Annotated in this window: 43 protein-coding genes and 1 pseudogene (1 of these 44 running past the window's edge); 21 read left to right on the top strand and 23 right to left on the bottom strand. The window is 71.6% G+C overall.

What is annotated here, in order from left to right; genetic code table 11:
- The 6 genes from ADL29_RS10220 to iolC all read right to left on the bottom strand — a co-directional run.
- Positions 1-86 carry the 5' portion of a hypothetical protein gene (locus ADL29_RS10220; RefSeq protein WP_245689272.1) on the bottom strand. It extends 1,021 nt beyond the left edge of the window, so only the first 86 of its 1,107 coding nucleotides appear in the window; the start codon lies at positions 84-86; the stop codon falls past the left edge of the window.
- Positions 87-261: 175 nt separating this feature from the next.
- The gene (locus ADL29_RS10215) at positions 262-1,755 is read right to left on the bottom strand and encodes a CoA-acylating methylmalonate-semialdehyde dehydrogenase (protein ID WP_053923343.1); all 1,494 of its coding nucleotides are present in this window, start codon (positions 1,753-1,755) and stop codon (positions 262-264) included.
- Between the two features lie 35 nt (positions 1,756-1,790).
- Positions 1,791-3,674: a 3D-(3,5/4)-trihydroxycyclohexane-1,2-dione acylhydrolase (decyclizing) gene (gene iolD / locus ADL29_RS10210; protein WP_053923342.1), complete on the bottom strand. Its 1,884-nt coding sequence runs from the start codon at positions 3,672-3,674 to the stop codon at positions 1,791-1,793.
- Positions 3,671-4,636, bottom strand: a complete 966-nt coding sequence (gene iolB, locus ADL29_RS10205; protein ID WP_053923341.1) for a 5-deoxy-glucuronate isomerase — start codon at positions 4,634-4,636, stop codon at positions 3,671-3,673. The genes iolD and iolB overlap by 4 nt, the downstream gene beginning before the upstream one ends.
- A gap of 57 nt (positions 4,637-4,693) precedes the next feature.
- Positions 4,694-5,581, bottom strand: a complete 888-nt coding sequence (locus tag ADL29_RS10200) for a Cgl0159 family (beta/alpha)8-fold protein (RefSeq protein WP_053923340.1) — start codon at positions 5,579-5,581, stop codon at positions 4,694-4,696.
- Positions 5,582-5,716: 135 nt separating this feature from the next.
- The gene (iolC, locus tag ADL29_RS10195) at positions 5,717-6,709 is read right to left on the bottom strand and encodes a 5-dehydro-2-deoxygluconokinase (protein WP_053923339.1); all 993 of its coding nucleotides are present in this window, start codon (positions 6,707-6,709) and stop codon (positions 5,717-5,719) included.
- A gap of 369 nt (positions 6,710-7,078) precedes the next feature.
- Here iolC and ADL29_RS10190 point away from each other — a divergent pair, with 369 nt between their 5' ends.
- On the top strand, positions 7,079-7,999 hold the full coding sequence (locus ADL29_RS10190) for a sugar phosphate isomerase/epimerase family protein (RefSeq protein ID WP_053923338.1): 921 nt from the start codon (positions 7,079-7,081) through the stop codon (positions 7,997-7,999).
- Between the two features lie 91 nt (positions 8,000-8,090).
- Here ADL29_RS10190 and ADL29_RS10185 read toward each other — a convergent pair.
- A pseudogene (locus ADL29_RS10185) lies at positions 8,091-9,369 on the bottom strand (RNA-guided endonuclease InsQ/TnpB family protein).
- A gap of 140 nt (positions 9,370-9,509) precedes the next feature.
- On the opposite strand from ADL29_RS10185, the gene ADL29_RS10180 reads away from it, so the two are divergent.
- The 5 genes from ADL29_RS10180 to ADL29_RS10160 all read left to right on the top strand — a co-directional run bounded on the left by ADL29_RS10180 (position 9,510) and on the right by ADL29_RS10160 (position 14,237).
- Complete coding sequence (locus ADL29_RS10180) at positions 9,510-10,529, top strand: Gfo/Idh/MocA family protein (protein WP_053923337.1); 1,020 nt, start codon at positions 9,510-9,512, stop codon at positions 10,527-10,529.
- Positions 10,530-10,531: 2 nt separating this feature from the next.
- Positions 10,532-11,941 (top strand): sugar porter family MFS transporter, encoded by a 1,410-nt coding sequence (locus ADL29_RS10175; protein WP_053923336.1) that lies wholly within the window; start codon positions 10,532-10,534, stop codon positions 11,939-11,941.
- 389 nt (positions 11,942-12,330) lie between these two features.
- Positions 12,331-12,714: a peptidoglycan-binding domain-containing protein gene (locus ADL29_RS10170; RefSeq protein WP_245689271.1), complete on the top strand. Its 384-nt coding sequence runs from the start codon at positions 12,331-12,333 to the stop codon at positions 12,712-12,714.
- 296 nt (positions 12,715-13,010) lie between these two features.
- The gene (locus tag ADL29_RS10165) at positions 13,011-13,217 is read left to right on the top strand and encodes a helix-turn-helix transcriptional regulator (protein ID WP_046931209.1); all 207 of its coding nucleotides are present in this window, start codon (positions 13,011-13,013) and stop codon (positions 13,215-13,217) included.
- A 57-nt stretch (positions 13,218-13,274) separates the two neighbouring features.
- Positions 13,275-14,237, top strand: a complete 963-nt coding sequence (locus tag ADL29_RS10160) for a 2-dehydropantoate 2-reductase (protein WP_078970867.1) — start codon at positions 13,275-13,277, stop codon at positions 14,235-14,237.
- A 15-nt stretch (positions 14,238-14,252) separates the two neighbouring features.
- On the opposite strand, the gene ADL29_RS10155 is transcribed toward ADL29_RS10160, so the two are convergent.
- Entirely contained in the window at positions 14,253-15,290 is a 1,038-nt protein-coding gene (locus tag ADL29_RS10155) for a LacI family DNA-binding transcriptional regulator (RefSeq protein WP_053923334.1), read from the bottom strand.
- Between the two features lie 211 nt (positions 15,291-15,501).
- Here ADL29_RS10155 and ADL29_RS10150 point away from each other — a divergent pair, with 211 nt between their 5' ends.
- Both ADL29_RS10150 and ADL29_RS10145 read left to right on the top strand, forming a co-directional pair.
- Complete coding sequence (locus ADL29_RS10150; RefSeq protein ID WP_053923333.1) at positions 15,502-16,566, top strand: Gfo/Idh/MocA family protein; 1,065 nt, start codon at positions 15,502-15,504, stop codon at positions 16,564-16,566.
- Positions 16,563-17,324: a sulfite exporter TauE/SafE family protein gene (locus tag ADL29_RS10145; protein WP_053923332.1), complete on the top strand. Its 762-nt coding sequence runs from the start codon at positions 16,563-16,565 to the stop codon at positions 17,322-17,324. The genes ADL29_RS10150 and ADL29_RS10145 overlap by 4 nt, the downstream gene beginning before the upstream one ends.
- Before the next feature lie 29 nt (positions 17,325-17,353).
- Here the strand turns inward: ADL29_RS10145 and ADL29_RS10140 are convergent, their stop codons facing one another.
- Positions 17,354-17,929 (bottom strand): GNAT family N-acetyltransferase, encoded by a 576-nt coding sequence (locus tag ADL29_RS10140; RefSeq protein WP_053923331.1) that lies wholly within the window; start codon positions 17,927-17,929, stop codon positions 17,354-17,356.
- A 185-nt stretch (positions 17,930-18,114) separates the two neighbouring features.
- Complete coding sequence (locus ADL29_RS10135; RefSeq protein WP_053923330.1) at positions 18,115-18,816, bottom strand: DedA family protein; 702 nt, start codon at positions 18,814-18,816, stop codon at positions 18,115-18,117.
- 215 nt (positions 18,817-19,031) lie between these two features.
- Here ADL29_RS10135 and ADL29_RS10130 point away from each other — a divergent pair, with 215 nt between their 5' ends.
- Entirely contained in the window at positions 19,032-19,364 is a 333-nt protein-coding gene (locus tag ADL29_RS10130) for a heavy-metal-associated domain-containing protein (protein ID WP_053923329.1), read from the top strand.
- Positions 19,365-19,369: 5 nt separating this feature from the next.
- On the top strand, positions 19,370-21,679 hold the full coding sequence (locus tag ADL29_RS10125; protein WP_053923328.1) for a heavy metal translocating P-type ATPase: 2,310 nt from the start codon (positions 19,370-19,372) through the stop codon (positions 21,677-21,679).
- Between the two features lie 469 nt (positions 21,680-22,148).
- Here ADL29_RS10125 and ADL29_RS10120 read toward each other — a convergent pair whose 3' ends face one another.
- The 5 genes from ADL29_RS10120 to ADL29_RS10100 all read right to left on the bottom strand — a co-directional run bounded on the left by ADL29_RS10120 (position 22,149) and on the right by ADL29_RS10100 (position 29,279).
- Entirely contained in the window at positions 22,149-23,438 is a 1,290-nt protein-coding gene (locus tag ADL29_RS10120; protein WP_046927940.1) for a citrate synthase, read from the bottom strand.
- Positions 23,439-23,614: 176 nt separating this feature from the next.
- Positions 23,615-25,894, bottom strand: a complete 2,280-nt coding sequence (gene recD2 / locus ADL29_RS10115; RefSeq protein WP_425424214.1) for an SF1B family DNA helicase RecD2 — start codon at positions 25,892-25,894, stop codon at positions 23,615-23,617.
- 246 nt (positions 25,895-26,140) lie between these two features.
- Positions 26,141-27,019, bottom strand: a complete 879-nt coding sequence (locus tag ADL29_RS10110; protein WP_053923327.1) for a sugar phosphate isomerase/epimerase family protein — start codon at positions 27,017-27,019, stop codon at positions 26,141-26,143.
- Positions 27,016-28,131 carry a dihydrodipicolinate synthase family protein gene (locus ADL29_RS10105; protein ID WP_053923326.1) on the bottom strand — a complete coding sequence of 372 codons (1,116 nt, stop codon included), beginning with the start codon at positions 28,129-28,131 and terminating at the stop codon, positions 27,016-27,018. The genes ADL29_RS10110 and ADL29_RS10105 overlap by 4 nt, the downstream gene beginning before the upstream one ends.
- On the bottom strand, positions 28,128-29,279 hold the full coding sequence (locus ADL29_RS10100) for a Gfo/Idh/MocA family protein (RefSeq protein WP_053923325.1): 1,152 nt from the start codon (positions 29,277-29,279) through the stop codon (positions 28,128-28,130). Before ADL29_RS10100 ends, ADL29_RS10105 begins: the two co-directional genes overlap by 4 nt.
- Positions 29,280-29,475: 196 nt before the next feature.
- On the opposite strand from ADL29_RS10100, the gene ADL29_RS10095 reads away from it, so the two are divergent.
- Complete coding sequence (locus tag ADL29_RS10095) at positions 29,476-30,312, top strand: sugar phosphate isomerase/epimerase family protein (RefSeq protein WP_107094927.1); 837 nt, start codon at positions 29,476-29,478, stop codon at positions 30,310-30,312.
- A 194-nt stretch (positions 30,313-30,506) separates the two neighbouring features.
- Positions 30,507-32,348 (top strand): glycoside hydrolase family 3 protein, encoded by a 1,842-nt coding sequence (locus tag ADL29_RS10090; protein ID WP_053923324.1) that lies wholly within the window; start codon positions 30,507-30,509, stop codon positions 32,346-32,348.
- Between the two features lie 87 nt (positions 32,349-32,435).
- On the opposite strand, the gene ADL29_RS10085 is transcribed toward ADL29_RS10090, so the two are convergent.
- The 3 genes from ADL29_RS10085 to ADL29_RS10075 form a co-directional block, all read right to left on the bottom strand.
- A complete protein-coding gene (locus tag ADL29_RS10085; RefSeq protein WP_053923323.1) occupies positions 32,436-33,854 on the bottom strand; it encodes a S28 family serine protease in 1,419 nt (472 codons plus the stop codon).
- A gap of 134 nt (positions 33,855-33,988) precedes the next feature.
- The gene (locus ADL29_RS10080) at positions 33,989-37,966 is read right to left on the bottom strand and encodes an ABC transporter ATP-binding protein (RefSeq protein ID WP_425424213.1); all 3,978 of its coding nucleotides are present in this window, start codon (positions 37,964-37,966) and stop codon (positions 33,989-33,991) included.
- A 147-nt stretch (positions 37,967-38,113) separates the two neighbouring features.
- Positions 38,114-40,933: a discoidin domain-containing protein gene (locus tag ADL29_RS10075; RefSeq protein ID WP_078970865.1), complete on the bottom strand. Its 2,820-nt coding sequence runs from the start codon at positions 40,931-40,933 to the stop codon at positions 38,114-38,116.
- A gap of 258 nt (positions 40,934-41,191) precedes the next feature.
- On the opposite strand from ADL29_RS10075, the gene ADL29_RS10070 reads away from it, so the two are divergent.
- Together ADL29_RS10070 and ADL29_RS45990 are read left to right on the top strand one after the other, a co-directional pair.
- Entirely contained in the window at positions 41,192-41,962 is a 771-nt protein-coding gene (locus tag ADL29_RS10070; protein WP_053923321.1) for an ATP-binding cassette domain-containing protein, read from the top strand.
- Positions 41,934-44,096, top strand: a complete 2,163-nt coding sequence (locus tag ADL29_RS45990; RefSeq protein ID WP_053923320.1) for a YhgE/Pip domain-containing protein — start codon at positions 41,934-41,936, stop codon at positions 44,094-44,096. The genes ADL29_RS10070 and ADL29_RS45990 overlap by 29 nt, the downstream gene beginning before the upstream one ends.
- Positions 44,097-44,256: 160 nt before the next feature.
- On the opposite strand, the gene speB is transcribed toward ADL29_RS45990, so the two are convergent.
- The gene (gene speB, locus ADL29_RS10060; RefSeq protein WP_053923319.1) at positions 44,257-45,237 is read right to left on the bottom strand and encodes an agmatinase; all 981 of its coding nucleotides are present in this window, start codon (positions 45,235-45,237) and stop codon (positions 44,257-44,259) included.
- 175 nt (positions 45,238-45,412) lie between these two features.
- On the opposite strand from speB, the gene ADL29_RS10055 reads away from it, so the two are divergent.
- Both ADL29_RS10055 and ADL29_RS10050 read left to right on the top strand, forming a co-directional pair.
- Positions 45,413-46,210, top strand: coding sequence for a phosphatase (locus ADL29_RS10055; protein ID WP_053923364.1), 798 nt, complete (start codon positions 45,413-45,415; stop codon positions 46,208-46,210).
- A gap of 134 nt (positions 46,211-46,344) precedes the next feature.
- A complete protein-coding gene (locus ADL29_RS10050) occupies positions 46,345-46,533 on the top strand; it encodes a hypothetical protein (protein ID WP_053923318.1) in 189 nt (62 codons plus the stop codon).
- Between the two features lie 98 nt (positions 46,534-46,631).
- On the opposite strand, the gene ADL29_RS10045 is transcribed toward ADL29_RS10050, so the two are convergent.
- The 3 genes from ADL29_RS10045 to ADL29_RS10035 form a co-directional block, all read right to left on the bottom strand.
- Positions 46,632-47,552 (bottom strand): acyl-CoA thioesterase, encoded by a 921-nt coding sequence (locus ADL29_RS10045; RefSeq protein WP_053923317.1) that lies wholly within the window; start codon positions 47,550-47,552, stop codon positions 46,632-46,634.
- A 32-nt stretch (positions 47,553-47,584) separates the two neighbouring features.
- Positions 47,585-48,742, bottom strand: a complete 1,158-nt coding sequence (locus ADL29_RS10040) for an acyl-CoA dehydrogenase family protein (RefSeq protein ID WP_053923316.1) — start codon at positions 48,740-48,742, stop codon at positions 47,585-47,587.
- A gap of 192 nt (positions 48,743-48,934) precedes the next feature.
- Positions 48,935-49,552, bottom strand: a complete 618-nt coding sequence (locus ADL29_RS10035) for an SACE_7040 family transcriptional regulator (protein ID WP_053923315.1) — start codon at positions 49,550-49,552, stop codon at positions 48,935-48,937.
- 112 nt (positions 49,553-49,664) lie between these two features.
- Between ADL29_RS10035 and ADL29_RS10030 the strand changes: the two genes are divergently transcribed.
- From ADL29_RS10030 to ADL29_RS10015, 4 genes are read left to right on the top strand one after another with little or no spacing between them, the layout of a single operon-like run.
- Complete coding sequence (locus ADL29_RS10030; protein ID WP_053923314.1) at positions 49,665-51,281, top strand: carboxyl transferase domain-containing protein; 1,617 nt, start codon at positions 49,665-49,667, stop codon at positions 51,279-51,281.
- 56 nt (positions 51,282-51,337) lie between these two features.
- Positions 51,338-53,299: an acetyl/propionyl/methylcrotonyl-CoA carboxylase subunit alpha gene (locus ADL29_RS10025; RefSeq protein ID WP_245689270.1), complete on the top strand. Its 1,962-nt coding sequence runs from the start codon at positions 51,338-51,340 to the stop codon at positions 53,297-53,299.
- Entirely contained in the window at positions 53,296-54,261 is a 966-nt protein-coding gene (locus ADL29_RS10020; RefSeq protein WP_053923312.1) for a hydroxymethylglutaryl-CoA lyase, read from the top strand. The genes ADL29_RS10025 and ADL29_RS10020 overlap by 4 nt, the downstream gene beginning before the upstream one ends.
- 5 nt (positions 54,262-54,266) lie before the next feature.
- Positions 54,267-55,421, top strand: coding sequence for an acyl-CoA dehydrogenase family protein (locus ADL29_RS10015; RefSeq protein ID WP_053923311.1), 1,155 nt, complete (start codon positions 54,267-54,269; stop codon positions 55,419-55,421).
- 63 nt (positions 55,422-55,484) lie between these two features.
- On the opposite strand, the gene ADL29_RS10010 is transcribed toward ADL29_RS10015, so the two are convergent.
- A complete protein-coding gene (locus ADL29_RS10010; RefSeq protein ID WP_053923310.1) occupies positions 55,485-57,089 on the bottom strand; it encodes a beta-N-acetylhexosaminidase in 1,605 nt (534 codons plus the stop codon).
- Between the two features lie 217 nt (positions 57,090-57,306).
- Between ADL29_RS10010 and ADL29_RS10005 the strand changes: the two genes are divergently transcribed.
- The gene (locus ADL29_RS10005; RefSeq protein ID WP_053923309.1) at positions 57,307-57,582 is read left to right on the top strand and encodes a hypothetical protein; all 276 of its coding nucleotides are present in this window, start codon (positions 57,307-57,309) and stop codon (positions 57,580-57,582) included.
- The last annotated feature ends 89 nt before the right edge of the window (positions 57,583-57,671 follow it).

Genomic DNA, 57,671 nt, shown 5'->3' with positions numbered 1-57,671 from the left:
CAGTAGGCCGTGAAGAGGAAGAAGAGCAGGCAGAATGCCCCGCCTGTGATACGGGCGCCCTTGGCGAGCGCCATGGATTGGTGCATTTCGTCCCCCGGTGCTGTCGGTACGCGGCGAGCAAGCACCGTAGCAACGGGCCGGACCCCCTGCCGAGGGGGCCCGGCAGAGGGTCCGGCAGGAGGTCCGGCAGGAGGTCCGGCAAGAGGTCCGGCAAGGGATCCCGGTCAGGGCGTACGGCCGGGCCGTCCGTCCGCGGGGCCGTCAGTGGTTGCTGGGGAAGCCCAGGTTGATGCCGCCATCGGACGGGTCCGGCCAGCGGGTGGTGACGACCTTGCCGCGGGTGTAGAAGTGCACGCCGTCGTTGCCGTAGATGTGGTGGTCGCCGAAGAGCGAGTCCTTCCAGCCGCCGAAGGAGTGGTAGCCGACCGGCACCGGGATCGGGACGTTCACGCCGACCATGCCGGCCTCGACCTCCAGCTGGAAGCGGCGGGCCGCGCCGCCGTCCCGGGTGAAGATCGCGGTGCCGTTGCCCCACGGGGAGTTGTTCATCAGCTCGATGGCCTGCTCGTACGTCTCGACGCGGACGACCGAGAGCACCGGGCCGAAGATCTCGTCGCGGTAGGCGTCCATCTCGGGCGTGACGTTGTCCAGCAGCGAGACGCCGATCCAGTGGCCGTCCTCGTACCCCTCGACGGTGTAGCCGGTGCCGTCGATGACGACATCGGCGCCCTGGGCCGCGGCACCGGTGACATACGAGGCGACCTTGTCACGGTGGACCTTGGTGATCAGCGGGCCCATCTCGGAGGCCGGGTCGTCGCCGGGGCCGATGCGCAGCTTGTCGGCGCGCTCCTTGATCTTGCCGATCAGCGGGTCGGCGGTGTCACCGACGGCGACGACGACGGAGATCGCCATGCAGCGCTCACCGGCCGAGCCGTAGGCGGCGTTGATCGCGGAGTCGGCGGCCAGGTCGAGGTCGGCGTCCGGCAGCACCAGCATGTGGTTCTTGGCGCCGCCCAGCGCCTGGACGCGCTTGCCGTTGGCGGTGCCGGTGGTGTGGATGTACTTGGCGATCGGGGTGGAGCCGACGAAGGAGACCGCGGCGATGTCCGGGTGCTCCAGGATGGCGTCGACGGCCACCTTGTCGCCGTTGACGATGTTCAGCACACCGTCCGGCAGGCCCGCCTCGGCCGCCAGCTCGGCCAGCTTGAAGGCGGCGCTGGGCACCTTCTCGCTCGGCTTGAGGACGAAGGTGTTACCGCACGCGACGGCCAGCGGGAACATCCACATCGGCACCATGGCCGGGAAGTTGAACGGGGTGATGCCGGCCACGACACCGAGCGACTGGCGGATCGCGGCCACGTCCACCCGCGTCGACACCTGGGTGGACAGCTCACCCTTCAGCTTCTCCGGAATGCCGCAGGCCAGCTCGACGATCTCCAGACCGCGGGCGACCTCGCCCAGCGCGTCGGAGTGCACCTTGCCGTGCTCGGCGGTGATCAGCTGGGCGATCTCGTCGCGGTGCGCATCGATCAGCTCGCGGTACCGGAACAGCACCGAGGTGCGCTTGGCCAGCGAGCTCGTCCCCCACTCCTTGAACGCCTCCTTGGCAGCACGGACTGCCGCGTCGACCTCCTCGGCCGATGCGAAGGCGACCTGCTTCTCCTGGGCACCGGTGGCCGGGTTGTAGACCGGGCCGTAGTTGCCGGAGACGCCCTCGACGGGCTTGCCGCCGATCCAGTGGCTGATGGTCTTCATTCTCGGGGCCTTTCGTACGGTGAAGCGAGCGGATGTCAGAGGTGGCGACGGCGGGCGGCGGTGTGGCGGTCGTACTCCGCGCGCGCGGCCACCGCCGCCGGACGCGTCGCGGTCTCGGCAACAGGCACATCCCACCAGGCCTGGGCCTCCGGCGCGCCCGGCACTGTGTCAGCCGTTTCGGTCTCGACATAGACACATGTGGGCCGGTTCGCGCCACGCGCCTCGGCCAGCGCGGCGCGCAGCTCGGCGACGGTCGCGGCGCGGATGACGTGCATGCCGAGCGAGGCGGCGTTGGCGGCGAGATCCACCGGCAGCGGCGCCCCGGTGTACGTCCCGTCCTTGGCCCGGAAGCGGTACGCCGTGCCGAAGCGCTCGCCGCCCGTCTGCTCCGACAGGCCGCCGATGGAGGCGTAGCCGTGGTTCTGGACAAGGACCATGGTGAAGTTGATGCCCTCCTGGACCGCGGTGACGATCTCAGTGGGGTTCATCAGATATGTACCGTCGCCGACCAGCGCCCACACCGGCCGGTCCGGGGCGGCGAGCCGGACGCCGATCGCCGCCGGGATCTCATAGCCCATGCAGGAGTAGCCGTATTCGAGGTGGTACTGCCGACGGGACCGGGCACGCCAGAGTTTGTGCAGGTCACCGGGTAGGGACCCGGCGGCGTTGATGACGATGTCGGAGTCGTCGACGAGGGCGTCCAGGGCCCCGAGGACCTGTGTCTGGGAGGGCCGTACGGAGGCATCCGGCGCGCCGTAGGCCGCGTCGACCCGCCGCTCCCACTCCGCCTTCGCGGCCCCGTAGGCGGCCTCGTACTCCGCCGCCACCCGGTGTCCGGACAGCGCCCGGGTGAGCGCTTCGAGTCCGGCGCGGGCGTCGGCGACCAGGGAGGTGGCGCCGAGCTTGTGGGAGTCGAAGGAGGCGATGTTGAGGTTGAGGAAGCGGACCTGGGGGGCGGCGAAGAGGGTGGCGGAGGCGGTGGTGAAGTCGGTGTAGCGGGTGCCGACGCCGATGACCAGGTCGGCCTCGCGGGCCAGGGCGTCGGCGGTGGCGGTGCCGGTGTGGCCGATACCGCCGACGTCGGCGGGGTGGTCGTAGCGCAGTGAGCCCTTGCCGGCCTGGGTGGAGGCGACGGGGATGCCGGTGGTGTCGGCGAAGGCGCGCAACGCGTCCTCGGCCTCGCTGTGGTGGACGCCGCCGCCCGCGATCAGCAGGGGGCGGCGGGCGCTGCGGACGGCCCGTACGGCATCGGCGAGGGCGCGGGCGTCCGGCGCGGGCCGGGTGATCCGCCAGACGCGGTCGGCGAAGAACTCCTCGGGCCAGTCGTACGCCTCGGCCTGGACGTCCTGCGGCAGGGCGAGGGTGACCGCACCGGTCTCCACCGGGTCGGCCAGCACCCGCATGGCCTGGAGGGCGGCCGGGATCAGCGCCTCGGGGCGGGTGACGCGGTCGAAGTAGCGGGAGACGGGACGCAGCGCGTCATTGACCGACACATCGCCGGCGGAGGGGACTTCGAGCTGCTGGAGCACGGGGTCCGCGGTCCGGGTGGCGAAGATGTCGCCGGGCAGCAGGAGCACGGGCAGGCGGTTGACGGTGGCGAGGGCGGCACCGGTGACGAGGTTGGTGGCACCGGGGCCGATGGAGGTGGTGACGGCCTGGGCGGACAGCCGGTCGCACTGGCGGGCGTAGCCGACGGCGGCGTGCACCATGGCCTGTTCGTTGCGGCCCTGGAGATACGGGAGTGCGTCGCCGGACTCCAGCAGGGCCTGGCCGATGCCGGCGACGTTCCCGTGGCCGAAGATGCCCCAGCAGGCGTTGATCAGGCGGTGCCGCCGGCCGTCGCGCTCGGTGTACTGGTGGGCGAGGAAGGCGACCAGGGCCTGGGCGACGGTGAGGCGGCGGGTCGTCGGGGCGTTCATCGGGCGTCTCCTGCGGGGGCTTCGCGGCCTGCGACGGCCTCATGGTCTGCGGGGGCTTCGTTGCCTGCGGGGGCTTCGTAGAGGGGGAGCCGGGGGTCGACCGGCCGGCCGGGCCAGGTGTCGCGGATCCAGCCGTGGTCGGGGTGGTCGCAGATCAGCCACTCGCGCGTCTCGCCGGGGCCGGCCATGACGTTGAGGTAGTACATGGTGTGCCCGGGGGCGGCGATGGACGGGCCGTGCCAGCCGTCGGGGATCAGCACGGCATCGCCGCTGCGGACCTCGGCGAGGACGTCCGTACCGCGGCCGTGGCCCGACGGTGTGACGCGCTGATAGCCCAGGCCCGGCCTGCCCCGCGCCTCGGCGATCTCGAAGTAGTAGATCTCTTCGAGCTCGGACTCCTCACCGGGGCGGCATTCGTCGTGCTTGTGGGGCGGATAGGAGGACCAGTTGCCGCCGGGGGTGAGCACCTCGACGGCGATGAGCCGGTCGCACTCGAAGACGTCCGCGGCGGCGAAGTTGTTGACCTGGCGGGAGCAGTTGCCGGTGCCGCGCAGCTCCACGGGGACGGCCGGGGCGGGCCCGTAACGGGCCGGCAGGCGGCGTGCGCAGCGGGCGCCGGTGAGCGCGAAGCGGCCGCCGGGGCGGCTGCCGATCTGGACACGGGCGTCGCGCGGTACGTACGCGAAGTCCGTCACGGCGCTGAACACGCTCTCCCGGCCGGTCAGTTCGAAGGCGTCGCCGTCGTCGGTCAGGACCGTGCAGCCGCCGGACAGCGGCAGCACGATCCACTCACTGTCGCCGGTGGCGAAGGAATGGCGGCCGCCCGGCGGCAGATCGAGGATCCGGAGGGAGGAATGGCCCCAGCCGGCCCGCCCGGGGTCGATGTCCAGGGCGTACGGGCCCCTTGCGGCGCGCCCCGCCTCGAGGTGGAAGTCCGTGAAGCCCGTCAATTCATCGCTCATGACTGCAAGTCTCCTACTCGCCACTGACAGTTACCCGAATCCGGTCACGACCTGCGGCTACAGCAGTCCGACGGCGGTGTCGACGGCCGCCACGACATCCCCGTCGGCGGGGTAGAGCAGCGAGCGGCCCACGACCAGCCCGTGCACGGTCGGCAGCCGCAGCGCCTTGCGCCATTTCTCGTAGGCGGCTTCCTGGTCCTGGACGGTGCGGCCGATGTCGCCGCCGAGCAGCACGGTGGGCAGCGTGGAGGTCTCGCAGACCCTGGCCATCGCGTCGGGGTTGTCGGTGACCGGGAGTTTGAGCCAGGTGTAGGCGGAGGTGCCGCCGAGGCCGGAGGCGATGGCCACGGACTTGGTGACCGCCTCGGCGCTCAGGTCGTTGGTGACCGCGCCGTCGATCCGGCGGGAGAGGAACGGCTCGACGAAGACGGGCAGTCCGAGGGCGGCCATCGCGTCGATGGCGCGGGCGGTGGACTCCAGGGTGGTCAGCGAACCGGGGTCGCTGTAGTCGATGCGCAGCAGCAGTTTGCCGGCGTCGAAGCGGAGCCGGGCGAGGTCCTCGGGGCGGTGACCGGTGAACCGGTCGTCCATCTCGAAGGAGGCGCCCGCGATACCGCCGCGGTTCATCGAACCCATCACGACCTTGCCGTCGAGGGCCCCCAGGAGGAGCAGGTCCTCCAGGATGTCGGCGGTGCCGAGCACCCCGTCCACACCGGGCCGCGACAGCGCGAGCACCAGTCGTTCGAGCAGGTCGAGGCGGTTGGCCATGGCGAGCCGCCGGTCGCCGACGGCGAGCGCGCCGCGGGCGGGGTGGTCGGCGGCGATGATCATCAGCCGGCCGCTGTCGCCGAGGAGGGGGCGGCGGGTGCGGCGGGCGGCGGCCTCCGCGACGGCTTCGGGGTGCCGGGCCCGCAGCGCCGGGAGGTCGCTGATCCGAGGAGTCAAGGCTCAACTCACCTTCTTGAGTGCACACATGGGGCGGGGGATGGCCGTGGGGCGGGTGCGGCCTGGAGTAGGGGTCGCGGGGCGGGTGCGGCGACGGAACGGGCGCGCCCCGGACGGGCCGGGCGCCCCGGGGGGCTACGTCTCCGCGAGGAAGGCCCCGACCTCATCGGCCGTGGGCATCGCGGACGAGCAGGCCAGCCGGGTGGCGACGATGGCACCGGCGGCATTGGCGTAACGCATCATCACCTCCAGGTCCCAGCCGGCCAGCAGGCCGTGACAGAGCGCGCCGCCGAAGGCGTCGCCGGCGCCCAGGCCGTTGACGACCTCGACGGGGGTGGGCGGGACCTCGGCGGTGCGGCCGTCCCGGTGAACGGCGAGCACACCCTTGGGCCCCTGTTTGATCACGGCCAGCTCCACGCCGGCTTCGAGCAGCGCCCGGGCGCAGGCCTCGGGATCCCGCAGTCCGGTCGCGACCTCGGCCTCGTCGAGGTTGCCGACCGCCACGGTGGCGTACCGCAGGGCGGCCTCGTAGTACGGACGGGCGGTGGCCATCGCCGCCGCGCCGGTCGCCCCGCCGTCCCCGGAGGCGCCGCCCTCGCCGCCCCAGAACATCGGCCGCCAGTCCAGGTCGAAGACGGTGGGGCCCGCCTTGGCGCGCGCCTCCAGAGCCGCCAGAGTGGCCGAGCGGCTGGGTTCCTCGCACAGCCCGGTACCCGTGATCCAGAAGATGCGGGCGGCGGCGATGGCCTCCAGGTCCAGCTCTTCCGGGTGAATGACCAGGTCGGGGGCCGTGGGACGGCGGTAGAAGTAGAGCGGGAAGTCGTCCGGCGGAAAGATCTCGCAGAAGGTGACGGGGGTGGGATGGGCCGCCACCGGGGTCACCCAGCGGTCATCCACGCCGAAGTCCCGCAGCGCCTGGTGGAGGTAGTCGCCGAACGGGTCACGTCCGGTCCGGCTGATCACCGCGCTGCGCCGCCCGAGCCGCGCGGCGGCAACCGCGACGTTGGTGGCGGAGCCGCCCAGGAACTTCCCGAAGGTCTCCACCTGGGCCAGCGGTACGCCGGTCTGCAGCGGATAGATGTCGACCCCGATGCGGCCCATCGTGATCAGGTCGTACGGCTCGGTCATGTGCGCCCCTTCGGGTCGGCCGGCGCGGCGGGTTGGGCGGTTCGGCTCTGAGGAAAGGTCTAACGGTGGAGATCAGACCCTGTCAACAGTTTGTCCTTACATTCTGACGTCAAAGAGCACGGGCGGCCACACCCCCGCGCCCGCCCCGAGCGGCAAAGCCCTCCCGAACAACCCACCACTCCCGGAAGAACGCAGCCCGTTCCCGAGGCGCACAGCCCCCTCACCGACAAAGTCCTTAAGTCCTTATGTCAGGACGAAGTCTTGACACTCCCCGGGCCGCCAGAGAGGCTGTGCCCCACAAGCCACCCCCGACCCCGACCACCCCAGCGCCTCCCGGTCACCGCCGACCGGCGAGAGGAGAGCCGCAGCATGTCCGCACCCCGTGCCGCCTCGCCCGTCCTGGACCGCATCCGCGTCGGTTCCGCCCCCGACTCCTGGGGCGTGTGGTTCCCCGACGACGAGCGGCAGGTCCCCTGGCAGCGCTTCCTCGACGAGGTCGCCGACGCCGGCTACGAGTGGATCGAACTCGGCCCGTACGGCTATCTGCCCACCGACCCCGCCGCCCTCCGCGACGAAACCGCCCGGCGCAACCTCCGCGTCTCGGCCGGCACCGTCTTCACGTCGCTGCACCACGGCCCGGACGTCTGGGACAAGACCTGGGCACACGTCAGCGAGGTCGCCGCCCTCGCCCAGGCGATGGACGCCAAACACCTCGTCGTCATCCCGTCCTTCTGGCGGGACGACAAGACCGCCGAGGAACTGGAGCCGCGCGAACTGACCCCCGAGCAGTGGAAGCACCTGACCACCGGCATGCAGTGGCTGGGCAAGCGGGTACAGGACGCATTCGGCCTCGACATCGTCGTGCACCCGCACGCCGACACCCACATCGACACCGAGGAACACGTCGCGCGCTTCCTGGACGGCACCGACTCCGGCCTGGTCAACCTCTGCCTGGACACCGGCCATTACGCCTACTGCGGCGGCGACAGCGTCAAGCTGATCCGCACCTACGGCGAGCGGATCGGCTACCTCCACCTCAAGCAGGTCGACCCGGACATCCTCGCGGACGTCGTGGCCAAGGGCACGCCGTTCGGCCCCGCCGTCCAGCAGGGCGTGATGTGCGAGCCGCCGCTCGGGGTGCCCGCGCTGCCGCCGGTGCTGGAGGCCGCCCAGGAGCTGAACGTCGACCTCTTCGCCATCGTCGAGCAGGACATGTATCCGTGCCCGCCCGACCAGCCCTTCCCGATCGCCGAGCGCACCCGCCGCTTCCTGCGCTCCTGCGGCGCCTGAGGCTCAGGCACATAGCTTCAGGTGCAGGCCCCGAGGCATCACACGCGCGCGCGAGACATCGAGCAGAACCGCCAAACGGCAGCATCAACGCCTAAGGATCAGGGACCACTTGACTCCTCCCCTCGTAAACGAAGGGGATTCCTGGCTCACGTCGCCTACGGCCCGGCGGGCGCGCAGATCGTACACGATCAGCACCAGCCGGGTTGAAGACCTGCCCGGACCAGCATCACACGCGCGGAGTTCTTGTCCCTGGGGGATACGGCTCCGCACGTGGTGCAGGCATAGGTTCTCTCGGAAAGAGGTAGTGCGTGCTTGGTTCTCGCTCCGCACTGTGCGCAGTCCAACGTGGTGTGCGCGGGGTGGACCAGGTGCACGATGCGCCCGTGCTTGCGGGCCATCTCCACCAGGGCCTTCTTCGTGGCACCGATGGCGGCGTCGGCCGCCTTCTTCGCCATGGTCGACTTCGCCAGGAACTTCGGCCGGAAATCCTCCACGACCATAGCGTCATGGTCGCGGACAACACGCTTGGCCCACTTGCGACCGGTGTCCTCACGCTGCCGTGCGACCTTCTTGTGCAACTTCGCCGCCCGATGTTTCGCCTCGCGGTAGCCCTTCGACCCGGCCTGCCCTCGCTTGGGCTTACGACGGGCCATCATCCGCTGGTAGCGGGCGAGCTTCTGCGCGGCCGTACGCCCGTGCTGCGGGTGGGGAAGGTCGTGGTCGTCGGACGTGGTGGTCGCGGTCTCCCGAACACCCCAGTCGATCCCGATCACCCGCCCGGTCTCCGGCAGATGCTCTGTCCGGGTGGCGACTACGAACGACGCCCACCAGTGCCCGACACTGTCCCGGTACACGCGCACGCTGGACGGCGACCCGGGCAGCTCCCGCGACCACACCACCCGCACCACGATCCCACCGGCCAAGTGCAGACGGCCGTCCTTCAGCCGGAAACCACGCCGGGTGTACTCCAGCGTCAAAAGCGCCTCGCGCTTCTTCTTGTACCGGGGCATCCCAGCCCGCTGCCGCATCGGCAACCCGGCCTTGATGTCCTTCAGCGCCTTGGCGCGAGATTTACCGAAGTCGCGGATTATCTGCTGCTGAGGAACATTCGCGCCCTCGCGCATCCACGGCGTCACCGCCCGGGCATCGGTCAGCATCTTCGCGAGCTGCACCGGCCCACACGTCGCCTTCTCGCCGGTCGCCCGGCTGTGCTGGTGGACGGCCTTGGACCTGGCGACACATTCCTTCCACACCCACCGACACCGGTCCCACTCCGCGACCAGCGCAATGCGGGCCGACGCCGACACGCGCAGACGGTAGGTGTACCGGGCATGCCCGGACTCCTGAGCCGTCTGCGTGTCTGTCCTCATGCACCTGAACCTACCGGGGAGGACTGACAGTTGATGCCTCTTGATCACTGTGGCCCGCCCTACCCGACCATCCCTGCCCTGCTCCGCAGGAGCTTCGTACCTCCCCCGGCTGAAGCCGGGGGTATCCCGAAGGAGACCACATGACTTCGTACGGAACGCTCGGCGTCGCCGTCATCGGCACCGGCCGGATGGGCGCCGACCACGTACGCCGGATCAACGAGGTGATCAGCGGTGCCCGGGTGGCCGCGGTCGTGGACCTCGACGAGGCCCGGGTCAAGACCGTCGCCGACGGGATCGACGGCTGTACCCCCTACACCGATCCGGCCGCCGCCATGGCCGACCCCGGCGTGGACGCCGTGCTGATCGCCTCACCCGGCCCGGCCCACGAGGCGGCGCTGCTCGGCGCCTTCGCCCGCGATCTGCCCGTACTGTGCGAGAAGCCGCTGACCCCGGACCCGGCCTCCGCGCTGCGGGTCCTGGAGGCGGAGCGGGCGCTGGGCCACCGCCGCGTCCAGGTGGGTTTCATGCGCCGGTACGACGCCGACTACCGCGCCCTCAAGTCCCTTCTGGACCGGGGCACTTACGGGCGTCCGCTGATGCTGCACAACAAGCACCGCAACGCCGACACCCCGCCCGGTTTCACCAACGCGATGATGATCCACGACTCCGTGGTGCATGAGATCGATGTGACCCGCTGGCTGCTGGACGAGGAGATCACGGCCGTACGGGTGCTGCGTCCGGCGCCCACCGGGAACGCGCCCGAGGGCCTCAGCGACCCGCAGCTGATCCTCTTCGAGACCGCGGGCGGCCAGGTCGTCGACACCGAACTGTTCGTCAACTGCGGCTTCGGCTACCAGGTCGGCTGCGAGGCGGTCTGCGAGGGCGGCACCGCCAGGATCGGCGACGACCACGGCGTGTTCGTCAATACGGGCGGCCGCTGGGGCGGCGCCATCACGCCCGGTTTCGTCGAGCGTTTCGAGGACGCGTACGACCGGCAGGTGCAGCACTGGGTCGACGCCACCCGGCGCGGCGAGGTCGAGGGCCCCAGCTGCTGGGACGGCTATGCGGCCGCCGCGGTGTGCGCGGCGGGCGTACGCGCCCAGGAAACCGGCGAGCGGGTGGCCGTGGAGCTGATCGAGCGTCCCGCGCTGTACCGCTGACGATGACGGCCTCCACCCGTCAGGTGGCGCCGGCCGGGCCGCTCGAGGGCGCCCCGGCCCGTCGCGCCAAGCGTTTCCTCGTCGGCATCGCTGCCATCGCCGCCCTCGGCGGCGCCCTCTTCGGCTACGACACCGGAGTCGTCTCCGGCGCCCTCCCCTTCATGGAGCGGCACTTCGGCCTCGGCTCCCTGGGCGAGGGCGTCATCACCAGCGCGTTGCTGATCGGCGCCGCCTTCGGCTCGCTGGCCGGCGGCCGGATGTCCGACTCCCTCGGGCGGCGCAACTCCCTGCTGTGGGCGGGGGCGGTGTTCATCGGCGGCGCGATAGCCGTCGCGCTCGCCCCCACGGTGCCCTTCATGGCCGCGGCCCGCTTCGTCCTCGGTCTCGCCGTCGGCAGCGCCTCGGTCATCACCCCGCTGTATCTGTCGGAGATCGCGCCGCCGCACATCCGCGGCCGGCTGGTGTCCTTCAACTCCTTGATGATCGTGAGCGGTCAGCTGCTCGCCTATCTCGTCAACGCCGTGCTGGCGCACTGGGCGGCCTGGCGCTGGATGCTGGGGCTGGCCGCGGTGCCCGCGGTGGCCCTGTTCATCGGGCTGTTCTTCCTGCCGGACACCCCGCGCTGGTACATCAGCAAGGGGCGGCCGGACGACGCGGCGGGGGTTCTTCGCCGTACGCTCCCCGCCGACGGCATCGCCGCCGAGCTGGCCCGTATCGACCACGCCCGCAGCCTGGAGGCCGACGCCCGGCGCGGCGCCTGGCAGGAACTGCGCACCCCCTGGGTACGGCGGCTCCTCCTGGTGGGCGTCGGGCTGGCGGTCGTCCAGCAGATCACCGGTGTGAATGCCGTCATCTATTTCGCCCCCAAGATCCTCGCCACGACCGGCCTGGGCACCAATACCGCGATCACCGCCACCATCGCCGTCGGCGCGATCTCGGTTGTCGCCACCGCGATCGGTATGTCGCTGATCGACCGGGTGGGCCGCCGCCCCATGCTGATCACCGGCCTGGCCGGAATGGCGCTCGCGCTCGGCCTGCTCGGCGCGGCATTCCGCCTTCCGCACTCCCCCGCCGTCAGTTTTCTCGTCCTCGGCCTGATGGTTCTCTATATGGCCTTTATGCAGGCCACGTTGAACACCGGCGTCTGGCTGCTGCTCGCCGAGATGTTTCCGCTCAGGGTCCGCGGGCTGGCCATGGGCACCGCGGTGTTCGTGATGTGGCTGGTCAATTTCTCGGTCGCCCTGGCCTTTCCGGTGCTGCTCGAGGCGGTCGGGGCCGGCACCACGTTCTGGCTGTTCGGCGCGATGTGCGTACTGTCCCTGCTGTTCTGCAGACGCTATGCACCGGAGACGAAGGGGCTGGCCCTGGAGGATCTGGAGGAGGAACTGCGGAGGGCGGCGACGGCCGGTTGAATGGTTTCCGGAGAATGGTGATTCGTTGCCAATGGCGGGGTGATTCGTTGCCAATGGCGGGGTGATTCGATGCCAGGGGCCGGGTGATTCGTTGCCTGTGGCGGTGTGGTTCGTTGCCGGTGGCGGCCCCTTTTCTCGCGGAGCGCTGATCTTTTTCTCGCGGAGCGCTGATCTTTCCCTCGGGGAACGCTGATCTTTCCCTCGGGGAACGCTGATCTTTTTCTGGCGGCGCACCGGTCCCCTTCCCCTCCGGCGAGCTGATCCTTTTGCTTACGGGGAACCGCCGCCGCCCGCATGGGCGTCGGAACAGGTGGAATCGCATCCGGCTTGCACAAGTGGATCGTTCCGACCGGATCACGATCACATCCAACGGGGGAAACGTGAACATCGTGAATGCCCGAACCATGCGTGCGGTGTGCGCCACGCGTCATACCGTGAAGCGCGCCGCCGTTCTCGCCGCGACCGCGGGTCTGGTGACCGCCGGACTGCTCACCGGTCCGGCGTCCGCGGCCGGACCCGCTGCCGCGCCGGCCGGCACCAAGGCTGCCTGTGCGTACTACAACGGCACCGCCCTCACCGTCTACGGCCAGCGCGGCGACCGCGTCTCCCAGGTGCAGTGCCTGCTGGCGAACCGCCGCTATCTCCCCTGGGGAGATGTCACGGGGTACTTCGGGACCAGGACCCTGGCCGCGGTGAAGAAGTTCCAGTCCCGCCATCATCTGACCGCCGACGGCAAGGTCGGCACGAAGACGTGGCGGGCGCTCTACGCCTGACCCGCGGCCGGTCTGCGCCTTCCGCGCCGCCTGAGGGCGGGCCGTCCCCGGCCGGAGCCGGGGACGGCCCGCCCTCCTCTTGCGCCTGTGTCACAGCCGTCCCGCCCCCGTCACGGCTGTCACAGTTACGCGGGCTTTCGGTCACAGCCGCTCGACAGCCCCTCCCTGCCGCTCACTGAGTGTCGTTGACCGGGCACAGGCTGATTGACCGTCACGCCGTACGCAGCCCTCGCCGGCTACCCGGGCCGACCCTGCACACGGCGCCAAGGAGGTGCGCAGAGATGACCGACGCAGAGATGACCGACGGAATGCTCTGGTCCTACAAGGAGATCGCCGCTCATATCCAGGTGCAGCCGGACACCGTGCGCTCGTACCGCAAGCACGGACTGCTGCCGGAGCCGGATCTGGTGGAGGGCGGCAAGCCGTACTGGTTCGCCGATACGGTCAGAGCCTGGGTGGCGCGCCGGCCCGGGCATCGGGGCCGGCGGGAGCGGGCGGACTGAACCGGCGCGGCTCCGTGGCTCGTGGGCCCCGTCCGGCGCGGGGCCTACCATCACGGGATGACCGACCCGATAGCGCACGACCCGCCGGACCCGAAGGATCCGCAGGACCCGGCACCCCCGCGGGCCGCCGCTCCCGCCCGGATCGCGGTGATCGGCGCCGGTGCGATCGGCGGCTACCTCGCCGCCCTCGCGCAGTGGGCCGGTCTCGAGGTCACCGTATGCGTCCGCAGTCCCCTGGACGCCCTCACCGTCGAGACCGGCGGTGAGGTACGCAGGGCGGCGGTGGGGTTCGCCACCGACCCGGCGCGGGTCGCGCCCGTCGACTGGGTGCTGCTGGCCACCAAGGCGCAGGACACCGCGGGCGCCGAGGGCTGGCTGCGGCGGCTGTGCGGTCCCGGCACTGCCGTCGTCGTCGTGCAGAACGGCGTCGGGCACCGTGCGCGGGTCGCCCCGTACGTCCCGGAGGGCACCGGGATCCTGCCCGCGCTGGCGTATATCTCCGCGGAACGCCTCGCCCCGGGGCGGATCCGGCATCACATCGCCAGTGAACTCCACGTGCCCGAGGGACCCTTGGCCGACGGGTTCGCCGCTGCGCTGGCGGACAGCGGGCTGACGGTGCGGCCCGTCGGCGACTTCACCACCGAAGCCTGGCGCAAGCTCTTCGTCAACCTGGCGCTCAACCCCCTCACCGCCCTTCTCCAGCAGCGGATGGGTGTCTTCGCCGACCCCGAAATGGTCGCGCTCACCCGCGATCTGCTGCGCGAGGCGGCCGTCGTGGCGCGCGCGGAAGGCGCGGACATCGGTGAGCAGGACGTCGGCAACACCCTGGAGATCTACCGGGCGATTCCGCCCGACGGCGGCTCCTCGATGCTCTTCGACCGCCTCGCGGGCCGCCCCATGGAGCACGAGTACCTCACCGGCGCGGTGGTCCGGGCCGGTGAACGGCACGGCATCGCCACCCCGTTGAACGGCATGCTGCTGACGTTGCTGCGCGCGGTCGACCGCGAGTTGCGGGCCTGAGCCCGGGGTGCGCGGCTACGGGGGCGGCGCCGCGGAGCCGCGGATCTCCAGGGAGGGCACCGCCAGCCGGCGGTCGGCGGGCCGTTCGGGGTGCGCGATGCGGTCGAGCAGGCACTGTGCGGCGCGGCGTCCGACGTCGTAACCGGCGTTGTCGACGGTGGTCAGCCACAGGTGCCGGATGCGGGCGAGATAGGTGTTGTCGCAGCCGATCAGGGAGAGGTCGCGGGGCACTTCGAGGCCCAGTTCCTGCGCCGCCGACAGCGCACCGACTGCGGAGATGTCGTTGAACGCGAAGACGGCGGTGGGGCGTTCGCGGCCCGCGGCCGACTGGCCGCCGAGCATCCGGACGGCCGCCCGGTAGCCGCCTTCCTCGGTGCCGTCGGCCGGCTCGACCGTGGCGTCCGCGCGGAGTCCGTGCTCGTGCATGGCCGCTTCGAAGCCGCGGCGGCGCAGTTCGCCGACGCTGCCCCGGCCGGCGATATGGGCGATCCGGCGGTGGCCGAGCCCGATGAGGTGTTCGGTGGCGAGCCGGGCGCCGTGCTCGTCGTCGTTGGCGACGGTGTCCACCTTCGGCAGCCGGGGGTCGTGGCTGCCCGCGACGACGGTCGGCAGTCGTTCCGCCGCCTCGGCGAGCGCGGCGGTGTCGGCGTCGGACAGGGTGCCGACCGCGACCAGGCCGTCCACCTGCAGCTCCAGGAAGGCGCGGGTGGCGTCCTCGCCGGTACGGCGGCCCAGCCGTCCGTCGGCCATCAGCATGCGCAGGCCGTGGGTGTGCAGCACGGAGTTCAGGCCGTCCAGCAGCTCGACGAACCAGGGGTTGCGCATGTCGTCGAGCAGTACGCCCACGGTGTGGGTACGGCGCGCCACCAGGCTGCGGGCGGCGGCGTTGGGCCGGTAGCCGAGCTCCTCGATGGCGTCCAGGACGGCCCGGCGCTTGGCGTCGCTGACCCGTGGCGACCCCTGCAGGACGAGGGAGACGAGGGATTTGGAGACGCCGGCGCGCTCGGCCACGCCGCGGATCGTGGGGGCACCGGCTCCCTTGGACCGTTCCATGGACCGAAATCCTTCCACCGGGGCGGGGCCTCGTCAACGCGGGGTTCGGCGCCACCCGTTTTCCCTGTGCGCAAGGGTTGACTTGCGGATGTCCGGACATGCAGGGTGCCGGGAAACGGATCGTTGGACCGTTCCAAAGTTCGTCCAACGGTGCTCGTCCAACGGTTCAGGGCCTCCCTGGGGTTCATGACCTCCCGAAAGGAACCGACGCATGAAGATCGGGCTGATCGGCACCGGGCGCATCGGCGCGTTCCACGCCGCGACCCTCCGGAACGTCCCGGGTGTCACCGGGCTCGTGGTCGCGGATGCGGACCCCGCACGCGCCGCATCGCTGGCGGAGTCGCTCGGCGTACGGGCCGCCGCGGGCATCGAGGAGATGTACGCGGACGGCCTGGACGGCGTGGTGATCACCGCCGCGACCAGCGCGCACGCCACGCTCATCCACCAGGCCCTGGACGCCGGGGTGCCGGTGTTCTGCGAGAAGCCGGTGGCGCTGGACGTGCCCGGCACCGTCGGCGTGGTGCAGCGGGCCGGGGCCGGGACGGTGCCCGTACAGATCGGTTTCCAGCGCCGCTTCGACGCGGGCTACCGCGCCGCGCGGGAGGCGCTGCGCTCCGGCGAACTGGGCTGGCTGCACACCCTGCGCGCCTGCACCAGCGACCAAACGCCGCCGCCGGCCGGCTATATCCCCACCTCCGGCGGGCTGTTCCGGGACTGCAGCATCCATGACTTCGACATCCTGCGCTGGCTGACCGGCCGCGAGGTGGTCTCGGTGTACGCGCAGGGCGCGAACCGCGGTGCGTCCTTCTTCGCCGACGGCGATGACGTCGACACCTGCGCGGCGCTGCTGCGCTTCGACGACGACACGCTGGCCACCGTCACGGCGACCCGCTACAACGGCGCGGGCCACGACGTCCGGCTGGAGGTCTGCGGCTCCGAGGGTGCCCGCTTCGTGGGCCTGGACGACCGCGCGCCGCTGCCGTCGGCGGAGCCGCAGCTGTCGTGGCAGCGGTCGGCCGTCCCGTACGCCACCTTCATGGAGCGCTTCCACGATGCGTACGTCACGGAGCTGGGCGTCTTCGTCGAGGTCGCCGCGGGCCGGGTGCCGAATCCGTGCCCGCCCGCCGAGGCGCTGGAGGCGCTGTACGTCGCCGAGGCGTGCGACCGCTCCCGCCGGACCGGTGAACCGGTCACCGTCGCGGACCTCCGCGCCACCGCCGGCGGGGGCGCGGGCGGGGCCGTCGGGAGCAACGGCGGTACGGCGCCGGGAGCGTGACCGGCCTCGGTGCCATAAGCCTGGGCACGCTGGTGCTCGCCGCGCTGCTGGTGGGGGTCTCGAAGACCGCCGTCAGCGGCGTGGGGGCGCTGAGCGTCGCGCTGTTCGCCGCCGTACTGCCCGCCAAGGAGTCCACCGGCGCGCTGCTGCCGCTGCTCCTCGTCGGCGATGTGCCGGCCGTACGCGCCTACCGCCGGCACGCCGACTGGCGCGCCCTGCTGCGGCTGTTGCCGTCGGTCGCGGCCGGCATTGTGCTCGGCGTCGCCTTCGTCGCCCGGGCCGATGACACCACCGTCCGCCGCACCATCGGCGCGCTGCTGCTGACGATGGTGCTGCATCACCTGTGGCAGCGGGCGCGGGAACGGCGCGTAACGTCACCGCACTTGCCGTCCCCGCACCCGCCGTCACCGCATCCCCGGGCGCTGCTCTTCGGTCTGGTCGCCGGTTTCGCCACCATGGTCGCCAATGCCGGCGGCCCCGCCATGTCCCTCTATCTGCTCACCTCCGGTTTCTCCGTGCTCGGGTTCCTGGGCACCGGTGCCTGGTTCTTCCTGATCGTCAACGCCGTCAAGCTGCCGTTCAGCGCCGGTCTGGGCCTGATCGCGCCCGGTGCCCTCGCCCTGGACGCCGCGCTCGCCCCCGCCGTCATCGCCGGCGCGGCCCTCGGGCGATCCTGCGTACAGCGCATCGACCAGGCGCTCTTCGCGCGGCTGGTGCTGGCCTTCACCGCCCTTTCCAGCCTCAACCTGCTGATCTGACAAGGGAGTTGACGCCCGCACCGCGGCCGTCAGCCCAGCTTCACCCGCCAGTTGTTGGCCCGCATCCGGCGCCCCTTCGGGTACTCGATCTCGCATTCCTCCCGGAAGCCGAATCCCGCCTTCCGAGCCACGGCGTTGGACGCGGCGTGCGCCACCGACGGGAAGGCGTGCAGATAGCGGTGGCGCCCCTTGACCCTGGCCACCGCTATGACCTCGCGCGCCGCGGCCGCCGCGATGCCCCGCCCCTGGAACTCGGGCAGCACACCCCAGCCCGTCTCATACGCCCGCTCGCCCCGCCAGCTGAGCTCCCAGTAGCCGACCGAACCCACCAGCGTCCCCCCGGCGCCGTCTCCCGTCGCGCCGTCCCCGCCCTCGTCCCCCACTGCGCCCCCCGTGCCGTCCCCCTCCGTCAGCACCACCCGGAACATCTGCCCCGTCCCGTCGAGCCCGAGATACCGCCCGTGCCGGGCGACCACCTGCGCCTCGGTCTCCGGGCCGCCGAGATGCTCGGTCATCTCCGGCGTGTTGAGCCGGTGCAACAGGTCGATGTCGTCCGCCGTCCACTCCTCGATCCGCACCCGGGGTGCGCCTGTTCCCCTCGTCATGCAGACCACGTTAGGACCCGCCACTGACAATCGGCCGCCACCTGGGCAGCGGGCCACCGGGCCTGGGCAAGACGGCCGACGGACTCGACGAAACCGCCGGTCAGAAGCCATTCCGCAGACCCGAGTCACCTTCCGCGAGTCCGAGTCACCTTCCGCGAGTCCGGGTCACCTTTCCGCGGTCTCAGTCACCCGGCCGGGCCCGTGTCCCCCCGGGCGGCCGTCACCTCGCCGCATCCCCCGCGGCCGTCCGCGCCGTTCCCGGACCCATTGCCTTCGCCTTCGCCCGCGGCGTTCCGCGGCCCGCCGGAGGCGGCCCCGCCGCCTCCGTCCGCCGGAACCCGCATGGCGCGGCGGCGGGCGATCCACTGGACGCCGGTGCCCGCCGCGGCGACCGCGCAGGAGACGCCGATGCCGATTCCGGCGGCGTAGAGGCGGTTGCCCGCGGCGGCGCTGCCCATGTAGCCGAGGCCGACCGAGTAGGTGGCCCACAGCACCTCGGCGGAGCCCGCGCCGATCACGTATTTGCGCAGGGGGTAGCGCAGGACTCCGGAGGCCAGCGCGCCGGCGATCCGCCCGCTGGGCAGGAACCGTACGCCGATCACGAACGGCAGGCCGTAGCGCTCGATATGGGCGAAGGTCCACTCCAGCAGTGCCCGTCGGCGGGGGCTGCGCCGCATCCAGGACCGTACGGCCCCGCCGAACCGCCGTGCCACGAGATACATCAGCACATCGCCCAGCAGTGCGCTGCCCGCGACGACCAGCAGGATCAGGGGCAGGAACGCATGACCCTCGGAGGCGAGTACTCCGGCCGTGACAAGGAGCGCGGAATTGGGGACCAGCGGTGGCAGGGTGGTGAGCACCAGCAGGCCGTAGGCGAATACGTCCATCCGGCCGCCTCCTCGGTCCGCCCTGCCCCGAGTCCGTACCCCAAGGCTGACGCGTGGCGGGGCGCACGGCAACGCGTGGCGGGCCGAGGTTGGATTGATACCCCCTAGGGGTATAAAGTGAAGGCGCAGGGAGACACCGGGCGCCATCGGCGCTTCTCCCGGCACTCCGGTTCCGTGCCGGACACGGAACACATCGGCACCACGAGGAGAGAACCATGACTGCGACGCCTGTCACCTCCGGCGCAGCCGCCCCGTCCGCCACGTCGGCGAACGGTTCCTGCTGCTCGCCCGGGGGCTCCTGCCACTCGGACGCCGGGGCCGCCGCGCAGGCCGGCGAGGTGACCACCACCTACAAGGTCACCGGCATGACCTGCGGTCACTGCGAGGGGGCCGTGTCCGCCGAGATCGACGAGATCGAGGGCGTCACCTCGGTGCAGGCGGTCGCGGCCACCGGGCTGGTGACCGTCACCTCCGCCGCCCCGCTGGACGACGAAGCCGTGCGCGCGGCCGTCGACGAGGCCGGCTACGAGCTCGTGGGCCGGGCCTGATCCGTATGTCCGGTGCCCCCGCACAGGCGCGGGTCGAGCTCGCGATCGGCGGGATGACCTGCGCCTCGTGCGCCGCACGGATCGAGAAGAAGCTCAACCGCATGGCGGGCGTCGCCGCCACCGTCAACTACGCGACGGAGAAGGCGCGGATCTCGTACGAGGACGGGGTCTCGGTCGCGGACCTGATCGCGACGGTCGAGAAGACCGGCTATACGGCCGAGCGTCCGGCGGCCCCGGAGTCCCGGCCGGCCGCAGGGGAACCTCCGGAAAAGACGCCGGAGGAGACACCGGGCGAGGACCTGGCGGCGCTCCGCCACCGGCTGGCGGTCTGTTCCGCGCTGACCGTTCCGGTGATCGTCCTGGCGATGGTGCCCGCGCTGCAGTTCACGGGCTGGCAGTGGCTGTCCCTGGCACTGGCCGCGCCGGTCGTCGTCTGGGGCGGCCTCCCCTTCCACCGCGCCGCCTGGACCAATCTGCGGCACGGCGCCGCCACTATGGACACCCTGGTCTCCCTGGGGACGCTGGCCGCCTTCGGCTGGTCGCTGTGGGCGCTGTTCTTCGGTGATGCCGGTATGCCGGGTATGCGGCACGGCTTCGATCTCACCGTCGCGTCCACGGCCGGGCCCTCGCAGATCTATCTGGAGACCGCGGCCGGAGTGACCGCCTTTCTGCTGCTGGGCCGCTATCTGGAGGCCCGCTCGAAGCGGAAGGCGGGCGCGGCGCTGCGGGCGCTGCTGGAGCTGGGCGCCAAGGACGTGACCGCGCTGCGGGGTGAGGGGGGCGAGCGCGGAGCGCTCTCCGGCCGGGGCGGTGGCCGGGCGGCGGGCGGGCACGAGGTCCGGGTGCCGGTGGCCGACCTGCGGGTCGGTGACCGGTTCGTCGTGCGGCCCGGGGAGACCATCGCCACGGACGGGCGGGTGACGGCGGGTGTGTCGGCCGTCGACGCCTCGATGCTGACCGGGGAGTCGGTGCCGGTGGAAGTGTCCCCGGGTGACGGTGTCACCGGGGCGACGGTGAACGTCTCGGGCCGCCTGGAGGTCGAGGCCACCCGGGTCGGGGGCGACACCCAGCTGGCGCGGATGGCACGGCTGGTGCAGGAGGCACAGAGCGGCAAGGCGGCGGTGCAGCGGCTGGCCGACCGGATCTCGGCGGTGTTCGTCCCGGTGGTGCTGGTGATCGCGGTGGGCACGCTGGCCGGCCGGCTGCTCGTGAGCGGGGACGCCGCGGCGTCGTTCACGGCCGCGGTGGCGGTGCTGATCATCGCCTGCCCGTGCGCGCTCGGGCTGGCCACACCGACGGCGCTGATGGTGGGCACCGGGCGCGGCGCCCAGCTGGGCATTCTGATCAAGGGGCTGGAGGTGCTGGAGTCGACCCGCCGGGTGGACACCGTCCTCCTGGACAAGACGGGGACGGTCACCAGCGGGCGGATGCGGCTCCAGGAGGCGGTGGCGGCCGACGGGGTCGCGGTGGCCGGGCTGCTGCGGCTGGCGGGGGCGCTGGAGCATGCCTCCGAGCATCCGGTGGCGCGGGCCGTCGCGGAGGGCGCACGGGAGCGGACGGGGACGCTGCCCGGCGTGACGGGCTTCGCGAACGTGCCGGGGCTGGGCGTGCGCGGCACGGTCGACGGCCATCGGGTGCTGGCGGGCCGGGCGCGGCTGGCCGAGGGCGCCGGTATCGCGCTGCCGGCCGGGCTGCGGGCGGCGCTGGCGGCGGCCGAGGCGGCGGGCCGTACGGCCGTGGTGGTGGCCTGGGACGGGGAGGCGCGCGGGGTGCTGGCGGTCGCCGATGCGGTGAAGCCCACCAGCGCCGAGGCGGTGCGGGAGCTGCGCGCGCTGGGGCTGACGCCGGTCCTGCTGACCGGTGACAACAAGGCGGTCGCGGAGGCGGTCGCGGCCGAGGTGGGCATCGACGAGGTGATCGCCGAGGTGCTGCCGGAGGACAAGGTGGCGGTCGTGGCGCGGCTGCGGGCCGGGGGCCGTACGGTCGCGATGGTCGGCGACGGCGTCAATGACGCGGCGGCGCTGGCCGCCGCCGATCTGGGGCTGGCCATGGGGACCGGCACGGACGCGGCCATCGAGGCGGGCGATCTCACGCTCGTACGGGGCGATCTGCGGGTGGCGGCGGAGGCGATCCGGCTGGCCCGTGCCACCCTCGCCACGATCAAGGGCAATCTGTTCTGGGCGTTCGGCTACAACGTGGCGGCGCTGCCGCTTGCGGCGGCCGGCCTGCTGAACCCTATGATCGCGGGCGCGGCGATGGCGTTCTCGTCCGTCTTTGTGGTCAGCAACAGCCTGAGACTGCGAACGTTCACATAGTTCTCACAACTGACACAACACCCATACGGCACGGCCTGGATCTCCAACTCGTAACCCTTGACCGGATTCGCCCTTTATGGCAAGAGACCCAGATCACACTCATGGGAACGTAACCATTGAGGGGGGTCGCGAGTCTAACCGGACAGTGCAGGCACCCCGGCGGCGCCTGCACCGCACATGCCGTGCGGGTCTTGGGGGATCTGACACGGCTACGCGTTGGCCGGGGCGACGCGCCCGGGGAGCTTGAGCGGCCCTCCCGAATGTGCGCGTCCCGGCAGATCGCGGTGCAACCCGGAACGCCCGGAAGGATCCCGTGGGGGGAATCCACCCGGGACAAGGGAAGCGCCCCGCACTCTGGACCCGTGGGGGGATCCGGAGGCGGGGCGCTTTTCGCTTCTTTTGGGGGCTCGGTTCGCCCCCTTTTTGGAGCTCGGTTCGCCAGCGCCGCCCCAGAGAGCAGGCGCGGGGGTCAGCGCTCCTCGACGGGCACGAAGTCGCGCTCGACGGCACCGGTGTAGATCTGCCGCGGGCGGCCGATACGGGAGCCGGGCTCCTTGATCATCTCGTGCCACTGGGCGATCCAGCCGGGCAGCCGGCCGAGCGCGAAGAGCACGGTGAACATCTCGGTCGGGAAGCCCATGGCCCGGTAGATCAGACCGGTGTAGAAGTCGACGTTCGGGTAGAGCTTGCGCGAGACGAAGTAGTCGTCGGAGAGCGCGTGCTCCTCCAGCTTGAGGGCGATGTCCAGCAGCTCGTCGGACTTGCCGAGCGCGGAGAGGACGTCGTGCGCCGCCGCCTTGATGATCTTCGCCCGGGGGTCGAAGTTCTTGTAGACGCGGTGCCCGAAGCCCATGAGCTTCACGCCGTCTTCCTTGTTCTTCACCTTGCGGATGAAGGAGTCGACGTCGCCGCCGTCGCGCTGGATGCCCTCCAGCATCTCCAGCACGGACTGGTTGGCGCCGCCGTGCAGCGGGCCCCACAGGGCGCTGATGCCGGCGGAGATCGAGGCGAAGAGGTTCGCCTGCGAGGAACCGACCAGGCGCACCGTGGAGGTCGAGCAGTTCTGCTCGTGGTCGGCGTGCAGGATCAGCAGCTTGTCCAGGGCGCTGACGACGACCGGGTCGAGCTCGTAGTCGGCAGCCGGCACCGAGAAGGTCATCCGCAGGAAGTTCTCGACGTAACCGAGGTCGTTGCTCGGGTAGACGACCGGGTGGCCGACCGACTTCTTGTAGGCGTACGCCGCGATCGTCGGAAGCTTGGCCAGCAGCCGGATCGTGGAAATATGGCGCTGCTGCTCGTCGAACGGGTTGTGGCTGTCCTGGTAGAACGTCGACAGCGCGCTGACGACCGACGACAGCATCGCCATCGGGTGGGCGTCGCGCGGGAAGCCGTCGTAGAAACGCTTGACGTCCTCGTGAAGCAGGGTGTGGTAGGTGATGTCCTGCTTGAAGGCCGACAGCTGGTCGACGGTGGGCAGCTCACCGTTGATCAGGAGATACGCGGTCTCGACGAACGTGCTGCGCTCTGCGAGCTGCTCGATCGGATACCCGCGGTAACGAAGAATTCCCTGTTCACCGTCGAGATAGGTGATCGCGGATTTGTATGCCGCGGTATTGCCGTAACCGGAATCCAGGGTCACCAGACCGGTCTGGGCGCGCAGCTTCGAGATGTCGAAGCCCTTGTCGCCGACCGTGCTGTCGACGACCGGGTAGCTGTATTCGCCGTCCCCGTAACGCAGTACTACAGAGTTGTCGCTCACGTCATCCCTCACCGACGTTGTGCCTCTTCTTCGAGGTGCCCTGACTGCCTATACCTTCCCCCATTTGGACCTTGGATGTGCACTCGGGGTCGGCCATAGGGCCCTATCGCGGCACTCAGTGCCGCGCTGATGTCCATCCTGCTCCCCTTCGCCCCGATTGGGAAAGAGGAGTGACATCACATGGCGGCGGCGAGCCGGTGATCGAGCGCCGTACACCGCCGACCGGCGGATACGGTGCGCACGGCCTGCCCCAGGGCCTTCCGGGAACCGACCAGCACGACCAGACGTTTTGCCCTGGTCACGGCGGTATACAGCAGATTGCGCTGCAGCATCATCCACGCTCCGGTCGTGACCGGAATCACCACCGCTGGATACTCACTACCCTGCGAGCGGTGAATCGTCACGGCATAGGCGTGTGCCAATTCGTCCAATTCATCGAAGTCGTAGGGGACCTCCTCGTCCTCGTCGGTGAGCACGGTCAGCCGCTGCTCGACGGTGTCCAGGGCGGTGACCACCCCCACCGTCCCGTTGAAGACGCCGTTGCGGCCCTTGTCATAGTTGTTTCTGATCTGGGTGACCTTGTCGCCCACCCGGAAGACCCGGCCGCCGAACCGGCGCTCGGGCAGATCGGGGCGGGCAGGGGTGACGGCCTGCTGGAGGAGGCCGTTCAGGGCACCCGCGCCGGCCGGGCCGCGGTGCATCGGGGCCAGCACCTGGACATCCCGGCGCGGGTCGAGCCCGAACTTCGCCGGGATCCGGTGCGCCGCCACGTCCACCGTCAGCCGCCCGGCCGCCTCGGTGTCCTCCTCGGCGAACAGGAAGAAGTCCTTCAGCCCCGTCGTCAGCGGCGGCACACCGGAGTTGATGCGGTGCGCGTTGGTGACCACCCCGGACTGCTGCGCCTGGCGGAAGATCCTGGTCAGCCGCACGGACGGAACAGTCCCGCCCGTCGCCCGACCACCACCCCTGTCCGACGCGCCGGGCGCGGCCCCTCCCCCGGCGAGCAGATCCCGCAGCACCTCGCCCGCGCCCACCGACGGCAGCTGGTCGACATCCCCGACCAGCAGCAGATGGGCGCCCGGCGGCACCGCCTTGACGAGTTTGTTGGCCAGCAGCAGATCCAGCATCGACGCCTCGTCGACGACCACCAGATCGGCGTCCAGCGGGCGGTCCGCGTCATAGGCGGCGTCCCCGCCGGGCTTGAGCTCCAGGAGGCGGTGGACCGTGGAGGCGTCCGCCCCGGTCAGCTCCGACAGCCGCTTGGCCGCCCGCCCGGTGGGCGCCGCCAGCACCACCTTCGCCTTCTTCGCGCGGGCCAGCTCCACCACGGAGCGCACCGTGAAGGACTTGCCGCAGCCGGGCCCGCCGGTCAGCACCGCCACCTTCTGCGTCAGCGCCAGCCGCACCGCCGCCTGCTGCTCCGGTGCCAGCTCGGCCCCCGTACGCCGCGCCAGCCACGCCAGCGCCTTGTCCCAGTCCACGTCCCCGAACGCCGGCATCCGGTCCCCGTCGCTGCGCATCAGCCGGGTCAGCCGCCCGGCCAGCGAGATCTCGGCGCGGTGGAACGGCACCAGATAGACGGCGGTGACGGGCTCCCCGTCGCTGCCGGGCACCTGCTCGCGCACCACGCCCTCGGGGTCGTCGGCCAGCTCCCCCAGGCAGTCGATGACCAGGCCGGTGTCCACCTGGAGCAGCTTGACCGCATCCGCGATCAGCCGCTCCTCGGGCAGGAAGCAGTGCCCCTGGTCCGTCGACTGCGACAGCGCGTACTGCAGGCCCGCCTTGACGCGGTCCGGACTGTCGTGCGGAATGCCCACCGCCTGCGCGATGCGGTCGGCCGTCAGGAAGCCGATGCCCCAGACATCGGCGGCGAGGCGGTAGGGCTGGTTGCGGACGACGGAGATGGAGGCGTCGCCGTACTTCTTGTAGATCCGCACCGCGATCGACGTCGAGACGCCGACGCCCTGGAGGAAGACCATCACCTCCTTGATGGCCTTCTGCTCCTCCCACGCCGCGCCGATCATCTTCGTGCGCTTGGGGCCCAGCCCCGGGACCTCGATGAGCCGCCCGGGCTCCTTCTCGATGACGTCGAGGGTGTCCGTGCCGAAGTGTTCGGTGATGCGGTCGGCGATGCGCGGGCCGATGCCCTTGATCAGGCCCGAGCCGAGATAGCGGCGGATGCCCTGGATCGTGGCCGGCAGGACGGTGGTGTAGTTCTCGACGGTGAACTGCTTGCCGTACTGCGGATGGGAGCCCCAGCGCCCCTCCATCCGCAGGGATTCCCCGGGCTGCGCCCCCAGCAGTGCGCCGACGACCGTGAGGAGATCGCCCGCGCCGCGGCCGGTGTCGACCCGCGCGACGGTGTAGCCGGTCTCCTCATTGGCGTAGGTGATCCGCTCGAGGACCCCTTCCACCACCGATCCTCTGACCACGCCCCGATCCATGCCCTGCCCCATGCCCTGACGGTACCGCCGGGGTCTGACAACGCGCCGGGGCCGGGCAGTTCCCCGGCCTGCGATCGAGGGGCCCGCCTGATGGCCGGGCCCCTCGATTCCCTCCCCTTCTCGTCGGCCTCCGGATCCCCCCGGTTCCTCCCCCGTTGAGGCCGACGCCACCTATGACCTCCGAGAGCCCTCCTCGGTTGCACTTCCGGTGAGTTATTTCTTGATTACCGCACGTGCCGCTTGTTGGTCACCTGTTGTTCACCGGACATGGGTGGCGAACCGCTCCACGATCTCGGCCAGAACCTCCGCCCCGTCCCTCGCCCACAGCGCCGGGCTGAAGATCTCCACCTCGATGGGGCCCCGGTAGCCGGCCGCGTCCACCCGCTCCCGGAACCAGCGCAGATCCACCGATCCGTCACCGAGCTGCCCGCGCCCCAGCAGGACGCCCTCGGGCAGCGGCGTGACCCAGTCGGCCAACTGGAAGGCGGCGATACGGGATCCGGCCCCGCCGGCGCCGCCCGCGCGGGCGATCCCCGCGCCGACCGTGTCGTCCCACCACAGGTGGTAGGTGTCCACCACGACCCCCACCTGGCCGGCGGGGAAGCGTTCGGCGAGGTCGAGGGCCTGGGCGAGCGTGGAGACCACACAGCGGTCCGCCGCGTACATCGGGTGCAGCGGTTCGAGCGCCAGCCGTACGCCCCGTCCGGCGGCGTACGGCGCCAGCTGGGCGAGCGCGTCGGCGATCCGCTCCCGGGCGCCGGACAGATCGCGGCTGCCGGGCGGCAGCCCGCCGGAGACCAGGACCAGGGTGCCGGTGCCGAGGACCGCGGCCTCGTCGATCGCGGCCCGGTTGTCCTCCAGGGCCGCCGCGCGCTCCCCGGGATCCTCGGCGGTGAAGAAGCCGCCCCGGCACAGGCTGGTGACCTCCAGCCCGGCGTCCCGTACGAGACGGGCCGCCGCCGCCACCCCGTAGTCCCGCACCGGCGCGCGCCACAGGCCCACGCCCCGTACGCCCGCCCGCGCGCACCCGTCCGCCAGCTCCGGAAGGGACCACTGCCGGACGGTCTCCTGATTGAGGCTCAGACGGGAGAGGACGCCGTCGCCCCCGTCGCCGTCGCCCGGGCCGCCGTCGCTCATGTCGCCGCCCTCTCCGTCTTCTCTGTCCTCTCCGCCCCGTACACCGCAAGCAGCCTGCCCATCCGGGCGGCGGCGAGCTCCCGGTCCGGGAACAGGCCGAGCCCGTCGGCCAGTTGGTAGGCACGCCGCAGATGCGGCAGCGAGCGGGCCGACTGGAGGCCCCCGACCATGGTGAAGTGCGACTGGTGGCCGGCGAGCCAGGCCAGCAGGACGACGCCGGTCTTGTAGTAGCGGGTGGGCGCCCGGAAGAGGTGCCGGGAGAGGGCGACGGTCGGGTCCAGGGCGGCACGGAAGCCCTCCCGGTCGCCCTCGTCCAGGAGGCGTACGGCCGCGGCGGCCAGCGGGGCCAGCGGGTCGAAGACGCCCAGCAGCGCATCGCTGTGGCCGTGGTCGTCACCCGCGATCAGCTCGGGGTAGTGGAAGTCGTCGCCGGTGTAACAGCGCACGGCGCCGGGAAGCCGCCGGCGCAGCCGGATCTCCCGCCCCGCGTCCAGGAGGGAGACCTTGACGCCGTCCACCTTGTGGGGACGGCCGGCGATGATGCGCACCAGGGTGTCCGTGGCGGTGTCGAGGTCCGTACTGCCCCAGTAGCCCTCCAGCGCCGGGTCGAACATCGGGCCCAGCCAGTGGAGGACGACCGGTCCGGCGGCCTGGCGCAGCAGGTGGCCGTAGAGGTCCAGATAGTCGTCGGGCCCGGTGGCGGCCGCGGCGAGCTGCCGGGACGCCATCAGGACCGGGCGGCCGCCGGCGTTCTCGACCAGCTCGAGCTGTTCCTCGTACGCGGCCCGCACCTGCGCCAGCGAGGCGCCGTGGGGCGGGAGTTGGTCGGTGCCGACGCCGCAGGCCAGCAGGCCGCCCACGGCGTGTGCCTCGGCGGCGGAGCGGCGGATCAGCTCGGCGGCGGCCGGCCAGTCCAGGCCCATGCCGCGCTGCGCGGTGTCCATCGCCTCGGCCACGCCCAGGCCGTGCGACCAGAGGTGGTGGCGGAAGGCGAGGGTGGCGTCCCAGTCGAGGGCGGCGGGGCCGTCGGGCGTGGTGTCGGCGTACGGGTCGGGGACCACATGGGCGGCGGCGAAGACCGTACGGGAGCGGGGCCGCACGGCGGCGGTCAAAGGGTCAGCTCCGGAACGTCCAGACGGCGGCCCTCGGCCGACGACTTCAGGCCGAGCCCGGCGAGCTGGACGCCCCGGGCGCCGGCCGCCAGATCCCAGTGCCAGGGCTCGTCGCGGACGACATGGCGCAGGAACAGCTCCCACTGCGCCTTGAAGGCGTTGCCGAACTCGTCGTTGTCCGGCACCTCCTGCCACTGCTCGCGGAACCGTCCGTCCGCCGGGATGTCCGGATCCCATACCGGCCTGGGGGTGGCGGAGCGGTGCTGGACCCGGCAGCCGCGCAGCCCGGCGACGGCCGAGCCCTCGGTGCCGTCCACCTGGAACTCCAGCAGCTCCTCGCGGTGCACCCGCACCGCCCAGGAGGAGTTGATCTGCGCGACGATCCCGCCGGCCAGCTCGAAGACGGCGTACGCGGCGTCGTCGGCGGTGACCTCGTACGGCGTGCCGGACTCGTCCCAGCGGCGCGGGATATGCGTGGTGAAATGCGCCTGTACGGACCTGACCGGCCCGAACAGCTCGTGCAGGACGTACTCCCAGTGCGGGAACATATCGGCCGCGATGCCGCCGCCGTCCTCGGCGCGGTAGTTCCAGGAGGGGCGCTGGGCCGGCTGCCAGTCGCCCTCGAAGACCCAGTAGCCGAACTCGCCCCGTACGGACAGGATGCGGCCGAAGAAACCGCCCTCGGCCAGGCGGCGGAGCTTGCGCAGTCCGGGCAGGAAGAGCTTGTCCTGGACGACGCCGTGTTTGACGCCGGCGTCGCGCGCCGCCCTGGCCAGCTCCAGGGCGCCGGACAGCCCGGTGGCGGTGGGCTTTTCGACGTACAGATGCTTTCCGGCGGCGATCGCCTTCTTCACCGCCTCCTCGCGGGCGGCGGTGATCTGTGCGTCGAAGTAGACGTCGATGCTGTCGTCGGCCAGTACGGCGTCGAGGTCGGTGCTCCATTCCCGCAGGCCGTACCGTTCGGCCAGGGCCCGCAGCCTGGGCGCGGAGCGGCCGACGAGGACGGGTTCGGGCATGATCACCGTCCCGTCCCCGAGGCCGATGCCGCCCTGTTCCCGCAGGGCGAGGAGGGAGCGGACCAGATGCTGGCGGTGGCCCATGCGTCCGGTCACGCCGTTCATGGCGATGCGTACGGTCGTGTGCGTCACGGTCCGGCCTCTCTCGCGCGGTGCGGGACGGGAGTCGCGATCCCTTGTCCAGGGGCAGCCCCTGCTTGAGCCGGAGGTTAGTTTTCCCTCGGTGCGCAGCCGTGATGCGACACCGCCCGCTGCGTGGCGCGCGGTTGCCGGTGGCTGTCGGTGGCCCGCGTTAGCGTGGTCGCATGAGGGGTGGCAGGGGAAGCGCATGAGCGGTACGGACACTGCGGTGCGGTTCGCGTTCTCGACGCTGGGGGTGCCGGGGCTGCCGGTGGCGGAGGTGCTGCGGCTGGCCACCGGGGCCGGGTATCAGGGCGTCGAGCTGCGCGCGCATCCCGAGGAACCGGTGCATCCGCTGACCGGGCTGCGCGAACGGGCCGCGGTGCGGGGGCGGTTCGCGGATGCCGGTGTGGAGATCCTGGCCGTCGCCGGATATCCGAAGGTCGCCGCGGCGCGGGACGCGGCGGGTGAGGAGGAGCTGGCACAGGAGCTGGCCGAACTGGTGTTCCTCGCCGCCGATCTGGGGGCGCCGTACGTCCGGGTCTTTCCCGGTGGCGGCGGCCGTCCGGCGGAGGCCGCGGAGGCGGATGCCGCGCGGCGGCTGGCCGCGGTGGCGCCGCTCGCCGCCGAACGGGGCGTGCGCGTCCTGCTGGAGACCCATGACTCGCACCGCACGGGCGCGGCCGCGGCCCGCATCCTGGACCGCGTGGGACACCCCGCGGCCGGCGCGCTGTGGGACGTGCTGCACAGCTGGCTCGGCGGCGAGCGGCCCGCCGCGACCCATGCCGCGCTGGCCCCGCATCTGGGCTATGTCCAGGTCAAGGACGTCGCCTCGGCCGGGGACACCGCTCCGCTGCCGCTCGGCGCGGGCCGGCTGCCGCTCGCGGACGTCCTGGCCGCGCTCGGGGACGGCGCGGGCCCCGGCGGCTGGCTCTGCTGGGAGTACGAGAAGCGCTGGTACCCCGAGGCGGCCGGGCTCCCCGCCCTGCTGGCTCCGGGCCGCGCCCACCTCGAGCGCCTCCTCGGCGCCGCACCGGCTCCCTGAGCGGGTCTCCCCGGGCCCGCCCGTCACCCGTCCGGGCGCCGCCCGTCCGTACCCCTCGGGCATGCCCCGCCGCCCCGCAAACCCTGGGCGCCACCACATTCCCAGTACATTGACCGGCAATGGTTTTCCGGCTATCCGTGTCTCCTTGGACGTTTCCTTCACTTCGCCGAGGAAGCCCTCCGGAAGGAGCGCACATGCACTCCCGACGTACCGTCCTGACCACCGCCGCGGCCACCGCGGCCGCCGCCTGTGCCACCGGCGCCGCCCCCGCCGGGGCCGCCGCCGCACCCCGGCCGCCCGTCCCCGGCCCGGCCGGGTCCACCGAGGCCGCCGAGGCCCGGCTGCGCCGGATCATCTCCCGTATGACGCCGGAGGAAAAGGTCGGCCAGCTCTTCGTGATGCGCGTCTACGGGCATTCCGCGACCGATCCCGACCCGGCCGATGCCGCCGCCAACCAGCAGGAGATCGGAGTTGCCAACGCCGCCGAACTCATCGGCAAGTACCACGTCGGCGGCATCATCTACTTCGGCTGGGCGCACAACACCCGTGAGCCGCACCAGATCGCCGACCTCTCCAACGGCATCCAGAAGGCCGCCGCCGCCCAGCGCGTGCCCGTACCGCTGCTGATCTCCACGGACCAGGAACACGGGATAGTGGCCCGGATCGGCGCGCCCGCCACGCTCTTTCCCGGGGCGATGGCGCTGGGTGCGGCGGGCTCCCGCGACGACGCCCGTACGGCCGCCCGGATCGCCGGCGAGGAGCTGTATGCGATGGGCATCCGGCAGGACTACGCGCCGGACGCGGACGTCAATGTGAACGCGGCCAACCCGGTCATCGGCGTACGGTCCTTCGGCGCCGACCCGCAGGCGGTGGCGCGGCTGGTCACCGCGCAGGTGAAGGGCTATCAGGACGCCGGGGTCGCGGCCTGCGCCAAGCACTTCCCCGGGCACGGCGACACCGACACCGACAGCCATGTCGGGCTGCCGTACATCCACCACACCCAGGAGCAGTGGGAGCGGCTGGACGCGCCGCCGTTCCAGGCCGCGATCGCCGCCGGCATCGATTCGATCATGACGGCGCATATCGTCGTCCCCGCCTTCGACGCGAGCGAGGACCCGGCGACGCTCTCCCGCCCGATCATGACCGGCATCCTGCGCGAACGCCTCGGCTACACCGGCGTGGTGGTGACGGATTCGCTCGGCATGGAGGGCGTACGGGTGAAGTACGGCGACGCCCGCGCCCCGGTTCTGGCCCTCAAGGCCGGTGTCGACCAGCTCCTGAACCCGCCGGACCTCTCCGTCGCGCACGGCGCCGTCCTCAAGGCGCTGCAGGAGGGCGAGCTGTCCTGGCCCGACATCGATGCGAAGCTGCTGCGCATCCTGCTGCTGAAGGAGCGGCGCGGGCTGTTCGCCGACCCGTACACCACGCACGAGGAGGTGGACCGGGTCGTCGGGATACAGCGTCATCTCCGGTCCGCGGACCGTATCGCGGACCGCACCACCACCCTGCTGCGCAATGCGGGCGGCATGCTGCCGCTGTCCCGGCTCCGGGAGAACAAGGTGCTGGTGACGGGCGTGGACGCGGCCTCTCCGACGGGCACCGGCGGCCCGCCGACGACCGTGCTGGCGCACGCCTTCGGGGAGCTGGGCTTCGCCGCCACCGCGCTCTCCACGGGCCTGGCGCCGACGCAGACGCTGATCGACCAGGCGGTGGCGGCGCTGCGCGAACGGGATGCGGCCGTGGTGACCACGTACAACGTCACCGCGGACTCGCCCCAGCGGCAGCTGGTCGACGCGCTGCTGGCCACCGGGAAGCCGGTGGTGCAGCTGGCGGTCCGCAATCCGTACGACATCGCGCAGCTGGACGGCGTCAAGGCGGCCCTGGCGAGCTATTCGTGGACGGATGTGGAACTGCGGGCCGCGGCGCGGGTGATCGCCGGGCGGCAGAAGCCGTCGGGCCGGCTGCCGGTGCCGGTGATGCGGGCGGATGCGCCGGATACGGCGCTGTATCCGATAGGGCACGGGCTGAGGTACTGACGGCCGCCGACGGCGCGCTCCCCGTGCGGGGAGCGCGCCGTTTCCGTACCCCGGTATCCCGGTATTTCCTCGCTGTGTCCTGGCCGGTTACGGGCGGAGCAGCGGCATCCGGCGGATCTCCTGCCGGTCCAGCTTCTTGTCGTACGGGGCCTGCGCGGTGGGCTTGCCGCCGGGGGTTTGGACGCCCGCCCAGGCGAGGAGTTCGGCGGTGGCCTTGGTGCGGTCGGCGTCCTTCAGCTTCGCGATGTTGGAGCCGTGGTTGCCGCCGGGCACGGTGAACACATAGGAGTTCCGGGCGCCCTTGCCGAGCCTGAAGTGCTCCGAGCTCCACGGGTCGTACTGGCCGTTGACGAACATCATCCGGTTCGCGTGGTGACGCACCCAGCGGTCCACGTCGGGCATCGCGCGCTTGTCGAAGGTCATCGGGATGTCCTTCGGCACGAACGACCGGGAGTTGTTGATCCCCGGGTACTTCAGCAGGTCGGCCACGTTCGGGTACTGGTAGCCGGGCTCCCCGAGCTGGGTGCCCGCCTGGTAGTAGTACGGCGTGTACGACTCCATGCCCTGGTCGGTGTAGCTCGCGAAACCGCCGACCTCGTCCATCCACTTCCACAGCTCGTCGGTGGAGACGGTCGGCTTGGGCACCTTGGCGCAGGCGGTCTCGGCCGGCTGGTACTGCCAGAAGCCGAACACCAGGTCGGTGACCATGACTTCATAGGCCCGGTCGGCGTTGCCGACCCTGGTGAAGGTCTGCTTCTCCTTGTCCGCCCACTTCTGGAACCTCTTCACCATCTCGTCGCGGCGCACCAGCGCCTCGCGCTCGACGGCGGCGAGGTCGGCGCGGCACTGCGCGGTTCCGACGGTCTTGAAGAAGCGGTCGTATGCCGAGTCCTCGTCGTTCCTGACGTCGTTGGGCGCGACATAGGCGACGGTGCCGTTCATGTCCTTCGGGAAGAAACGACGGTAATAGGTGGCGGTCATACCGCCCTTGCTGCCGCCGGTGGCTATCCAGTTCTTGCCGTAGATGGCGTGCAGCGCCGTGAAGATGCGGTGCTGGTCGGTGGCCGCCTGCCGGATGTCCAGCTTCTTCCAGTCCGCGGGCTGGGGCCGCGACGGGGTGAAGTAGCGGTATTCCAGGGAAACCTGGTTCCCGTCGATGATTTTGGTGGGCTCGCTCCGGGTCGGCGTGGTGCTGACGTTGTAACCGGAGGTGAAGAACACCGTCGGGCGGTCCACCGACTTGTGCAGCAGGGTCAGCCGCTGCTGGAATTTCCCCTTCTCGGGGTGCCGGTGGTCGATCGGCTGGGTGTAATTGAGGACGAAATAGCGGTAGCCGTCGACCGGCTTCTCTTCTATGAGACTCATCCCCGGTATGGCGAGGATCCGGTCTTTTATGTCCTTGGTTCTCGGCTCGGCGGCGGTGGCCGCCCCTGCCGTGGCGCTGCCGGCGCCGACCGTGCCTATGAGCACGGCGAGCGACAGCAGTCCTCTGATGGCCTTGCGCATGCAGCCTCCCCTTGGGACAGCAAAGGTCGGGCTGAACCTATCGGCGAGTCCGGGGCGCCACCAGCCCCTTGAGGCGGAGGGCGGTACCCCCCTTCAGGGGGGGGTACCGCCCTCGTAGGCCGACGTCGCCGGAATCAGGCCACCAGCGACTCTTCCTCTCCGGTGAAGCTGCGCCACAGCTCGGCGTACCGGCCGTCCTGGGCGAGGAGCTGGGCGTGGGTGCCGTCCTCGGCGACCCGGCCCCGGTCCATCACCACGACGCGGTCGGCGCGGGCGGCGGTGGTCAGGCGGTGGGCGACGACGAGTGTCGTGCGGCGGCCCACCAGGCGTTCGGTGGCCTGGTTGACGACGGCCTCGGTGGCGAGGTCGAGGGCGGCGGTGGCCTCGTCCAGCAACAGTACGTCGGGGTCGACGAGTTCGGCGCGGGCCAGGGCGAGGAGCTGGCGCTGGCCGGCGGAGAGGTTACGGCCGCGTTCGGCGACCTCGTGGAGGTAGCCGCCGTCGAGGGTGGCGACCATGGCGTGCGCGCCGACGGCGCGGGCGGCGGCCTCCACCTCGGCGTCGGTGGCGTCCGGGCGGCCGTAGGCGATGGCGTCGCGGACCGTACCGGCGAAGAGATACGGCTCCTGGGGGACGACGCCGAGCCGGCGGCGGTAGTCGGTCAGGTCCAGGTCGCGCAGGTCGGTGCCGTCGACGCGGACCGCGCCCGAGGTCGGGTCGTAGAACCGCGCGACCAGCTTGACGAGGGTGGACTTGCCGGCGCCCGTCTCGCCGACGAAGGCCACGGTCTGGCCTGCGGGAATGGTCAGGTTGATGCCGGTCAGCGCCTGCTCGGCCTGGCCGTCGTGGGTGCCGTACCGGAAGTGCACAGCGTCGAAAGTGACGTCGCCGCGCAGCGCCGGCACCTCGCGCGGCCGCTCGGCGGCGGGTGTGGTGGCGGGCTCGCGCAGCAGCTCCTGGATGCGGCCGAGCGAGACGGAGGCCTGCTGGTAGCCGTCGAAGACCTGGGAGAGCTGCTGTACGGGGGCGAAGAACAGGTCTATGTACAGCAGATACGCGACCAGCGCACCGGCGGTGAGGGTGTTGTTGCCGACCCGTTCGGCGCCCACTATCAGCACCAGGGCCGCGGCCACGGACGACAGCAGCTGCACGAACGGGAAGTAGACGGATATCAGGAGCTGGCCGCGGACCCGGGCCTGGCGGTAGGCGGCACTGCGGTCGGCGAACCGCTCGGCGCCGCGGCGCTCGCGCCGGAACGCCTGGACGATCCGCAGTCCGGCGACGCTCTCCTGGAGATCTCCGTTGACGACGCTGATCCGCTCGCGGGCGAGTTCGTAGGCCTTCACGCTCTGCTTGCGGAAGAAGTACGTGCCGATGATCAGCGGCGGGAGGGTGGCGAAGACGACCAGGGCCAGCTGGAGGTCGATGGCGAGCAGGGCGACGAGTATGCCGAAGAAGGTGAGGAGCGAGACGAGGGCGGTGACCAGGCCGGTCTGGAGGAAGGTGGACAGGGCGTCCACGTCCGTCGTCATCCGGGTCATGATCCTGCCGGTCAGCTCGCGCTCGTAGTAGTCGAGTCCGAGGCGCTGGAGCTGGGCGAAGATCTTGAGGCGGAGGGAGTAGAGGACCCGCTCGCCGGTGCGTCCGGTCATCCGGTTGGAGCCGATCTGGGCGGCCCACTGGACCAGCACCACGACCAGGGCGATCACCGCGGCGGTCCAGACGCCGGCCAGCACGCCGCGGCGGACGCCTTCGTCGATGCCCTGCCGGATCAGGATCGGGACGAGGAGTCCGGCGATGGCGTCCACCGCGACCAGCAGCAGGGCGACGAGCAGCGGCCCGCCGAAGCCGCGCAGCAGTCTGCGCAGGCCGTAGGAGCGCTCGGGGCGCACGGCCAGGTCCTCGTCGATGTCCGGTGCGTCGGTGGCCGGCGGCAGCGCGGCGACCTTGGCGAGCAGCTCGGGGGTCGCGGGCATGCCGGCCAGCACGGCCCCGAAGCCGGGTCCGGCCGCCGTGGCTGCCGCGGACGCGGTACCTGCCGCGGCGGGCTCGGCGCCGTGCTCGCGGCGGACCCACAGCTCGGGGGTGACGGTGGTGGGGCCGGTCCGGGCGGCGCCGTCGGCCGGGGCGCGTTCGGCGGGGTCCGCCGCGACCTCGTCGGCCTCGAGCTCGTCCACTCCCAGGGCGTCCGCCTCGAACTTCAGCAGGCCGGTGGCCGCGTACTCTCCGGTGAAGGTGCCGGCGAGCGCGCCCGCCGGGTCGTGCTCGACGCCGCCCAGTTCCTCCGGGTCGGTGAGCAGTCTGCGGTAGAGCGGACAGCGCAGCTCCAGCTCCTCCTGGGTGCCGATGTCGACCAGCCGTCCGCCGTCGAGGACGGCGACCCGGTCGGCGAGCGCCAGGGTGGAGGCTCGGTGCGCGATGAGCAGGGTCGTGCGGCCCTCCATGACGCCGCGGAGCGCCTCGTGTATCTCGTGCTCGACGCGGGCGTCGACCGCCGAGGTCGCATCGTCCAGGACCAGCAGCCGGGGGTCGGTGAGGATGGCGCGGGCCAGGGCGATGCGCTGCCGCTGGCCGCCGGAGAGGGTCAGGCCCTGCTCGCCGACCTTGGTGTCGTAGCCCTCGGGCAGTGCGGAGATGAAGCCGTCGGCCTGGGCGGCGCGGGCCGCCGCACGCACCTGCTCGTCGGTGGCGTCCGGATGGCCGTAGGTGATGTTGTCGCGTACGGAGTCGGAGAACAGGAAGCTGCTCTCGGGGACGAGTCCGATGGCGGCCCGCAGCGATTCCAGGGTCAGATCGCGCACGTCGTGCCCGCCGACCAGGACCCGGCCCGCGGTCACGTCGTAGAAGCGGGGCAGCAGCAGCGAGACGGTGGACTTGCCGCTGCCGGAGGTGCCGACGAGGGCGACCGTCTCGCCGGCCTCGATCTGCAGCGAGAAGTCGTCGAGGACGGGACGGGGGGCGGGCCCGCGACCGCCCCGGGAATCCGCGTCTCCTGCGTTGTCGGCGCCTTCGGCGTTCCCGTCCTGTGCCGGGTGCGCCGGTGCGTAGCCGAACGTCACCGCGTCGAAGGTGACGGTGGCCGGGGCGTCGGCGGGCAGCTCGCGGGCGTCCGCCCGCTCCTGGACCGACGGCTCGGTGTCGATCAGCTCGTAGACCCGCTCCACACCGGCGCGCGCCTGCTGGCCGACGGTCAGCATCATCGCCAGCATCCGGACCGGTCCGACGAGCTGGGCGAGATAGGTGGAGAAGGCGACGAAGGTGCCCAGGGTGACCTGCCCCTGGGTGGCCATCCAGCCGCCGAGGGCCAGCATCGCGACCTGGCCGAGCGCCGGCACAGCCTGCAGGGCGGGGGTGTAGCGGGCGTTGAGGCGGACCGTCCGCAGCCGCCCGGCGAACAGCCGGCGGCTGACCTCGCGCAGCTTGCGGGTCTCCTGCTCCTCCTGCCCGAAGCCCTTGACCACGCGGACGCCGGTGACCGCGCCGTCCACGACGCCCGCCACCGCGGCCGCCTGGCCCTGGGCGTACCAGGTGGCGGGGAAGAGCCGGGCGCGGCTGCGCTTGGCGATGTACCAGAGGGCCGGGGCGACGGCCAGCGCGACGACGGTGAGCAGCGGCGACAGCACCGTCATCACGGCGAGGGAGATCAGGAAGAGCAGGACGTTCCCGATCATCATCGGGACCATGAACAGCAGGCCCTGGATCAGCTGAAGGTCGCTGGTGGCGCGGCCGACGACCTGGCCGGTGCTCAGCTCGTCCTGGCGCCGGCCGTCGAGCCGGGCGATGGCGGCGAACATTCTGGTCCGCAGGTCGTGCTGGACGTCGAGGGCGAGGCGGCCGCCGTAGTAGCGGCGGACATAGGTGAGGACGTAGACGACGACCGCGGCGACGATGAGCAGCGTGGCCCACGGCGCGAGGGAGCGGTCGTGCCGGACGATCACATCGTCGATGATCAGCTTCGGTACGAGCGGGACCAGCGCCATCACGGCCATCCCGGCGAGGGAGGCGCCGAGCGCGAGCAGCACGTCCTTTCGGTACTGCCAGCTGTCGCGTGTCAGCCGCCGCGCCCAGCCCTGTTGTCCCGCACCCGTCCCCGCCACCGATGCCTCCCGCACCCTCGACCTGTACCACCAGACACCAACGTCGCGCGGTGCGGATTTCATCCCGCCGCAACAATCCGGGCCGGGAAGGGGGTCTCCCTGATCCGGTGCCGGGGTGTCTCGGGGTGGTCTCAGAGGTGGTCTCAACTCAGGGGTTCCGGCCTACGGATCGCCCGCACCGGCCCTGGTGACCGTCAGCTCGGTGATCCCCGGGTGCCGGCCGGGCGGCCCGACGGTGTCCCCGTGCACCACGATGCGGACGTAGCGGGCGGGAGTCCGTCCCGCGTAGCCGGTCCCGTACCAGTGCCGGCCGTCCTGCGAGACCTGGGCGACGTAGGACTTCGGGCGGGTGGCGGTCCAGTGCGGGCTGATCCGGCCGATCGTGGTGGTCCGGCCGAGGTCGACGGTGAGGGTGGCCGTGGGGGTATCGGGGGTCCAGGCGGTGGCGGCGTTGCCGTCGACGGCCGCGGCCGCGTACATGCCGGGCTCTTCGGAGGTCGCGGTGGCGGGGGCGCAGCGGGCGGCGTCGGCGGTGGCGGCCAGGTCGGGACGGCGGGTCTTGAGGACCGCGGGCAGGCCGGAGCTCACCACCTTCTCGCCCTCCGGAGACACGAGGCGCATCGGTGCTCCGGCGGTCAGCCGCACGGTGGTGTGGTGCGCGCGGATCGCGATGTCGTACGTCCGCCCCTGCCAGCGCAGGCCGTGCAGGGTGACGCCGTCGGACAGCTGGGGCGGCAGCATCGGGTCCAGGCGCACCCGGTCCTCCTCCATCCGCAGGCCCGTCAGCCCGTGGGTGAAGGTCTGCAGAAAGCCTCCCTTGCCGGTGAGGAAGTCCTGCGCGGGCCGGCCCGCGTGCGGGTCGTCGGCGCCCGCCTTGGTGCCGCGCGCCTCGGAGAACTGCGCGAACGGGCCGCGGACGAACGGCTTGATGGCGCGCAGCAGGTAGGTGTACGTCGAGCAGCCGGCCTCGCCGATGCCGGCGGCGTCGATGGCGTGCACCGAGTCCGTCATGGCCGGGCCGTCCGGGTCGGTGCGGGCGGCGTAGTAGTCGAGGGTGCTCGCCGCCTGCTGCCGCGACATGGACCAGTGCAGCGGGTACATCAGCAGCACGGTGTCGGCCTGTTTGATGGTGGTGCCGCGGTATCCGGCGTACTGCTGGAAGACCTTGTCCCCGGCGTCGTGGGGAATGCGGAGCCGGTCGGCGATGGTCCGCCAGGCCGCCGGGGCGTGTTCGCCGAGGAGGGCGGCGGCCCGGGTGGCGTGGCGCAGGGCGGTGGCCGCTCCGGCGTTGGTGAAGACGCCGTCGTCGACACCGTTGCTGTATTCGTCGGGCCCGGCGACGTTCTTGACGGAGTAGCTGCCGTCGGGGTTACGGGTCGCCCGCGAGGCCCAGAATTCGGCGATGCCCTTGAGGACCGGCCAGCCGCGCGAGCGCAGCCAGGCGGTGTCCTTGGTGGCGAGGTAGTACTGCCAGGCGGCGAGGGAGACGTCGCCCATGAGGTGGTTCTGGGTGCGGCAGTGCGGCGGGTCCCAGCTGTGGCACTCGCGCCACAGGTCCCCCTTGCTGCCGCTGGTCCAGGGGTAGAAGAGGCCGTGGTAGCCGAGTTTCCGGGCGTTGGCGCGGGCGCCGGCCATGGTCCGGTAGCGGTAGTCGACGATCGCCCGGGCGAGGACGGGGTGGCTTGCCAGGAGGCCGGGGTACATCCAGGTCTCGGCGTCCCAGAAGATCTCGCCCGCGTAGTTGTCGCTGGTCAGGCCGGTGGGGCCGATGCTGTTGGGGCTGCCGGCGCGGGTGCTGGAGAGCAGTCCGTACTGCGCGGCACGCACCCAGGACTGCAGCGCGCGGTGCCCCGGGACCTCGATGTCGGAGCGCCAGAGCCGTTGCCAGGCCGCCGTGTGCCGCGCGAAGAGGGCGTCCCAGCCGCGGCTCGCGGCCCGGCGGGAGGCGGCGTCGGCGGCGGCGCGCGGGGAGCGGGAGGTGAGCGCGGTGTCCACACCGACGTATTTGGTCAGCTCGTACGCGCGGCCGTCGCGTACGGGGAAGGTGATGCTCCGGCGGTTGCCCGGAGTGCCCGTCCCGCCCGGCCGGGGTGCCGGTGGCGTTGCCCGTGGAGTGCGGGTGGCGTGGACGCCGGGTCCGGGGAGCAGTGTGGAGGCCACCGCGCCGTCGGTCTTCGTGCCGTCGGTGCGGAAGGCGGCATCCATGGTGGCGCCGCGGTGGCCGGCGGCGGTCCGGGTCATCCGGCGGGCGCCGCGGCCGTCGAGGATGTCGGTGACGGTGGCCGTCCCGGTCCAGTGGGGTGTCATCCGCAGGCGTACGGCGGCGGTGTGGGCGTCATTGCGGTCGGCGAAGACGTCGTAGACCAGGTCGGTGGTGCGGCCGTCGGCGGCGGTCCAGGTGAGCGCGGTGCGCAGGAAGCCGCAGCGAAGGGAGAGCGTCTGGCGGTAGTGGGAGATCCGGCCGGGTGCGGTGGCGGAGGAGAAGGTGTCGGGGCGGGCGCCGCCGGTGGTCACGTCGAGCGTGCTCCAGGTGGGGATCGCCGCGATGGCCTGCCGTCCCGCGACGTTCTTCGGCCCTTTGGCGTAGAGCCCGGAGACGAAAGAGCCGTCGTATGCGGGCGTCTTGAGCGGCCAGCCGGTCGCGCCGCCGGGGGCCGCATAGCCGGTGCCGTTGGGCGGGACCCGCTGCCCCAGATAGCCGTTGCCGAGGAAGGCGTGGTGGGTGTCGTGGGGGTCGATACGGGTGGCGGTGGCCGTCCAGCCGGGCCCCGTACAGCCGGCGGCCGGTGCGGCGGCCGTGGTCGGCGACGACGCCGGACCCTGGTCGGGGACGGGCGCCGACGCGGGCGCGAGGACCGCGACCACGGCGGCGGCGAGCAGCGGGACGGCCTGCCTGCGCGTCCGGCGGGGCGCCGCACCGGGCGGCCGTCGCCGTGCCGGGGTGTGCGATGTCCGGTTCACCGGGTGTGGCGAGTGATCCATGGCTCTCCGTCGTCCGTGCGCGGCTGCCCGTACCCATGCTCCGGCACGACTGCCCCGGACACAGCCCCGCACACCGCCCCAACACCGCCTCGGATGCCGCGCGGACGTCGCGCGGACGTCGCCGCCCCGCGCCGGACCGGTCCCGGACGGTCATCCGGCCCGTCCTGCGAGAGGTCACCCGATAGGTCACCCGATTGGTCAATCCGGCCACACTTGCGGCACACTTTTAGACTGACCAGTCAGAACAAAGGAGGGGACGTGGACACCACCCGTCAGGGGGCGGCGGTCAACGCCAGGGGAATCGGAGTGGAGGGCCCACGGGGGTGGGCATTCAGAGGTGTCGACATCTCCGCGGACCCGGGCGCACTGATCGCCGTCCAGGGACCCTCGGGATCCGGCCGTACGTGTCTGCTGCTCGCACTGACCGGGCGGATGCGGATCACCGAGGGCCAGGCGACGGTCGCCGGGTTCCCGCTGCCCAAGCGGATGGGAACGGTGCGCGGCCGCACCGCGATCGCGCACGTACCGGGCGTCGCCGACCTCGAACCGGCCCTCACGGTCGGTGAACACCTCCAGGAGCAGGCCCTGTTGGGCCGTCGCCTCAAGGGCTCGCTGCCGTGGGGACGCCGCCACAAGGAAGCCACCCGGGCCCTGGTGGAGGCCGCCCTGACCGCGGCCGGGCTCGACCCCGCCACACTGCCCAAGGGGCTGCGGACCACCGTCCGCGACCTGGAACGGATCGAGGCGCTGCGGCTGTCCATCGCGCTCGCGGTGATGCACGGCCCGCAACTGCTGGCCGTCGACGACGTCGATCTGAAGCTGTCCCCGCCCGAACGCACCCAGGCCTGGCAGCTGTTGCGGGATCTCGCGCAGGCGGGCACCACCGTCGTCGCCGCGGGCAGCGACGCCCCCGCGGACGCGCTGATCGTGCACACGGCCACCACCGCGCACCGGACGCCCACACAGACCCCCGGCAACCAGGACAAGGAGGAAGCACCGCATGCGTTCGCCGAAACTGGCCGCGCTTGAGCTCAGGCGTTTCGGCAGGGGGAAGCTGCCGCGGATGGGCCTCGTCGCCCTGATGCTGATCCCCCTGCTCTACGGAGCCCTGTACCTGTGCTCCTTCTGGGACCCCTACAGCCGCCTCGACAAGATCCCGGTGGCGCTCGTCAACGACGACCAGGGGACCACCACCGGCGGCAAGAAGATCACCGCGGGCGCCGATCTGGCGAAGAACGTCAAGGACAGCGACACCTTCGACTGGAAGGAGGTCAGCGCCGCGGACGCCGCCAGGGGGCTGGAGGACGGTACGTACTACCTCTCGCTGACCGTCCCGAAGAACTTCAGCGAGCGGATCGCCTCCAGCTCCGGGGACTCCCCGGAGACCGGCGCGCTCCGGGTCAGGACGAACGACGCCAACAACTACATCGTCGGCTCCATCTCCAAGACGGTGTTCTCCGAGATCCGGGCCAAGACCTCGGCGAAGTCGTCGCGAGCCATGCTCGACAAGATCTTCGTGTCGTTCTCGGATCTGCACGACAAGACGCAAGAGGCAGCGGACGGCGCGACGAAGGTCGACGACGGACTCGGCAAGGCCAAGGACAAGACCGGCCAACTGGCCGACGGCCTCGGCAAGCTGGACGACGGCTCGGGCAAGCTGCACGACAAGGCCGGTCAGCTCAGCAAGGGCGCGAAGGACGTCAACCAGGGCGCGGTCGCGGCCGGCGCAAAGGCCAAGGAGCTGAGCCGGGGAGCCGGCCAGGTGGCGGACGGCACCCAGCAGCTCGCCGACAAGGTGCAGGGCATCGCCGGGAAGGACCTCCCCTTCCTGCGGGAGCACGGCAAGGAGATCGGCGAGAAGGCGCAGATCGTCGCCGACCTCAGCCAGAAGCTCGACGACGACCTCGGCAAGCTCCCCGGGAACTCCGCCAAGGCCGCCGAGCAGGCCCGTACGAACGCCGACAACGCCGCGAGCCTGTACCAGGAGCGCTGCGGCGGACTGGTCTCCACCGACGCCGACTGCGCCAAGCTCAAGGGGATCGCGACCGGTACCGCCGCCGCGGCCGATCTGGCGGAGAAGGTCAACGACACCATCGCGCACACGGACTTCACCCAGTGGCACGAGAAGCTGGGTGAGCTGCACCGGGGCGCCGTGCTGGTCGCCCAGCAGGCGCCGGGCATCGCGGACCGGGCGGACGCCGCGATCGGCAAGATCAACGCACTCAACACCGGTGCCCACAAGGTGTCCCAGGGTGCGGCCCTGTTCGCCGACAAGCTCGGTGAACTCGCCGACGGCACCGGCAAGGTCGCCGACGGCAACCGCCGGCTGACCGATGGCGCAGGAGAGCTGCACGACAAGCTGGGCACCGCCGCAGACGGCGCCGAGAAGCTCACCGGCGGCCTGTTCAAGCTCAAGGACGGCACCAACCAGCTGTCCGACGGGCTGAACAGCGGCGTCGCCAAGATCCCGGACTACGACAAGAAGGACCGCGACGCCCGCACCGAGGTGATGGCCGACCCGGTCGCACTGGCCGCCAAGTCGATGCACAAGGCGCCCAATTACGGCACCGGCCTGGCGCCGTACTTCATCCCGCTGTCCCTCTGGGTCGGTGCGATGGTCGCGTTCATGCTGCTCCAGCCGCTGGGCAAGCGGGCGCTGGCGGCCGGTGCGCCGGGCTGGCGGATCGCACTGGGCGCCTGGCTGCCGGCCTTCGCCATCGGCGTCGTCCAGGTGCTGGCCCTGATGGCCGTCCTCCACTGGGGCCTCGGCCTGGAGATGGCCCGTTCGGCCGGCACCATCGGCTTCCTGCTGCTGGCGACGGCCGCGTTCACCGCCATCATCCAGCTGCTGGGCGCCTGCTTCGGCCCGGCGGGCCGGGTGCTGACCCTGGTGGTGCTGATGCTCCAGCTGACCTCGGCCGGCGGCACCTACCCGGTGCAGACCAGCCCCGGTTTCTTCGCCGCCATCCACCCGTTCCTGCCGATGAGTTACGTCGTGGACGGCCTGCGCCGGCTGATCACCGGCGGCGACGTCGGCATCGTCTGGCAGGGTTCGGCGATCCTCGCGGCCTTCACCCTGGGCGCGCTGGCGCTCACGTCCCTGACGGCGCGCGGCCGGCAGGTCGTACGGATGAAGGATCTGCATCCGGAGCTCAGCCTTTAGCCACAGAGTCACAGAGTCACAGAGTCACAGCGTTCCACGGGGCGGCACCGGACACGGTGCCGCCCCGTGCCGTACGCCGGCCGGCCCGCCACGGAATCCGTGACGGGCCGGCATGAGGAGTTGCTGGTGAGCGCCGTGCGGGCCTTCCGGCCCCGCCCGGTCAGCCCCGCGAGGCCGCGATCTGCCGCGACATGATCGTGGTGAGCTCGTACGCGGTGTGGGAGGCGGCCACGCAGGTGATCTCCGCGTGGTCGTAGGCCGGGGCGACCTCGACGACATCGGCCGAGACCAGGTTGCAGGAGGCCAGGCCGCGCAGGATCTCCAGCAGCTCGCGCGAGGTCAGGCCGCCGGCCTCGGGGGTGCCGGTGCCGGGGGCGTGGGCCGGGTCGAGCACATCGATGTCGATGGAGATGTAGAGGGGGCGGTCGCCGATGCGCTGGCGGAGCTGGTCGGCGATCTCGTCGACGCCGCGGCGCATCACGTCCGCGGAGGTGACGATGCCGAAGCCCATCTTCTCGTCGTCGGTGAGGTCCTTCTTGCCGTAGAGCGGGCCCCGGGTGCCGACGTGGGAGAGGGCGGAGGTGTCGAGGATGCCCTCCTCGACGGCGCGGCGGAAGGGCGTGCCGTGGGTGTACTCGGCGCCGAAGTAGGTGTCCCAGGTGTCCAGGTGGGCGTCGAAGTGGAGCAGCGCCACCGGGCCGTGCTTCTTGGCGACCGAGCGGAGGAGGGGGAGCGCGATGGTGTGGTCGCCGCCGAGGGTCATCATCCGGGCGCCGGTGCCGAGCAGATCGTCGGCCGCGGCCTCGACCGTCTCGACGGCCTCGTTGATGTTGAACGGGTTGGCGGCGATGTCACCGGCGTCCGCGACCTGGGCGAGCGCGAAGGGGGACGCGTCCTGGGCCGGGTTGTACGGACGCAGCAGGCGGGAGGCCTCGCGGATGGCGTTGCCGCCGAAGCGGGCGCCGGGGCGGTAGGAGACCCCGGTGTCGAAGGGGACGCCGACGACGGCCACATCGGCCCGGCCGCCGACCTCGTCGAGGCGGGGCAGGCGGGCGAAGGTCGCCGGGCCCGCGTAACGCGGGATGCGGGAGGAGTCGACGGGGCCCACGGGCTCGTGCGATGCGCTGGCTGCGGTGCTCATGAAGGTGAGGGTAGGGACGGCCGGAGCCGGGGCCCATGGACATTTGCGGCGGCCGCGCGTCGGCCGTTCGACGTTTTGGCCAGGGGCGCGGCCGGTGCGGGCCGGGCGGCGCGGAGCGTGTCCGGGGTACGGAACCCACCCGCCCGGCGCGATCCGTACGGGCACAATGGGCGCTATGCCGATAGCCGCTGAAGCCACCGCCCCCACGCGCGCCGAACTCGTCGACCATCTGGTGCGCACCCGGATCGCCGGTGATGTCGCCACTCCCCGCGAGAACAACCTCTCCCACTACCGGAGCCTCGCCAACGGTGACCGCCACTACTGGCTCGGGCTGGAGCTCGGCGACCGGTGGACGGACGAGCAGGATGTGCTCGCCGTGATGGCGGAGCGCTGCGGGGTGAACGACGATCCGCACCACCGCCAGGGCCAGGACACCATCGACCCGGAGCTGACGGTGGACGCGCTGGAGCGGGCGGCGGCGGTGCTGCGCAAGGCGGCGGCCGGCCGGCACCGGGTGCTGTTCGCGACCGGCCACCCGGGCGGTCTGCTGGATGTGCACCGGGCCACAGCACAGGCCCTGCGCGCCAAGGGCTGCGAGATCATGACGGTGCCGGGCGTGCTGGCGGTGGACGACGGCCTGGTGGTGCAGTTCGCGGACGTGGCGATGCTGGAGCGCGGGGCGACGCTGTGGCACACCCACTCCCCCGCACCGATGTCGGCGATCCTGGACCAGCTGGAACGGGACGGCGCCGCGCAGCCGGATCTGGTCATGGCGGACCACGGCTGGGCGGGCTGCGCGGGCCAGCGCGGTATCGACACCATCGGCTTCGCGGACTGCAACGACCCGGCGCTGTTCCTGGGCGAGGCCGAGGGCACCCTCCAGGTGACCATCCCCCTGGACGACCATGTCATCAGCCCGCGCTACTACGACCCGCTGACCGCGTATCTGCTGACCGCGGCCGGGCTGGCCTGAGGGTCTCCCCGGCACGTCACCGGCCCTGGACCGGCCGATATGCACCACCCGAACCGACCGATATGCGAGCTTTTCACGGACGTGCGAGGCTGAGGGCGAAGCGATCCACCACCCCGCCCTTGGGGATGAGCACCATGGGTAGCAGTTCCAAAGCGCAAGACGCCCGCGAACAGGCCGAGGAAAAGCTTCGCGAGGAGAGGGAGAAGGCGGCACGGCGTTCCGGCCGCGCTGCCGCTGCCGACCAGGCGTTCAAGGAGAAGTTGCGCCAGCAGCAGGAGGAACAGGACCGGCGCGACACCTTCGACGCGAACTACGAGGTCTGAGCAGGCTCACGGCACGGCGAAGAGCCCGCACCCCGTCCCCGCAAGAGTCCCCGGAAGAGAAGAAGCCCCTTGTGAGCCACGAGGGGCTTCCCCTTTGCCTACGCCCCGGGATCTTGCCTGCTGCTCTCCCGCGGTACCCGGATCACGCCCTCCTGGATGACGGACACCGCCAGCTGCCCGTCCGCCGTGAAGATACGGCCCTTGCCCAGGCCCCGCCCGCCGTGGGCGGTGGGGGACTCCTGGTCGTAGAGCAGCCACTCGTCGGCCCGCAGCGGGCGGTGGAACCACATCGCATGGTCCAGGCTCGCGCCGACCACATCGCCGACCGCCCAGCCGCCCCGGCCGTGCGCGAGCAGGACCGAGTCCAGCAGGGTCATGTCGGAGACGTAGGTGACCAGGCAGATGTCCAGCAGCGGGCGGGGGATGGCGGCGCCGGCCTCGTCGAGCTTGCCCTGGGTGCGGAACCAGACCTGGGAGCGCGGCTCGCGCACCTCGCCGACGGTGACGTACGGCGGCTCGTCGACGTACCGCAGGTCGATCGCGGCCCGGGCCTCCAGCAGCCGCTCGGCGACCGCCGGGTCGAGGTACCCCTCGGCGGCGTGGCGGGGCAGCACCTCGGCGGCCGTGGGCAGCTCCAGCGGGTCCGTCGCCGGCGGCATCGGCTCCTGGTGGTCCAGCCCTTCCTCGTCCGCCTGGAAGGAGGCGGAGAGGTGGAAGACCGGCTGCCCGTGCTGGACGGCGACGACGCGGCGGGTGGTGAAGGACCGGCCGTCCCGGATCCGGTCGACGGTGTAGACGATGGGCGCTCCGGGATCGCCGGGGCGCAGGAAATACGCGTGCAGGGAGTGCGGCGGACGGTCGGCGGGGGCCGTGCGCCCGGCCGCGACCAGGGCCTGGGCGGCGACCTGTCCGCCGAAGACCCGGGGGACGACCGAGGCGCGGCTCCGGCCGCGGAAGATGTCCTGCTCGATCTGCTCCAGGGCGAGCAGATCGAGCAGCGACTGCAGTGCGTCGTTCACGTGCGTATGGCCTGTCGGCGTCCGGTCCCGGCCTAGAGGCCCATGGACTTGGCGATGATCGACTTCATGACCTCGCTGGTGCCGCCGTAGATGCGGTTGACGCGGTTGTCGGCGTAGAGGCGGGCGATCGGGTACTCGTTCATGTAGCCGTAACCGCCGTGCAGCTGCAGGCACTTGTCGATGACGCGGTGGGCGACCTCGGTGCAGAAGAGCTTGGCGGAGGCGGCCTCGGCCGGCGTCAGCTCGCCCGCGTCGAGGGCTTCCAGGGCGCGGTCGGCGACGGCCTCGGCGGCGTCCACCTCGGCCTGGCAGGCGGCCAGTTCGAACTTGGTGTTCTGGAAGGAGGCCACGGTCTTGCCGAAGACAGTGCGGTCCTGGACGTACTGCTGGGCGAACCGGACGGCGGCCTTGGCCTGCGCATACGCGCCGAAGGCGATGCCCCAGCGCTCGGACGGCAGGTTCCGGCCGAGGTAGTGAAAGCCCTTGTTCTCCTCGCCGAGCAGGTCCTCGACCGGCACCTTCACATCGACGAACGCGAGCTCGGCAGTGTCGGAGGTGCGCAGGCCCAGCTTGTCCAGCTTGCGGCCGACGGAGTAGCCCTCGGACTTGGTGTCCACGGCGAAGAGGGAGATACCGAAGCGGCGGTCGTCCTCGCGCGGGGCCGAGGTGCGGGCGCAGACGATGACGCGGTCGGCGTGCACGCCGCCGGTGATGAAGGTCTTGGCGCCGTTGAGGACGTAGTGCGTGCCGTCCTCGGAGAGCTTGGCGGTGGTCTTCATGCCCGCGACGTCGGAGCCGGTGCCCGGCTCGGTCATGGCCAGGGCCCACATCTCCTCGCCGGAGACGAACTTCGGCAGATAGCGCTTCTTCTGCTCGTCGGTGGCGAGCATCTTGATGTACGGCAGGGCCAGCAGCACATGCACGCCGGAGCCGCCGAAGTTGACGCCCGCGCGCGCCGTCTCCTCGTACTGGACGGCCTCGAACTTGTGCGTGTCCAGGCCGGCGCCGCCGTACTCCTCGGGGACGTTGATGCCGAAGACGCCCAGCTCACCGAGCTTGTAGTAGAAGTCGCGCGGGGCCTGACCCGCGGCGAACCACTCGTCGTAGACGGGGACGACCTCGGCCTCGATGAAGGCGCGTATGGTCTCGCGGAACGCCTCGTGGTCCTCGTTGAACACCGTCCGCTTCACTGGTGGCCTCCCTGCCCTGGGTATCCCTGCATCACGCCGACCGTCCCTGAAGGCACGCCGACTAAGCGCTTGCTCAGGCGCAGGTTACCCGCCGGTCAGTACGGACGTCCAGACTTCCCCACGAGGCGTTCGCCACCACCGTCACCCCCCGTCACCACCGGCCGCCGCCGCCCCGGCAGCGGCCGGACGGGCTCACTCCGCCGGCATCCGCTCCCGGTCCGCCGCCGCCGCGAACGCCCCCAGGGCGAGCCGCTTGAGCAGGGCCTCGGTGGCCGCACGGGGCGGCAGGCTGGCGCGCGGGCTGAGGTGCGGCGTGGAGTTGAGCAGCCCGAAGACGGCGTGCACCGCGGACCGCGCCTCGGACTCCGTGCAGGCCGGATAGCACTCCCTGACGACCTCCACCCACAGCTCGACGTACTGCCGCTGGAGCTGGCGCACCCGCTTGCGGTCGGCCTCGCGCAGCCGGTCCAGCTCGCGGTCGTGCACGGTGATCAGCGGACGGTCGTCCAGCGCGAAGTCGATATGGCCGTCGATCAGCGCATGCAGCACCGCCTCGGGGCTCTCGCCGCCCTCCGCGATCCGCATCCGGCCGCCCTCGAGCAGCCGCTCACTGATCCCGACCAGCAGCTCGGCGAGCATCGCGTCCTTGCCCGCGAAGTGGCGGTAGAGGCCGGGGCCGGAGATCCCCACGGCGGCCCCTATCTCGTCCACCCCGACGCCATGGAACCCGCGCTCCGCGAAGAGCCGGGCCGCCTCCTTCAGGATCTGCTCGCGGCGGCTGGTCGGGGCGGGCACATGCGCATTACTCATGCGGCCAATTGTAGACAGCCGGGTTAGTGGTCGTTAACCTGAGGGAAATGAGGTTAACGGCCATTAACTCGAACACCGGACGCAGCGCGACCGGGCAAGGGGGCTCGTAGAGATGGAGCAGGCACCGGTGCTGGGGAGTCACGCCGATCCGGCGTCCGACTCCTGGAGGGCCAACGAGGCCGCGCACCGCGAGCTGGCCGGCCGGCTGCGCGACAAACTCGCGGCGGCCCGGCTGGGCGGCGGTGAGAAGGCCAGGGCGCGGCACACCGCGCGCGGCAAGCTGCTGCCCCGCGACCGGGTGGACGCCCTGCTGGATCCCGGCTCGCCGTTCCTGGAGCTGGCGCCGCTGGCCGCGGACGGGATGTACGGCGGGGCCGCGCCGGCCGCCGGGGTGATCGCCGGCATCGGGCGGGTCAGCGGCCGCGAGACGGTGATCGTCGCCAATGACGCCACGGTCAAGGGCGGCACGTACTACCCGATGACGGTCAAGAAGCATCTGCGGGCGCAGGAGATCGCCCTGGAGAACCGTCTGCCGTGTCTGTATCTCGTGGACTCCGGCGGCGCCTTCCTGCCCATGCAGGACGAGGTCTTCCCCGACCGCGAGCACTTCGGGCGGATCTTCTACAACCAGGCGCGGATGTCGGGCGCCGGAATCCCGCAGATCGCGGCCGTGCTCGGCTCCTGCACGGCGGGCGGCGCCTACGTCCCGGCGATGAGCGACGAGGCGGTGATCGTCCGCAATCAGGGCACGATCTTCCTGGGCGGGCCGCCGCTGGTGAAGGCCGCCACCGGTGAGGTGGTCACCGCCGAGGAGCTGGGCGGCGGCGAGGTGCACTCCCGGACCTCCGGCGTCACCGACCATCTCGCCGAGGACGACGCCCATGCGCTGCGCATCGTCCGCACCATCGTCGCCACCCTCGGCGACCGCGCCCCGCTCCCCTGGTCCGTACGGACCGTCGAGGAGCCCAAGCACGATCCGGCCGGGCTCTACGGCATGGTGCCCGCGGATTCCCGTACGCCCTATGACGTGCGGGAGGTGATCGCACGGCTCGTCGACGGCTCCCGCTTCGCGGAGTTCAAGGCCGAGTACGGCACGACGCTGGTCACCGGCTTCGCGCATCTGCACGGCCATCCGGTCGGCATCGTCGCCAACAACGGCATCCTGTTCTCCGAATCCGCCCAGAAGGGCGCCCACTTCATCGAGCTGTGCGACCAGCGCGGCATCCCGCTGCTGTTCCTGCAGAACATCTCCGGGTTCATGGTGGGCCGCGACTACGAGGCGGGCGGTATCGCCAAGCACGGCGCGAAGATGGTGACGGCGGTGGCCTGTACGCGGGTCCCCAAGCTCACCGTCGTCATCGGCGGGTCGTACGGCGCGGGCAACTACTCGATGTGCGGCCGGGCCTACTCCCCCCGCTTCCTGTGGATGTGGCCGAACGCCAAGATCTCGGTGATGGGCGGCGAGCAGGCCGCATCCGTCCTCGCGACCGTCAAGCGCGACCAGCTGGCGGCGCACGGCGAGGAGTGGAGCGCCGAGGACGAGGACGCCTTCAAGGCGCCCATCCGCGAGCAGTACGAGACCCAGGGCAGCGCCTATTACGCCACCGCGCGGCTGTGGGACGACGGCGTCATCGACCCCCTGGAAACCCGCCAGGTACTGGGGCTCGCCCTGACCGCCTGCGCCAACGCGCCGCTGGGTGAGCCCGGCTACGGCGTCTTCCGGATGTGATCCCGATGAGAGCGATGGCTATGAGAGGGACGGCTACGAAAGGGATGACCCCGCGCATGTTCGACACGGTTCTGGTCGCCAACCGCGGCGAGATCGCCGTCCGCGTCATCCGCACGCTGCGTGCCCTCGGCATCCGCTCGGTCGCCGTCTTCAGCGACGCGGACGCCGGCGCCCGGCATGTCCGGGAGGCCGATACGGCGGTACGGATCGGGCCCGCACCGGCCGCCGAGAGCTATCTCGCCGTCGACCGCCTGCTGGAGGCGGCGGCACGGACCGGTGCGCAGGCCGTGCACCCGGGCTACGGCTTCCTCGCCGAGAACGCCCGGTTCGCCCGTGCCTGTGCCGAGGCGGGGCTGGTCTTCATCGGGCCGCCCGCCGAGGCGATCGAGCTGATGGGCGACAAGATCCGGGCCAAGGAGACGGTCCGGGCGGCCGGCGTGCCGGTGGTGCCCGGGTCGAACGGCAGCGGGCTGGACGATGCCGAACTGGCCGCCGCGGCGCGGGAGATCGGGCTGCCGGTGCTGCTCAAGCCGTCCGCGGGCGGCGGCGGCAAGGGCATGCGGCTGGTGCGGGACGCGGCGCTGCTCGGCGAGGAGATCGCCGCCGCCCGGCGCGAGGCCCGCGGCTCCTTCGGCGATGACACGCTGCTGGTCGAGCGCTGGATCGACCGCCCCCGGCACATCGAGATCCAGGTGCTGGCGGACGGCCACGGCAACGTCGTCCACCTGGGCGAGCGCGAATGCTCCCTGCAGCGGCGCCATCAGAAGGTCATCGAGGAGGCCCCGTCGGTCCTGCTGGACGACGCCACGCGCGCCGCGATGGGCGAGGCGGCCGTCCAGGCGGCGCGCTCCTGCGGCTACCGGGGCGCGGGCACGGTCGAGTTCATCGTCCCGGGCAAGGACCCCTCTGCCTATTACTTCATGGAGATGAACACCCGCCTCCAGGTCGAGCACCCGGTGACCGAACTCGTCACCGGCCACGACCTGGTGGAGTGGCAGCTGCGGATCGCGGCCGGCGAACGGCTGCCCTTCGCCCAGGAGGACATCACCCTCACCGGGCACGCCGTCGAGGCCCGGATCTGCGCCGAGGACCCGGCGCGCGACTTCCTGCCCACCGGCGGCACTGTTCTCGCCCTGCAGGAACCGCAGGGCGGCGGAGTGCGTACGGACTCCGGGCTGTCCCAGGGCGCGGAGGTCGGCAGCCTGTACGACCCGATGCTGTCCAAGGTCATCGCGTACGGGCCCGACCGCCCGTCCGCCCTGCGCACCCTGCGCGCGGCACTGGCGCGGACGGTCACCCTCGGCGTGACGACCAACGCCGGTTTTCTGCGCCGGCTGCTCGCCCATCCCGATGTGGTCTCCGGCGAGCTGGACACCGGGCTGGTGGAGCGGGAGACGGCGGGCCTGGTGGACGGCGGCGTGCCGGAGGAGGTGTATGCGGCGGCCGCCGCGGTGCGGCAGGCGGCCCTGGAGCCGGAGGTGCCGGCGGACGGCTGGCGCGACCCCTTCGCCGCCCCGAGCGGCTTCCGGCTCGGCGGCGAGCCCGCTCCGGTCACCCACTGGCTGCGCGTACCGGGCCACGACCCCATCCCGTACGACAGCCGGCCCGGCGCACCCCTCGAGGTCACGGAGGGCCTCGTACGGGTCACCGTGGACGGCGTGGTGCACACCTTCCACCGCAGCGGTGACTGGCTCGGCCGGGAGGGCGACTCCTGGCATGTCCAGGATCACGACCCGGTGGCGGCGACGCTGAGCGGAGCCGCCGGCGGGCATGGCGTGGACACCCTCGCCGCCCCGATGCCCGGCACCGTCACCGTGGTCAAGGTGGCCGTCGGCGAGGAAGTCGCCGCAGGCCAGGGCCTGTTGGTGGTGGAGGCGATGAAGATGGAGCACGTCATCACCGCGCCGCACGCCGGGACCGTCACCGAACTGGACGTCACCGCGGGCACGACCGTCGCCATGGACCAGGTCCTGGCCGCCGTCACCCCGCACGAGCCCGCCGAGGAGCCCGCGTCATGACGACCGCCGACACGCCCGCACCCGGCCTCCCGATGCAGGTCCCGGCGGAGGGGCTGCCCGCCCGCGTGACGATCCACGAGGTCGGCCCGCGCGACGGCCTGCAGAACGAGAAGGCCGTCGTCCCGACCGGGATCAAGGCGGAGTTCATCCACCGGCTGGCCGACGCGGGTCTGCCCGTGGTCGAGGCCACCAGCTTCGTCCACCCCAAGTGGGTGCCCCAACTCGCCGACGCCGAGACCCTGTTCCCGCTCCTGGGCGATCTCGATCCGCACCGGCTGCCGGTCCTGGTGCCCAACGAACGCGGTCTGGACCGGGCGCTCGCCCTGGGCGCCCGCCGGATCGCGGTGTTCGCCAGCGCCACCGAGTCGTTCGCCAAGGCCAACCTCAACCGCACGGTCGACGAAGCGCTGGCGATGTTCGCACCGGTCGTCGCGCGCGCCAAGGACGCCGGGGTGCAGGTCCGCGGCTATCTCTCGATGTGCTTCGGCGACCCCTGGGAGGGCCCGGTGCCCGTCGCGGCGACCGTACGGGTCTGCCGGGAGCTGCTGGACCTGGGCTGCGACGAACTGAGCCTGGGCGACACCATCGGCGTCGCCACCCCCGGCCATGTCCAGCGCCTGCTCACCGCCCTGAACGAGGCGGGGGTGCCCACCTCCCGCCTGGGCGTGCACTTCCACGACACCTACGGGCAGGCCCTCGCCAACACCTTCGCCGCGCTCCAGCACGGCGTCACCACCGTCGACGCCTCGGCGGGCGGCCTGGGCGGCTGCCCGTACGCCAAGAGCGCCACCGGCAACCTCGCCACCGAAGACCTCGTGTGGATGCTGCACGGCCTCGGCATCGAGACCGGCGTCGACCTCGGCCGGCTCACCGCCACCAGCGCCTGGATGGCCGAGGCCCTGGGCCGCCCCAGCCCGTCCCGCACCCTGCGTGCCCTCTCCCACGACTCCCACCAGGAGTGACAGTTATGTCCTTGGATCACCGTCTGGCCGCCGAGCTGGAAGAACTCCGGCGCACGGTCGAGGCGTTCGCGCATGACGTCGTCGCCCCCAAGATCGGCGACTACTACGAGCGGCACGAGTTCCCGTACGAAATCGTCCGCCAGATGGGCGAGATGGGCCTGTTCGGCCTGCCGTTCCCGGAGGAGTACGGCGGGATGGGCGGCGACTATCTCGCGCTCGGCATCGCCCTGGAGGAGCTGGCCCGGGTCGACTCCTCGGTGGCGATCACCCTGGAGGCCGGGGTCTCCCTCGGCGCCATGCCGGTCTTCCACTTCGGCACGGAGGAGCAGAAGCGCGCGTGGCTGCCCAAGCTGTGCAGCGGCGAGATGCTCGGCGCCTTCGGCCTGACCGAGCCGGACGGCGGCTCGGACGCGGGCGCGACGCGCACGACCGCGGTGCGGGAGGGTGACGAATGGGTGATCAACGGCAGCAAGTGCTTCATCACCAACTCCGGGACGGACATCACCGGCCTGGTGACGGTCACCGCGGTGACCGGCCGGAAGGCCGACGGCTCCCCGGAGATCTCCTCGGTCATCGTGCCGTCGGGCACCCCGGGCTTCACCGTCGGCGCCCCGTACTCCAAGGTCGGCTGGAGCGCCTCGGACACCCGTGAACTGTCCTTCTCCGACGTCCGCGTCCCCGCCGCCAACCTGCTGGGCGAGGAGGGCCGCGGCTATGCGCAGTTCCTGCGCATCCTCGACGAGGGCCGGATCGCCATCGCGGCGCTGGCCACCGGCCTGGCGCAGGGCTGTGTGGACGAGTCGGTGGCGTACGCGAAGCAGCGCCGGGCCTTCGGGCGGCCGATCGGCGCCAACCAGGCCATCCAGTTCAAGCTCGCCGACATGGAGATGCGCGCCCACACCTCCCGGCTGGCCTGGCGTGACGCCGCCTCCCGCCTGGTCCACGGCGAACCCTTCAAGAAGGAGGCCGCGCTCGCCAAGCTCTACTCCTCCGAGATCGCGGTGGACAACGCCCGCGAGGCCACCCAGATCCACGGCGGATACGGCTTCATGAACGAGTACCCGGTCGCCCGGATGTGGCGGGACGCGAAGATCCTGGAGATCGGGGAGGGCACGAGCGAGGTGCAGCGGATGCTGATCGCGCGGGAGCTGGGGGTGTAGTTCCCCGTTCCGCGGCCGGCCCTGCGGCGTTCCGGGGCCGGCCGCCTGCCCGCGCGCCGGCCGTCAGCGTGCCGGCCAGGGCACCTCCGGCGAACGGAAGTACTCCATCCCCATGGCGTCCCACCGGGGCCCCTGCGCCGCCAGCCGCTCCCGGTACGACGGCCAGTCGTGCGTGTCCGCCGGGGACCACCCCAGCTCCGCGATCCCCGGGAGCCGCGGGAAGGCCATGTACTCGAGATGTGCGGAAGTCTTGAGGGTCTCGGTCCACATCGGTGCCTCGACGCCGAGGACCGATGCCCCGGGTGCGCCCTTCAGATACGTGCCCGGGTCCCAGTCGTAGGACCGCTGCACGCCGACATAGCCCGCCCAGTTCAGGCCGAGCGGCGTGTCCTTGTCGTACTTCATGTCGAGGTAGGCGCGGTCGGCGGGCGAGAGGATCAGCCCGGTGCCGTTCCGGGCGGCGTCGGCGACCTGCTGCCGCTCCGCCGCGCCGGTCTTGTCGTAGCCCCAGTACTGGGCGACGGCGCCCTTGGCCGGACGCGCGCCGGTCAGCTGGTGCCAGCCGATCACCGTCTTGCCGTACTTGGCGACCACCGGCTGCACCTTGTCCATGAAGGCCGCATAGTCCTCGTGGCTGGTGGAGTGCGCCTCGTCGCCGCCGATGTGGAGGTAGCGGCCGGGGGTGAGCGCCGCGATCTCCCGGATGACGTCGTCGACGAAGTCGTAGGTCACCTTCTTCGGCACGCACAGCGAGCTGAAGCCGACGTTGGTGCCGGTGTAGAGCGGCGGGGCCTGGCCGTTGCAGTTGAGCTCGGCGTAGGAGGCCAGCGCGGCGTTGGTGTGGCCGGGCAGGTCGATCTCGGGGACGACGGTCAGATAGCGGCTCGCGGCGTAGTCGACGATCTCGCGGTAGTCGTCCTTGGTGTAGTAGCCGCCCTTGCCGCCGCCGACCTGGGTGGAGCCGCCGTACGTGGCCAGCCGCGGCCAGGAGGCGATCGCGATCCGCCATCCCTGGTCGTCGGAGAGATGCAGATGCAGCTTGTTGATCTTGTACATCGCCAGCTGGTCGATATAGCGCTTGACCTGGCCGACGGTGAAGAAGTGCCGGGAGACATCGAGCATCGCGCCGCGGTGGGCGTACCGCGGGGAGTCGTCGATGGTGCCGCCGGCCACGCGCCACGGGCCGGGCCGCCCGGTGCCCTCCTCCAGGGCCGCGGGAAGCAGCTGGCGCAGGGTCTGGACGCCGTGGAAGAGGCCGGCGGCCCGGCCGGCGCTGATGGTCACGGCGCGGCCGCTGGAGGAGAGCCGGTAGCCCTCCGCGCCCAGCGCCCGCGTCCCGGGGCCGCCGAGCCGCAGCACGATGCCGTCCCGGCCGTCCTGGGCGGTGACCGGCAGGGGATGTCCGGTGGCCGGGCGCAGCATGCCCGCCAGATAGGCCCCGATCCGCCGGGCCTCGGTGGAGTCCCCGGGGACGCGGATCCGGGTGCGGTCGCCGATCGTGTACGGGTCGCCGCCGGGCCGTACGGAGGCGGGTGCGGGGATGACCCGGGTCAGGGGTGCGGGTGCGGACTCGGGGGCGGCGGCGGACGGCCGGTTCGGTGCGGCGGCGGTTCCCAGCCCCGCCGCCGCGACCAGCAGCAGCGAGAACAGGAGTCTGCGTCGTGTCATCGACGGTCCCTTCGCGAGCGGTGGGCACAGCGGGTGTGATCTGCGCGGTGTGCCTGGCATGTCCTGCATGGCATGGAGCGACCGAACGGTGACCATGCGTACCGTGAGCCTCGTACACGGTCAAGGTTTAGACCACTTTTCGGGCGTCATTGCTGAGACTTGCCCGATAGCGGGCAGATTTCTTGCGAATCCCGGCGCCGCCCCGCAGTATCAACGGGTGCTCGATCGCCGTTCGTCCCACGAGGACCTTGTCGACCACCTGGTGCGCAGCACGCCGCTACAGCGCGGCGAGGCCGCCAGGGTGGTCCTGGACGTGCTCGCGTACTTCGACGAGACCACCGAGGGGTTCGTCCGCCGCAGACACCGCGAGCTGCAGTCCCAGGGGCTGCGCAACGAGGCGATCTTCGAGCGGATCTCCCACGAGCTGCCGCATCGCGCCGTGACCCCGCCGGCCCTCTCGATACGCCAGCTGCGCCGCCTCGTCTACGGCTGAGACGCCGGACGGAGCGGCCGGGCACACCGGAACAGATCAAGAACGCAGGACACAGGAACGTCCGTCACCACGATTCACTCGGAGGTCGC

The sequence above is a fragment of the Streptomyces chattanoogensis genome (assembly GCF_001294335.1).
In the GTDB taxonomy this organism is placed as follows: Bacteria; Actinomycetota; Actinomycetes; order Streptomycetales; family Streptomycetaceae; genus Streptomyces; species Streptomyces chattanoogensis.
Note: the sequence above shows the minus strand (reverse complement) of the source record. Positions and strands in the feature narration are given on the sequence as shown.

Excerpts from the sequence above, each read along its gene's own strand:
- ADL29_RS10215 (WP_053923343.1), bottom strand. The coding sequence starts at position 1,755 with ATGAAGACCATCAGCCACTGGATCGGCGGCAAGCCCGTCGAGGGCGTC.
- iolD (WP_053923342.1), bottom strand. The coding sequence starts at position 3,674 with ATGAACGCCCCGACGACCCGCCGCCTCACCGTCGCCCAGGCCCTGGTC.
- iolB (WP_053923341.1), bottom strand. The coding sequence starts at position 4,636 with ATGAGCGATGAATTGACGGGCTTCACGGACTTCCACCTCGAGGCGGGG.
- iolC (WP_053923339.1), bottom strand. The coding sequence starts at position 6,709 with ATGACCGAGCCGTACGACCTGATCACGATGGGCCGCATCGGGGTCGAC.
- ADL29_RS10190 (WP_053923338.1), top strand. The coding sequence starts at position 7,079 with ATGTCCGCACCCCGTGCCGCCTCGCCCGTCCTGGACCGCATCCGCGTC.
- ADL29_RS10180 (WP_053923337.1), top strand. The coding sequence starts at position 9,510 with ATGACTTCGTACGGAACGCTCGGCGTCGCCGTCATCGGCACCGGCCGG.
- ADL29_RS10175 (WP_053923336.1), top strand. The coding sequence starts at position 10,532 with ATGACGGCCTCCACCCGTCAGGTGGCGCCGGCCGGGCCGCTCGAGGGC.
- ADL29_RS10165 (WP_046931209.1), top strand. The coding sequence starts at position 13,011 with ATGACCGACGGAATGCTCTGGTCCTACAAGGAGATCGCCGCTCATATC.
- ADL29_RS10160 (WP_078970867.1), top strand. The coding sequence starts at position 13,275 with ATGACCGACCCGATAGCGCACGACCCGCCGGACCCGAAGGATCCGCAG.
- ADL29_RS10155 (WP_053923334.1), bottom strand. The coding sequence starts at position 15,290 with ATGGAACGGTCCAAGGGAGCCGGTGCCCCCACGATCCGCGGCGTGGCC.
- ADL29_RS10150 (WP_053923333.1), top strand. The coding sequence starts at position 15,502 with ATGAAGATCGGGCTGATCGGCACCGGGCGCATCGGCGCGTTCCACGCC.
- ADL29_RS10140 (WP_053923331.1), bottom strand. The coding sequence starts at position 17,929 with ATGACGAGGGGAACAGGCGCACCCCGGGTGCGGATCGAGGAGTGGACG.
- ADL29_RS10135 (WP_053923330.1), bottom strand. The coding sequence starts at position 18,816 with ATGGACGTATTCGCCTACGGCCTGCTGGTGCTCACCACCCTGCCACCG.
- ADL29_RS10130 (WP_053923329.1), top strand. The coding sequence starts at position 19,032 with ATGACTGCGACGCCTGTCACCTCCGGCGCAGCCGCCCCGTCCGCCACG.
- ADL29_RS10125 (WP_053923328.1), top strand. The coding sequence starts at position 19,370 with ATGTCCGGTGCCCCCGCACAGGCGCGGGTCGAGCTCGCGATCGGCGGG.
- recD2 (WP_425424214.1), bottom strand. The coding sequence starts at position 25,894 with ATGGGGCAGGGCATGGATCGGGGCGTGGTCAGAGGATCGGTGGTGGAA.
- ADL29_RS10110 (WP_053923327.1), bottom strand. The coding sequence starts at position 27,019 with ATGAGCGACGGCGGCCCGGGCGACGGCGACGGGGGCGACGGCGTCCTC.
- ADL29_RS10095 (WP_107094927.1), top strand. The coding sequence starts at position 29,476 with ATGAGCGGTACGGACACTGCGGTGCGGTTCGCGTTCTCGACGCTGGGG.
- ADL29_RS10090 (WP_053923324.1), top strand. The coding sequence starts at position 30,507 with ATGCACTCCCGACGTACCGTCCTGACCACCGCCGCGGCCACCGCGGCC.
- ADL29_RS10085 (WP_053923323.1), bottom strand. The coding sequence starts at position 33,854 with ATGCGCAAGGCCATCAGAGGACTGCTGTCGCTCGCCGTGCTCATAGGC.
- ADL29_RS10075 (WP_078970865.1), bottom strand. The coding sequence starts at position 40,933 with ATGGATCACTCGCCACACCCGGTGAACCGGACATCGCACACCCCGGCA.
- ADL29_RS45990 (WP_053923320.1), top strand. The coding sequence starts at position 41,934 with ATGCGTTCGCCGAAACTGGCCGCGCTTGAGCTCAGGCGTTTCGGCAGG.
- speB (WP_053923319.1), bottom strand. The coding sequence starts at position 45,237 with ATGAGCACCGCAGCCAGCGCATCGCACGAGCCCGTGGGCCCCGTCGAC.
- ADL29_RS10055 (WP_053923364.1), top strand. The coding sequence starts at position 45,413 with ATGCCGATAGCCGCTGAAGCCACCGCCCCCACGCGCGCCGAACTCGTC.
- ADL29_RS10050 (WP_053923318.1), top strand. The coding sequence starts at position 46,345 with ATGGGTAGCAGTTCCAAAGCGCAAGACGCCCGCGAACAGGCCGAGGAA.
- ADL29_RS10035 (WP_053923315.1), bottom strand. The coding sequence starts at position 49,552 with ATGAGTAATGCGCATGTGCCCGCCCCGACCAGCCGCCGCGAGCAGATC.
- ADL29_RS10030 (WP_053923314.1), top strand. The coding sequence starts at position 49,665 with ATGGAGCAGGCACCGGTGCTGGGGAGTCACGCCGATCCGGCGTCCGAC.
- ADL29_RS10025 (WP_245689270.1), top strand. The coding sequence starts at position 51,338 with ATGTTCGACACGGTTCTGGTCGCCAACCGCGGCGAGATCGCCGTCCGC.
- ADL29_RS10020 (WP_053923312.1), top strand. The coding sequence starts at position 53,296 with ATGACGACCGCCGACACGCCCGCACCCGGCCTCCCGATGCAGGTCCCG.
- ADL29_RS10015 (WP_053923311.1), top strand. The coding sequence starts at position 54,267 with ATGTCCTTGGATCACCGTCTGGCCGCCGAGCTGGAAGAACTCCGGCGC.
- ADL29_RS10010 (WP_053923310.1), bottom strand. The coding sequence starts at position 57,089 with ATGACACGACGCAGACTCCTGTTCTCGCTGCTGCTGGTCGCGGCGGCG.